The 54,181-nt window shown below is 42.8% G+C and carries 75 protein-coding genes and 2 tRNA genes; 62 read left to right on the top strand and 15 right to left on the bottom strand.

Annotation, left to right across the window (positions count from 1 at the left end; genetic code table 11):
• Positions 1 to 673: 673 nt before the first annotated feature.
• The 4 genes from ABD894_RS25190 to ABD894_RS25175 form a co-directional block, all read right to left on the bottom strand.
• Complete coding sequence (locus tag ABD894_RS25190) at positions 674 to 1,033, bottom strand: helix-turn-helix transcriptional regulator (protein WP_345213864.1); 360 nt, start codon at positions 1,031 to 1,033, stop codon at positions 674 to 676.
• Between the two features lie 428 nt (positions 1,034 to 1,461).
• Positions 1,462 to 1,800 carry a hypothetical protein gene (locus ABD894_RS25185; protein ID WP_345213863.1) on the bottom strand — a complete coding sequence of 113 codons (339 nt, stop codon included), beginning with the start codon at positions 1,798 to 1,800 and terminating at the stop codon, positions 1,462 to 1,464.
• Between the two features lie 529 nt (positions 1,801 to 2,329).
• A complete protein-coding gene (locus ABD894_RS25180) occupies positions 2,330 to 2,830 on the bottom strand; it encodes a GNAT family N-acetyltransferase (protein WP_345213862.1) in 501 nt (166 codons plus the stop codon).
• 68 nt (positions 2,831 to 2,898) lie between these two features.
• Positions 2,899 to 3,600, bottom strand: coding sequence for a S24 family peptidase (locus ABD894_RS25175; RefSeq protein ID WP_345213861.1), 702 nt, complete (start codon positions 3,598 to 3,600; stop codon positions 2,899 to 2,901).
• Positions 3,601 to 3,820: 220 nt separating this feature from the next.
• On the opposite strand from ABD894_RS25175, the gene ABD894_RS25170 reads away from it, so the two are divergent.
• On the top strand, positions 3,821 to 4,009 hold the full coding sequence (locus ABD894_RS25170) for a hypothetical protein (RefSeq protein ID WP_345213860.1): 189 nt from the start codon (positions 3,821 to 3,823) through the stop codon (positions 4,007 to 4,009).
• 129 nt (positions 4,010 to 4,138) lie between these two features.
• Positions 4,139 to 4,552, top strand: coding sequence for a hypothetical protein (locus ABD894_RS25165; protein ID WP_345213859.1), 414 nt, complete (start codon positions 4,139 to 4,141; stop codon positions 4,550 to 4,552).
• Positions 4,553 to 4,559: 7 nt separating this feature from the next.
• Here ABD894_RS25165 and ABD894_RS25160 read toward each other — a convergent pair whose 3' ends face one another.
• Both ABD894_RS25160 and ABD894_RS25155 read right to left on the bottom strand, forming a co-directional pair.
• A complete protein-coding gene (locus ABD894_RS25160; RefSeq protein ID WP_345213858.1) occupies positions 4,560 to 5,924 on the bottom strand; it encodes a sensor histidine kinase in 1,365 nt (454 codons plus the stop codon).
• Between the two features lie 217 nt (positions 5,925 to 6,141).
• Positions 6,142 to 6,714, bottom strand: coding sequence for a hypothetical protein (locus ABD894_RS25155; protein WP_345213857.1), 573 nt, complete (start codon positions 6,712 to 6,714; stop codon positions 6,142 to 6,144).
• Between the two features lie 185 nt (positions 6,715 to 6,899).
• On the opposite strand from ABD894_RS25155, the gene ABD894_RS25150 reads away from it, so the two are divergent.
• From ABD894_RS25150 to ABD894_RS25140, 3 genes are all read left to right on the top strand, one after another.
• Positions 6,900 to 7,370: a hypothetical protein gene (locus ABD894_RS25150; RefSeq protein WP_345213856.1), complete on the top strand. Its 471-nt coding sequence runs from the start codon at positions 6,900 to 6,902 to the stop codon at positions 7,368 to 7,370.
• A 123-nt stretch (positions 7,371 to 7,493) separates the two neighbouring features.
• Positions 7,494 to 8,048: a hypothetical protein gene (locus ABD894_RS25145; protein WP_345213855.1), complete on the top strand. Its 555-nt coding sequence runs from the start codon at positions 7,494 to 7,496 to the stop codon at positions 8,046 to 8,048.
• A 68-nt stretch (positions 8,049 to 8,116) separates the two neighbouring features.
• Positions 8,117 to 8,503, top strand: coding sequence for a hypothetical protein (locus tag ABD894_RS25140; protein WP_345213854.1), 387 nt, complete (start codon positions 8,117 to 8,119; stop codon positions 8,501 to 8,503).
• 117 nt (positions 8,504 to 8,620) lie between these two features.
• Here ABD894_RS25140 and ABD894_RS25135 read toward each other — a convergent pair whose 3' ends face one another.
• The 5 genes from ABD894_RS25135 to ABD894_RS25115 form a co-directional block, all read right to left on the bottom strand.
• Positions 8,621 to 9,016, bottom strand: coding sequence for a hypothetical protein (locus ABD894_RS25135; RefSeq protein ID WP_345213853.1), 396 nt, complete (start codon positions 9,014 to 9,016; stop codon positions 8,621 to 8,623).
• Positions 9,017 to 9,141: 125 nt separating this feature from the next.
• Positions 9,142 to 9,549 carry a hypothetical protein gene (locus ABD894_RS25130; RefSeq protein WP_345213852.1) on the bottom strand — a complete coding sequence of 136 codons (408 nt, stop codon included), beginning with the start codon at positions 9,547 to 9,549 and terminating at the stop codon, positions 9,142 to 9,144.
• Position 9,550: 1 nt separating this feature from the next.
• On the bottom strand, positions 9,551 to 9,742 hold the full coding sequence (locus ABD894_RS25125; protein ID WP_345213851.1) for a hypothetical protein: 192 nt from the start codon (positions 9,740 to 9,742) through the stop codon (positions 9,551 to 9,553).
• A 242-nt stretch (positions 9,743 to 9,984) separates the two neighbouring features.
• Entirely contained in the window at positions 9,985 to 10,548 is a 564-nt protein-coding gene (locus ABD894_RS25120; RefSeq protein WP_345213850.1) for a DUF4468 domain-containing protein, read from the bottom strand.
• A gap of 22 nt (positions 10,549 to 10,570) precedes the next feature.
• The gene (locus ABD894_RS25115) at positions 10,571 to 11,401 is read right to left on the bottom strand and encodes a S24 family peptidase (protein WP_345213849.1); all 831 of its coding nucleotides are present in this window, start codon (positions 11,399 to 11,401) and stop codon (positions 10,571 to 10,573) included.
• Positions 11,402 to 11,527: 126 nt separating this feature from the next.
• Here ABD894_RS25115 and ABD894_RS25110 point away from each other — a divergent pair, with 126 nt between their 5' ends.
• The 42 genes from ABD894_RS25110 (at position 11,528) to ABD894_RS24905 (ending at position 38,281) form a co-directional block, all read left to right on the top strand.
• Complete coding sequence (locus ABD894_RS25110) at positions 11,528 to 11,842, top strand: response regulator transcription factor (RefSeq protein ID WP_345213848.1); 315 nt, start codon at positions 11,528 to 11,530, stop codon at positions 11,840 to 11,842.
• Between the two features lie 5 nt (positions 11,843 to 11,847).
• A complete protein-coding gene (locus tag ABD894_RS25105; protein ID WP_345213847.1) occupies positions 11,848 to 12,084 on the top strand; it encodes a hypothetical protein in 237 nt (78 codons plus the stop codon).
• 37 nt (positions 12,085 to 12,121) lie between these two features.
• Positions 12,122 to 12,244, top strand: a complete 123-nt coding sequence (locus ABD894_RS25100; RefSeq protein WP_345213846.1) for a hypothetical protein — start codon at positions 12,122 to 12,124, stop codon at positions 12,242 to 12,244.
• A complete protein-coding gene (locus tag ABD894_RS25095) occupies positions 12,235 to 12,432 on the top strand; it encodes a hypothetical protein (protein WP_345213845.1) in 198 nt (65 codons plus the stop codon). The genes ABD894_RS25100 and ABD894_RS25095 overlap by 10 nt, the downstream gene beginning before the upstream one ends.
• Positions 12,433 to 12,481: 49 nt before the next feature.
• Positions 12,482 to 12,853: a hypothetical protein gene (locus tag ABD894_RS25090; protein WP_345213844.1), complete on the top strand. Its 372-nt coding sequence runs from the start codon at positions 12,482 to 12,484 to the stop codon at positions 12,851 to 12,853.
• Positions 12,850 to 13,020 carry a hypothetical protein gene (locus tag ABD894_RS25085; RefSeq protein ID WP_345213843.1) on the top strand — a complete coding sequence of 57 codons (171 nt, stop codon included), beginning with the start codon at positions 12,850 to 12,852 and terminating at the stop codon, positions 13,018 to 13,020. The genes ABD894_RS25090 and ABD894_RS25085 overlap by 4 nt, the downstream gene beginning before the upstream one ends.
• A 1-nt stretch (position 13,021) precedes the next feature.
• A complete protein-coding gene (locus ABD894_RS25080; protein WP_345213842.1) occupies positions 13,022 to 13,309 on the top strand; it encodes a hypothetical protein in 288 nt (95 codons plus the stop codon).
• A 2-nt stretch (positions 13,310 to 13,311) separates the two neighbouring features.
• The gene (locus ABD894_RS25075) at positions 13,312 to 15,279 is read left to right on the top strand and encodes an AAA family ATPase (protein WP_345213841.1); all 1,968 of its coding nucleotides are present in this window, start codon (positions 13,312 to 13,314) and stop codon (positions 15,277 to 15,279) included.
• On the top strand, positions 15,279 to 15,467 hold the full coding sequence (locus tag ABD894_RS25070; RefSeq protein ID WP_345213840.1) for a putative quorum-sensing-regulated virulence factor: 189 nt from the start codon (positions 15,279 to 15,281) through the stop codon (positions 15,465 to 15,467). Before ABD894_RS25075 ends, ABD894_RS25070 begins: the two co-directional genes overlap by 1 nt.
• Before the next feature lie 4 nt (positions 15,468 to 15,471).
• Positions 15,472 to 16,557 carry a recombinase RecT gene (locus ABD894_RS25065; protein WP_345213839.1) on the top strand — a complete coding sequence of 362 codons (1,086 nt, stop codon included), beginning with the start codon at positions 15,472 to 15,474 and terminating at the stop codon, positions 16,555 to 16,557.
• A complete protein-coding gene (locus tag ABD894_RS25060) occupies positions 16,557 to 17,294 on the top strand; it encodes an MBL fold metallo-hydrolase (protein WP_345213838.1) in 738 nt (245 codons plus the stop codon). The genes ABD894_RS25065 and ABD894_RS25060 overlap by 1 nt, the downstream gene beginning before the upstream one ends.
• Positions 17,294 to 17,611 carry a hypothetical protein gene (locus tag ABD894_RS25055; RefSeq protein ID WP_345213837.1) on the top strand — a complete coding sequence of 106 codons (318 nt, stop codon included), beginning with the start codon at positions 17,294 to 17,296 and terminating at the stop codon, positions 17,609 to 17,611. The genes ABD894_RS25060 and ABD894_RS25055 overlap by 1 nt, the downstream gene beginning before the upstream one ends.
• Before the next feature lie 135 nt (positions 17,612 to 17,746).
• Positions 17,747 to 18,199: a hypothetical protein gene (locus tag ABD894_RS25050; RefSeq protein ID WP_345213836.1), complete on the top strand. Its 453-nt coding sequence runs from the start codon at positions 17,747 to 17,749 to the stop codon at positions 18,197 to 18,199.
• 407 nt (positions 18,200 to 18,606) lie between these two features.
• Positions 18,607 to 18,717: transfer RNA gene (locus tag ABD894_RS25045), tRNA-OTHER, on the top strand.
• A gap of 144 nt (positions 18,718 to 18,861) precedes the next feature.
• Positions 18,862 to 19,185 carry a hypothetical protein gene (locus tag ABD894_RS25040; RefSeq protein WP_345213835.1) on the top strand — a complete coding sequence of 108 codons (324 nt, stop codon included), beginning with the start codon at positions 18,862 to 18,864 and terminating at the stop codon, positions 19,183 to 19,185.
• Between the two features lie 25 nt (positions 19,186 to 19,210).
• Positions 19,211 to 19,402, top strand: a complete 192-nt coding sequence (locus tag ABD894_RS25035; RefSeq protein ID WP_345213834.1) for a hypothetical protein — start codon at positions 19,211 to 19,213, stop codon at positions 19,400 to 19,402.
• Positions 19,403 to 19,423: 21 nt separating this feature from the next.
• Entirely contained in the window at positions 19,424 to 19,858 is a 435-nt protein-coding gene (locus tag ABD894_RS25030) for a hypothetical protein (RefSeq protein ID WP_345213833.1), read from the top strand.
• Between the two features lie 3 nt (positions 19,859 to 19,861).
• Positions 19,862 to 20,284, top strand: coding sequence for a hypothetical protein (locus ABD894_RS25025; protein ID WP_345213832.1), 423 nt, complete (start codon positions 19,862 to 19,864; stop codon positions 20,282 to 20,284).
• A 3-nt stretch (positions 20,285 to 20,287) separates the two neighbouring features.
• Positions 20,288 to 21,763, top strand: coding sequence for a DEAD/DEAH box helicase (locus tag ABD894_RS25020; protein WP_345213831.1), 1,476 nt, complete (start codon positions 20,288 to 20,290; stop codon positions 21,761 to 21,763).
• Positions 21,764 to 21,797: 34 nt separating this feature from the next.
• A complete protein-coding gene (locus tag ABD894_RS25015) occupies positions 21,798 to 24,443 on the top strand; it encodes a DNA methyltransferase (RefSeq protein WP_345213830.1) in 2,646 nt (881 codons plus the stop codon).
• Complete coding sequence (locus tag ABD894_RS25010) at positions 24,440 to 26,293, top strand: DNA cytosine methyltransferase (protein ID WP_345213829.1); 1,854 nt, start codon at positions 24,440 to 24,442, stop codon at positions 26,291 to 26,293. Before ABD894_RS25015 ends, ABD894_RS25010 begins: the two co-directional genes overlap by 4 nt.
• Positions 26,290 to 26,643, top strand: a complete 354-nt coding sequence (locus tag ABD894_RS25005) for a hypothetical protein (RefSeq protein ID WP_345213828.1) — start codon at positions 26,290 to 26,292, stop codon at positions 26,641 to 26,643. The genes ABD894_RS25010 and ABD894_RS25005 overlap by 4 nt, the downstream gene beginning before the upstream one ends.
• Before the next feature lie 235 nt (positions 26,644 to 26,878).
• Positions 26,879 to 27,694, top strand: a complete 816-nt coding sequence (locus ABD894_RS25000; RefSeq protein ID WP_345213827.1) for a hypothetical protein — start codon at positions 26,879 to 26,881, stop codon at positions 27,692 to 27,694.
• Positions 27,691 to 28,530, top strand: coding sequence for a hypothetical protein (locus ABD894_RS24995; RefSeq protein WP_345213826.1), 840 nt, complete (start codon positions 27,691 to 27,693; stop codon positions 28,528 to 28,530). Before ABD894_RS25000 ends, ABD894_RS24995 begins: the two co-directional genes overlap by 4 nt.
• A 167-nt stretch (positions 28,531 to 28,697) precedes the next feature.
• Positions 28,698 to 28,925 (top strand): hypothetical protein, encoded by a 228-nt coding sequence (locus ABD894_RS24990; protein ID WP_345213825.1) that lies wholly within the window; start codon positions 28,698 to 28,700, stop codon positions 28,923 to 28,925.
• Complete coding sequence (locus tag ABD894_RS24985; protein ID WP_345213824.1) at positions 28,922 to 29,209, top strand: HU family DNA-binding protein; 288 nt, start codon at positions 28,922 to 28,924, stop codon at positions 29,207 to 29,209. Before ABD894_RS24990 ends, ABD894_RS24985 begins: the two co-directional genes overlap by 4 nt.
• Before the next feature lie 148 nt (positions 29,210 to 29,357).
• Complete coding sequence (locus tag ABD894_RS24980) at positions 29,358 to 29,609, top strand: hypothetical protein (RefSeq protein ID WP_345213823.1); 252 nt, start codon at positions 29,358 to 29,360, stop codon at positions 29,607 to 29,609.
• Positions 29,606 to 30,016 (top strand): ASCH domain-containing protein, encoded by a 411-nt coding sequence (locus ABD894_RS24975; RefSeq protein ID WP_345213822.1) that lies wholly within the window; start codon positions 29,606 to 29,608, stop codon positions 30,014 to 30,016. Before ABD894_RS24980 ends, ABD894_RS24975 begins: the two co-directional genes overlap by 4 nt.
• An 11-nt stretch (positions 30,017 to 30,027) precedes the next feature.
• A complete protein-coding gene (locus ABD894_RS24970) occupies positions 30,028 to 30,486 on the top strand; it encodes a hypothetical protein (protein ID WP_345213821.1) in 459 nt (152 codons plus the stop codon).
• Positions 30,487 to 30,570: 84 nt separating this feature from the next.
• Positions 30,571 to 30,903 carry a hypothetical protein gene (locus ABD894_RS24965; RefSeq protein WP_345213820.1) on the top strand — a complete coding sequence of 111 codons (333 nt, stop codon included), beginning with the start codon at positions 30,571 to 30,573 and terminating at the stop codon, positions 30,901 to 30,903.
• Between the two features lie 59 nt (positions 30,904 to 30,962).
• On the top strand, positions 30,963 to 31,538 hold the full coding sequence (locus ABD894_RS24960) for a hypothetical protein (RefSeq protein WP_345213819.1): 576 nt from the start codon (positions 30,963 to 30,965) through the stop codon (positions 31,536 to 31,538).
• Positions 31,539 to 31,559: 21 nt separating this feature from the next.
• Entirely contained in the window at positions 31,560 to 32,093 is a 534-nt protein-coding gene (locus tag ABD894_RS24955; protein WP_345213818.1) for a hypothetical protein, read from the top strand.
• 11 nt (positions 32,094 to 32,104) lie between these two features.
• Positions 32,105 to 32,485 carry a hypothetical protein gene (locus ABD894_RS24950; protein ID WP_345213817.1) on the top strand — a complete coding sequence of 127 codons (381 nt, stop codon included), beginning with the start codon at positions 32,105 to 32,107 and terminating at the stop codon, positions 32,483 to 32,485.
• A 133-nt stretch (positions 32,486 to 32,618) separates the two neighbouring features.
• Positions 32,619 to 33,128 carry a ParB N-terminal domain-containing protein gene (locus ABD894_RS24945; RefSeq protein ID WP_345213816.1) on the top strand — a complete coding sequence of 170 codons (510 nt, stop codon included), beginning with the start codon at positions 32,619 to 32,621 and terminating at the stop codon, positions 33,126 to 33,128.
• Positions 33,129 to 33,131: 3 nt separating this feature from the next.
• Entirely contained in the window at positions 33,132 to 33,893 is a 762-nt protein-coding gene (locus ABD894_RS24940) for a hypothetical protein (RefSeq protein ID WP_345213815.1), read from the top strand.
• Positions 33,894 to 33,945: 52 nt separating this feature from the next.
• Complete coding sequence (locus tag ABD894_RS24935; RefSeq protein ID WP_345213814.1) at positions 33,946 to 34,347, top strand: hypothetical protein; 402 nt, start codon at positions 33,946 to 33,948, stop codon at positions 34,345 to 34,347.
• Positions 34,344 to 35,807: a phage terminase large subunit gene (terL, locus tag ABD894_RS24930; protein ID WP_345213813.1), complete on the top strand. Its 1,464-nt coding sequence runs from the start codon at positions 34,344 to 34,346 to the stop codon at positions 35,805 to 35,807. Before ABD894_RS24935 ends, terL begins: the two co-directional genes overlap by 4 nt.
• Positions 35,808 to 35,817: 10 nt before the next feature.
• Positions 35,818 to 37,239: a phage portal protein gene (locus tag ABD894_RS24925; RefSeq protein WP_345213812.1), complete on the top strand. Its 1,422-nt coding sequence runs from the start codon at positions 35,818 to 35,820 to the stop codon at positions 37,237 to 37,239.
• A gap of 61 nt (positions 37,240 to 37,300) precedes the next feature.
• A tRNA-Met gene (locus tag ABD894_RS24920) sits at positions 37,301 to 37,373 on the top strand.
• 245 nt (positions 37,374 to 37,618) lie between these two features.
• Complete coding sequence (locus ABD894_RS24915; protein ID WP_345213811.1) at positions 37,619 to 37,849, top strand: hypothetical protein; 231 nt, start codon at positions 37,619 to 37,621, stop codon at positions 37,847 to 37,849.
• A gap of 1 nt (position 37,850) precedes the next feature.
• Positions 37,851 to 38,042, top strand: a complete 192-nt coding sequence (locus tag ABD894_RS24910; RefSeq protein ID WP_345213810.1) for a hypothetical protein — start codon at positions 37,851 to 37,853, stop codon at positions 38,040 to 38,042.
• Positions 38,042 to 38,281, top strand: coding sequence for a hypothetical protein (locus ABD894_RS24905; protein ID WP_345213809.1), 240 nt, complete (start codon positions 38,042 to 38,044; stop codon positions 38,279 to 38,281). Before ABD894_RS24910 ends, ABD894_RS24905 begins: the two co-directional genes overlap by 1 nt.
• A gap of 3 nt (positions 38,282 to 38,284) precedes the next feature.
• On the opposite strand, the gene ABD894_RS24900 is transcribed toward ABD894_RS24905, so the two are convergent.
• Positions 38,285 to 38,758, bottom strand: a complete 474-nt coding sequence (locus tag ABD894_RS24900) for a hypothetical protein (protein WP_345213808.1) — start codon at positions 38,756 to 38,758, stop codon at positions 38,285 to 38,287.
• 21 nt (positions 38,759 to 38,779) lie between these two features.
• On the opposite strand from ABD894_RS24900, the gene ABD894_RS24895 reads away from it, so the two are divergent.
• The gene (locus ABD894_RS24895) at positions 38,780 to 39,430 is read left to right on the top strand and encodes a hypothetical protein (RefSeq protein ID WP_345213807.1); all 651 of its coding nucleotides are present in this window, start codon (positions 38,780 to 38,782) and stop codon (positions 39,428 to 39,430) included.
• Here the strand turns inward: ABD894_RS24895 and ABD894_RS24890 are convergent.
• Positions 39,427 to 39,657 (bottom strand): hypothetical protein, encoded by a 231-nt coding sequence (locus ABD894_RS24890; RefSeq protein ID WP_345213806.1) that lies wholly within the window; start codon positions 39,655 to 39,657, stop codon positions 39,427 to 39,429. The genes ABD894_RS24895 and ABD894_RS24890 overlap by 4 nt on opposite strands.
• A gap of 21 nt (positions 39,658 to 39,678) precedes the next feature.
• Here ABD894_RS24890 and ABD894_RS24885 point away from each other — a divergent pair, with 21 nt between their 5' ends.
• Positions 39,679 to 40,710 carry a hypothetical protein gene (locus ABD894_RS24885; RefSeq protein ID WP_345213805.1) on the top strand — a complete coding sequence of 344 codons (1,032 nt, stop codon included), beginning with the start codon at positions 39,679 to 39,681 and terminating at the stop codon, positions 40,708 to 40,710.
• Here the strand turns inward: ABD894_RS24885 and ABD894_RS24880 are convergent.
• Both ABD894_RS24880 and ABD894_RS24875 read right to left on the bottom strand, forming a co-directional pair.
• Positions 40,703 to 41,110, bottom strand: a complete 408-nt coding sequence (locus ABD894_RS24880; RefSeq protein WP_345213804.1) for a hypothetical protein — start codon at positions 41,108 to 41,110, stop codon at positions 40,703 to 40,705. The two genes, ABD894_RS24885 and ABD894_RS24880, sit on opposite strands and share 8 nt — an antisense overlap.
• Positions 41,111 to 41,587 carry a hypothetical protein gene (locus tag ABD894_RS24875; protein ID WP_345213803.1) on the bottom strand — a complete coding sequence of 159 codons (477 nt, stop codon included), beginning with the start codon at positions 41,585 to 41,587 and terminating at the stop codon, positions 41,111 to 41,113.
• A gap of 456 nt (positions 41,588 to 42,043) precedes the next feature.
• Between ABD894_RS24875 and ABD894_RS24870 the strand changes: the two genes are divergently transcribed.
• From ABD894_RS24870 to ABD894_RS24810, 13 genes are all read left to right on the top strand, one after another.
• Entirely contained in the window at positions 42,044 to 42,700 is a 657-nt protein-coding gene (locus ABD894_RS24870; protein ID WP_345213802.1) for a hypothetical protein, read from the top strand.
• Positions 42,701 to 42,720: 20 nt separating this feature from the next.
• Positions 42,721 to 43,329 (top strand): hypothetical protein, encoded by a 609-nt coding sequence (locus ABD894_RS24865; protein WP_345213801.1) that lies wholly within the window; start codon positions 42,721 to 42,723, stop codon positions 43,327 to 43,329.
• Positions 43,330 to 43,332: 3 nt separating this feature from the next.
• Entirely contained in the window at positions 43,333 to 44,427 is a 1,095-nt protein-coding gene (locus ABD894_RS24860; RefSeq protein ID WP_345213800.1) for a major capsid protein, read from the top strand.
• A complete protein-coding gene (locus ABD894_RS24855; protein ID WP_345213799.1) occupies positions 44,427 to 44,924 on the top strand; it encodes a hypothetical protein in 498 nt (165 codons plus the stop codon). Before ABD894_RS24860 ends, ABD894_RS24855 begins: the two co-directional genes overlap by 1 nt.
• On the top strand, positions 44,917 to 45,237 hold the full coding sequence (locus ABD894_RS24850; RefSeq protein WP_345213798.1) for a DUF6706 family protein: 321 nt from the start codon (positions 44,917 to 44,919) through the stop codon (positions 45,235 to 45,237). The genes ABD894_RS24855 and ABD894_RS24850 overlap by 8 nt, the downstream gene beginning before the upstream one ends.
• A 1-nt stretch (position 45,238) precedes the next feature.
• Entirely contained in the window at positions 45,239 to 45,562 is a 324-nt protein-coding gene (locus ABD894_RS24845; protein ID WP_345213797.1) for a hypothetical protein, read from the top strand.
• Entirely contained in the window at positions 45,553 to 46,011 is a 459-nt protein-coding gene (locus ABD894_RS24840) for a hypothetical protein (protein ID WP_345213796.1), read from the top strand. Before ABD894_RS24845 ends, ABD894_RS24840 begins: the two co-directional genes overlap by 10 nt.
• A complete protein-coding gene (locus ABD894_RS24835; RefSeq protein WP_345213795.1) occupies positions 46,008 to 46,433 on the top strand; it encodes a hypothetical protein in 426 nt (141 codons plus the stop codon). Before ABD894_RS24840 ends, ABD894_RS24835 begins: the two co-directional genes overlap by 4 nt.
• An 11-nt stretch (positions 46,434 to 46,444) precedes the next feature.
• Complete coding sequence (locus ABD894_RS24830; RefSeq protein WP_345213794.1) at positions 46,445 to 46,969, top strand: hypothetical protein; 525 nt, start codon at positions 46,445 to 46,447, stop codon at positions 46,967 to 46,969.
• A 44-nt stretch (positions 46,970 to 47,013) separates the two neighbouring features.
• Positions 47,014 to 47,532: a hypothetical protein gene (locus ABD894_RS24825; protein WP_345213793.1), complete on the top strand. Its 519-nt coding sequence runs from the start codon at positions 47,014 to 47,016 to the stop codon at positions 47,530 to 47,532.
• A gap of 193 nt (positions 47,533 to 47,725) precedes the next feature.
• Positions 47,726 to 52,288, top strand: coding sequence for a tape measure protein (locus ABD894_RS24820; protein ID WP_345213792.1), 4,563 nt, complete (start codon positions 47,726 to 47,728; stop codon positions 52,286 to 52,288).
• 1 nt (position 52,289) lies between these two features.
• Positions 52,290 to 52,805 (top strand): hypothetical protein, encoded by a 516-nt coding sequence (locus tag ABD894_RS24815; RefSeq protein ID WP_345213791.1) that lies wholly within the window; start codon positions 52,290 to 52,292, stop codon positions 52,803 to 52,805.
• A 4-nt stretch (positions 52,806 to 52,809) separates the two neighbouring features.
• Positions 52,810 to 54,181 (top strand): hypothetical protein (locus tag ABD894_RS24810; protein WP_345213790.1); only part of this gene is annotated, 1,372 nt, incomplete at its 3' end.

The following is a 54,181-nucleotide window of genomic DNA, read 5'->3' as shown; positions in this document are numbered from 1 at the left end:
ATAAGCTGTGGTATATATGGCTTGATATTATACCTATGCAACATCACCTGCAAAAGCTGTTGCTGAAAACCTAAGTAAACACAATAAAAATATTGATTAGGTACAAAATGCCTGATCGGGAGGGCGGTAACAATACAACAAGACCGGGGCAGGCCGCCTTTTGCTCATAATTTCAAATTATCTTTCCGGCACAAAAACCATTTCTGTAATAGCATTAACTATGTTATCAGTATTGATCTTTGCAATAAGATGATAATGGTAATAGTACTGCTTCTTCGTCAGCGAACAGCTTCGGGCGAAAACGGGCAGAACTTTGGTGGCCAGGAGCGTAAAGGCGGGCATAGCGAACTTGTTGCATGTGGGCTGGGAAATGAGCGTCGGGGCAAAAGTTCCAGCCCTAAGGTCTGCACGTTTTGCAGGGTATGGCTTTGTGCGGCAAAGAAGCCTTTTGCTGGACAAGGGTTTATTCGCTGTTTGTTTGTTTTTTATAGGTGCTCATGAGATCGCTTCGCTTAGTATGTTACTTTTGCCCTCAAAAGTAATGGGGCACTGCGCCCAAGAGCAGACTGACGTTAATCACAGCACAAGCCCAGCCTAAGTAGAGATTGCTTCGTTCCTCGCAGCAATGACGCGTTTTTTATAAACTTCTGGAAAAACAGAAGCTCATTTAACCCTATCCCGCTTTTTGTTCTTCCAGCCTGCCATTCTTTATTTCGCCCAGTTCTATTTCGTAGGCACGCATGCGGGCGTGTAAAATATCGATCTCGGTACGCAGCATTTGTATTTCGGTGATGAGTTTGGCGCCTTCAGGCTTGTTGATATTCTTTTCACCCGTGCCCAGTATCAGCCACTCGGGTGAGTATTTAAGCTGAAAGCAGAGTTTACGAATGAGATAATAACTCATTTCCTGCTTGCGGTTGATCACTTTGCTGATGAAACCCTGGTCGACGCCAATGGCAGCGGCAAGGCCAACCTGCCCGCCATTTTCCTTTACAATTACTTTCAGTCTTTTTACAATTGCATCATCAGACATGGGTGCAAGTATAATAAATAGTTGGGATTAGTAAACATTTTACCAAAATAAGGCGAATAAAAAAGCCCGCGGGTGGCGGATCCGCAGGCGCATGGTCAGTTAATTAGAAAAATCTTCAATAGCATACATTATGTATGGCTTTATATTTATAGGCCTACCGCTACTTTGGCCATTAAATAAGCTTTTTTCGAGAGTGATGGCGTATACTAAATCTATACGGACAAATCTCCATATATAAACTTACTAATTTTACTCAATAATTAATAATGATACTTAGGTTAAAGCAAATTGTACATAGTTGTACGAGAGTTTTAACCGGCAGGTTTCAGCTTTTTAATAATAATTGCCCGCCTACGAGGAAATTTGAAAGCATAAAAAAGCAGCAAGGTACACACTGCACATTGCTGCTAATTAACTGATCACTTTTATCAATAATTCATCACCTGATCGGGCTGCGTGCCTATCAGCTTATCAAGCAACGCGTTATAGCTATTTAATGAAATTTCGCCCGACTCATAACGCTGAGTTATTAGCCTGAGCTGTTGTTGAATGTAGCGGGCCTCACTTTCATCTTTGCTACTTTTGCTTTTACTGTATTTTTCTATTGCCACTATTAAGGCATGTATTTTACATTCGGCATTAATAAGCAGGGGTATTGTATCGCTGTTAAAAAAACTGGTGCGCTTTGCTTGCTGGCGCTTGTTTACTTCAAGCACAATTACTGCACTCACCAATGCAATAACTACAGCAAAAAATACTGTATCCATACCGGTTATTTTAGTTATTTAGGTTTATTCAAAACTGTTGGGATGTAGTTTTGACATTTTATAACATATACGAATTTAGCTATGGAGTGTTTCAAATAGCGCACACATGTTGATAAATACACCCTATTGTTAATAACTACACGCAACTACCTACTGAATATCAGTAAGATACCTACACAAAACAACTTTTTGGGCGAATTAAGATGCTATATAGCAAATGAGCAACACAGCGCAGAAACCGGCTATATGGATAAGCACAGTGGAGAAATAAGGATTCGAACGTAAAAGATAGCGCACCAACGAAATGATAATTGCCAGGAAAGATATTACCACGGCCAGCAAAATGCCCAATAGATCGAAATTTGGAGTACATGGCCCGCTTTTAAAATATCCCGAAAATGTAGTAAAAAGAAGCAATGGAATACCCACCGCATAAAGCAGTAAACTTAAAGCAACAGGCCTCGGTAACGCGCTCATTTTTATATTAAGATGCCGCCACTCTCCTATTTGTTACAATATACGGCGAGGATTACAATTGTTTTTGATAGCAATAAAACAGCAGGCCTGGTTTATGCGGAAGGGTGATTTTGCCGGCAAGTGTGTAACCCAATTTAGGGAACAGCTTGTTGGTCGCCTCATTTTCAGTATTGGTATCAACGAGAGCCAGTTTAATCCCTTTGTCTGCCGCTACTACCTCCGCTTGCTGCAATAGTGCTGCGGCAATGCCTAATCCGCGAAAGCGGGTGTTTACGGCAAGCCGGTGTGTGGTTACCGCCGGGATATTGATGTCAATACCGGCAGCGCCATAATCAGGTTCGGGGCTGTTGGTTATAGCAGTTACTCCGCCTATCTGCCCGTCAACATCAGCAACCCATAATTGACCGAGCTGAATATCGTTTTCAAAAACGGCTGCATTAGGGTAAGTATTATCCCATTGCAGGTTACCTGCCGCCCGCATAGCCGGAACAACTTCGGCTACCAGCTGCATGATGGGTTGTATATCGTTTAAGGTTGCCTGGCGTATTAACATCGGGCAAATATGATAAAAACAGTCGCTTTTATCATCGGCCTACGGTCAAAAAACATCAAGCCGATGGCTTAATGATTGTGCTTTTTATGAATATCCTTCACCAGGCACAGTTTCTTTATTTCTTCAATTTTTATGGGGAAGGGCGCATACTTTAAGCGTGTGCCGCTCATTTCGGTATTATTATCCGAGTGCGCAATCACCTCATCCGGACTATCGCCCGCAAGCAAACGCTTGTACATACGATAATCGCCCCATTCTATATAGTACACTTCGCCGGGTAATATCTTTCTATCGTGTATTATTTTAAGGGCCACCCAACAACCGTTCTCCAGGTAAGGATACATGCTGTGGCCCCAAACCGGTAAGGCGAAGTCGCAATCCTCAATCCCCGGAAAATTCATGTGCCCTACGGGCTGCGCGTCGTTAATATCGTTATATACCTCCACGCCAGATGCCGTGGCTATTACCTCATACATAGGAATGCCTTCTTTCAGTTTTCTATCTGGCTTTACCTCTTCAACAGGTGTACTTTTCTTTACACCTATATAATCAGCGTAAATTTCTTTAAATATCTTTAATTTTTCAGGATCAATATTTTGCCTGCTCTTTACAATTTCTGTAATTGTGCTGGCACTGTTATACCCAAGCGCTTCGGCAAGCTGGGCGTTGCCACTAAAGGCACGCCCCTTAAGCTGAGTATATAAGATGATAAATTCTAAAGTTTCGGGCCTTACAGTTTTTATCTTATTGGGTTTCAGCGACTCATCCATAATTCAATAAATTAATTAAAATATTTCTTGATTTAAATACAGACATTTCTTTATATTTGTATTGTTAAACGATGCTAAAGTAATACATTTATTAATATAAGCCAAATGAAAAATACAGAAATTAAAGAAAACAAGATAAATTCGCCATAGCAACCTAAACCTTATTACAACAAAGCCTAAACCTTATCATAATTTACATAGCCGATCAAATACCATAACCATGCACATAGCTTATTCCGCCCTCAGAAATTCAAAGGCAAAAACTTCAAAACCAAAAGAATGCCCCTTTATGGAGGAAAAAATGAAAGGCTATACCGCGGCTTGCAACAGGCTTAGCAATGAGATAGCCGCCATTCAGCAGCGTATACCCGGCTGGATGCCGCCTGCTCCACACTCCGGAGCTTTATAAGTTAATTATTCAATAACAATCACATCTAAACTCCTGCATCTGTAGCAGGCGGCCTTTGGCTGCCCTGTTCTCTGCCGATCTGCTTTTAATAATTCCTCCCTTAAGGGGGTTTGGGGGGATAGCTACATCATGATCAAAATATCACAAAAACTAAAAACCCAGCTTTGGTGGCTCGTTATAGGGGTTGATTACAATTACAGCCGCATTGCCGTTGCCGACCACGAACTTACCGATGATACGCTCGCCTTATGGCTGGAAGACAAACACGATTTTAAAAACTCACTTGACGAATGCCTGCGGCTCGACCTACCTGTACGCCATTTTGCCAAAATAATTAAACAGGAGGGCTTCAACAGCTACGAGGGGACCAGGGTGCATCATAAAAAGAAATATGCTTACAAAGCAAGAATTGAAATTAACGAAGCGTTAGCATGGTACCGCAACGACGCTACCAATACCGAACAGCAATGGGCCCGCGACGCGATGTTAAAAGGTGTATTAACCCAACTGGTTGAAACTGAAGCCAGCACGGTGGCATGGTAGTACTTAATTAGGCCAAACTCAGGTGAGTGGCATTCTCAATTTTTTGAGCGGGCATCGCTACATAAAATACTGTGCCTTCGCCGGGAGTACTTTCAAACCAAAGCTTACCGCCTTGCAGCTCGGTAAACTCTTTACATAGCAGCAGACCAAGGCCAACGCCTTTTTCGTTAGCGGTGCCAAAGGTTGATTTCGCTTTAAGCGAGAAAAGTTCTTCCTGTTGTTCAAGCGGGATACCTCCGCCGTTATCACGGATGATGAGCCAGCATTCGGCACCTATGAGTTTGGCCTTGATATTTACGTTACCGCCCGAGCGGGTAAATTTTATAGCGTTGCTAACCAGATTGCGAATCACCAGTTGCAGCATATCGGCATCGGCTATAATGCTGATATCCCAGTCGATATCGTGCTCCACAATAATGTTCTTTTTTTGGCCGATGGTTTTTTCCAGTTCAAGGGTATTGAAAAGGGCATCGCGCAAATTTACCGGAGCCAGTTGCACGTCTACCCCATCCATCTGGCTTTTTGACCATGCTAAAAGCTTGCCCAGCATATCGGTAGTATTGCGCGTTATCTTTAACAGTTCTTTTTTAACCATTATGCGCTCCTGCTCGTCAATATCGTGCTCGGTTATCAGTTCAAGATAGCTTTGTATGCTGCTTAAGGGCGAGCGCAGATCGTGCGCTATGATACCGATCAGTTTACTCTTTTCCGTATTCAGCCTTTCCAGCTCATCTTTTTGGGCGATGATATGGCGGCTTTGTTCTTCAATAGCCAGTGCCCGTTCTTCTGCCCGCCGTTTTTCAAAATCGTAGTTTTTACGAATGTATACTACTGTATAATACATCAGCACCACGGTAACTATATAAGCCGATGTAAGATCGAAGAACCGGCTTTCGCGGTCGGTATAGGTATAAGGCACCAATTCAGGGTAGTAATACTCAATAAAGTGCAGCGTAAGCACCATAACCAGGCTAACTATGAGCCATATTTTATAATGCTTTTTGGGCGCGGTGCAAATAATGAGTAACAACGATAACGCCATCAGCAGATCTGTAGGCCCGTAAGTACCCGAGTTGATAAAGTAGTTAACCGCGAAAAGCACGTTGCCAAACACGGCGTACCATGTAGTACTTGGGGCTACCTTCCGTTTTACCCGCGAAAGGTAAAACAGGTACGAAAAAATAAGCAGCACAACAAAGCTAACCAGCGCTATCAGCGGCAGCCCTATAAAATAATTGAAAGGCACATTGTAGGCCAAAGCCACAATGCTGATAAAACAAAGCGAATGAAAAATCCGGAACTCCAGCGCGAATTCGGCTGTTGAGCCGGTAACTCTTTCCCATTGCCCTTTTATGTTACCGAAAAAACTCAAATTGTACTAATATGTATTGGGGTCATCTATCTTATTAGGAAATAAGATTTCACAATTTTACAAAGAAATATTTGTAATTATAAGCTTGATGAACTGTTTTTTAGCTATAAAACAGCAGATGCGTGTTTAAACAACTATTAAATTACATAAATCATATAAATAACGCTATACAACCGCTGGTTGTTGAGTGGAATTATACAAAAAATTGATAAATTGATTATTTCAGCTTCAGATCAAAGCTGCCGGTAACCTTGTAAAGCGGTGATCCTTTTATGGTATCCTTTGATAAAAACGTAGTGAAGCTACCTTTAGCCAGTACATTTTTATCATTAAACTGTTTAAGTTTCAGCTTACCCATATCCTCGTCGTGAGCAATTTGATTGAGTGTGTACTGAATATTTTCGCCAAGGCCTGCCTTAAACAAAAGCTGGCTGCCTTCTACCTTGGTAGTACTTTTATTTTCGGCAACGCCTAACGAGCTTATGCCGAAACTAATGGTGTGTGCCTTATTAATGGCCGATATACCAAAATACTGGTTACCGGCGGTATCAACCTTTACAAAGGCAACGCTATCGGTAGCGGCGTCAAATGTGTAAGTGCTGTCTTCAATGCTGATTTTAAGGGTACCTTTTGAGGCCAGGAAGTTTCCGACTGACGCGTCGCTTACTTCGGTAGTTGATTTTTTGGCAGTTTCTTCACTTATTTCGTCATCCTTCCGGCACGATGTAATTACCATCGCCCAAAGCAATAAAAACATGGTGAAATATTTAGTTAACTGCGTTCCTCTCATTACTTAGGTGTAGATGCTATAAAAGTAGTGAAATAGATTTTAAAAAAGCAAGCATCGGATAACTAATAGTGTAAAATTAACACAATTTAACAAGTAAATTACATCAGCATTTGCACGCGGCAGCTAAATCATTTTCATTTCGAAAAAACTAATACATCATACCAACAATCAATCACCCCAATTATATGAATAAACCAACAAGTGCCATAGCGCTGCAAAGGCGTATAGAAGCCTATTTTAAATATATTGAAGGCGAATATCACCTGGAAAACCTCCCGGCTAAAAGCAGTAAAACTACAGCCGAGTTTTCGGCACAAAAAGTATGGAACCGCGAAAGCGAACCGGCTACCCTATGCGGACTGATATTACACCTTGGTTTTAACAGTCGCCGCGAGTTTGAAGAACAGGAAGCTAATGGTCCGCATGCCGCTGCGCTGCAACGAGCCCGTTTGCGAATTGAGGCCGAGTACGAGAAGAAACTCCACTATCAATCGGCCACCGGCGCCATTTTCGCATTGAAGAGTATAGGCTGGAATGACAGATCGGGCGAAGCCTCGTTACTGATAGACGCTATTAAAAATATTGAAGTGAACATTATCACCAGCGGGCCGCCACCGGCCACCAACGAGCGTGATATAGCTATTGAGCTTTTATAAATGCTAAAAATATTTGCAAAGCTAAAATATATTGCCTATCTTTACATTAACATTATGCCAATCGGCATTTATAACATTTCGCTTTTAGTTCCCCATATTTATACTGCTCCATTTTTTACCAGCATGCAAACCTCTGCCTTATTTGCCCATAATTATAATACATCATCGCATGTGGTTGTTAACCAGGGCGGCACCAGCTCAGGTAAAACTTACAGTATTTTACAGGTGCTATTTTGCTTTGCCTGCCGGGATGACAAACAGGTGATAACCGTTGTAGGTCAGGATATACCTAACTTAAAGGCAGGCGCTTTGCGCGATGCCGCTGATATTTATCATAGCAGCAAAGCCATTATCAGCGCGGTAAAAAACTTTAATAAAACCGACCGGCTTTTTGAGTTTTATAATGGCAGCGTAATTGAGTTTAAAAGTTATGATAACGGACAGGATGCAAAATCGGGCAAGCGCGACTACCTATTTGTTAATGAGGCCAATGGCATTGATTGGACGGTGTATACCGAGCTTGCCCTCCGCACCAAAAAACGGATACGAGAAATGCAGGTTAAGCAAGACGCACAAACCCGTATCAGCGAAATAAGATTAAAGGTACTTGAAGGACAGGTGGCCATATTACAACAAGAAGTAGAAAAGTTAAAAACCAATACACATCTAATAAAATGACTTTAAACAAAATATTATCCGGAATATGGGCAGCCATAAAAAAGTTGTTTCAGAAAATCCCTTCCGATTTGAAAACAGCTATCCATATTGGCGTAGTGATCACCGAAAACATTAAAAACTTTGTTGAATCACCTGCCGCGGATATGATTACCTTGCTGATCCCTGGTGATATCGACGACGCTTTAAAAGCTTGGCTGCGTAAACGACTTCCGGCTATATTGGCACAATTAAAATTGACTGAAATTCATGAGGGTGATGATCAAATATTAAAAAACGCAATTGAAAATATCCAAATACTTAACGGGGATGCAAAGAATGCTTTTTTACACAACATTGCCGTTCTCATTGGTCAGGCTGCATCATATGGTAAATTGAGCTGGACTGATGGGGTTTATTTTACGGAGTGGTATTACAACAAAGTTTATAAAGAAACCCTCAATAAGAATACTAATTAATGTCTTGAGCAAGACATTATTACTGAAAATTTTGAGTGCCCGGAACGAGATTCGAATTAGTCGGCTCTGATTTTTTGAAGCTAACCGCGTTTAGTTTTACTATTTTTTTTGGCATTTTTACCCCGCTTTTTGCCCCGCGATTTTTAGCAGTTCTTCTATCTTCTCATCATAATATTTCAGCTTGATATCCATCACTTCCATGCGCTTACGAAGGATCTGATTTTCCGTTTCCAGCATGTATAAATCAATCAGAATTTTACCGCTTTTTTCTACTTTATTCCTTCTCGCTCCCTGGCCGGTGATCATCCATGTAGGATTATATCCAAGCTTATAGCAAATGGTTTTTACAACTTCGAACGGAATAGGCTGTTCACCGGATAGCATGCGGGAAACCGAAGCAAGTGAACTATTAAGTACCTGGGCAAAGGCACGCATCCCTCCCTCAAAGTCCTCAAAGACGACGTTTAATCGTTTCGCGTCTTCGGTCATTACTACTTTCTTTTTAGTCTCCATTAGTTCTTGCTAATTGTTTTAGTTTATTATAAATTTGAATATGCCGAGAGTAATGCGAGAAGTGGAGTTTATCACGGATACTTATATTCAAACTTACAAGATCCGGGATTTTGCTCATCAAAAGTTTAAGTTAATAACGAGGTTATTATTTGTGCTAATAGGGATAGTGCTGATACAATCAGTGCTATTATTGATAATCTTCTTGAGGCCTTAGCTTCTTTCATTGCGCTAATAATCCCTTGCTGCTCCAGCTGTTTATGCTGAATCTCTTTTACAGACTCTTCATAGCTATTGACAAATCCCCCCTCGTGCTTAAACCTTACGCCTGGGGCTAAAAGATTAACACCAAAAATACCACCGCCAGCAGCCTCATGTAACTTTACAAAACCGAGAGATTTAAAATACTGATAAGCTTTCTGCATGATTATTGATTCTTCACTATCATCATCCTCATAACCGACATCATTGAAACTGCCATCATCCGATAGTTCCTCCAAGATGCTATCATAATATTCAGCTTTTTCTCTGGTCATATTAGTTTTTTTGGTGCCCTTTCAGGTCCTCTCCTTTTATTGATTTACCCTCGGTATCTTTCACCAATTGTTTTGTCAAATCTTGCTCTGTTATATCGAAATCATAGGCCAGAGTGAAGCTGCATGAACCGGTTTCTGCAAAGGCCTCATCTTCGAGGCGCTCTCTTTCTTCATCGGATAGTTCGTCTTTCATATAATTAGTTTTATAGTTACCGCAATTATTACAATTAGAATGAGTATGGTAGTGCAACCGGATCGTTTATTATTTGAAGGTAAACTCGTCTTTTTATAACTTCGATAAGTAGCTTTGCCGGCCTTAGCTCCTATTTTAACAGCGCTATTTAAAAGTTTTAAGCCTTTTTTGGATTTCTTAGCCCAAGGATCCTTAATGTATCTTGCCATAGTTTAACGCATTAGAAATTTGACCAATTTTTTTTAAAAGTCATCGACTGTTTCAATAGAGTTTTTCAAGCTTAATAACATCCCTTTTAGCCTATCGCTGTCTTTATTAAAGCCTTTGTTTCCCTGATACCTATATGCATCTGTCCGCTTTATAAATCTGGTAATTTTATCCTCAATAGTTTCAGATTTAGAATTCCCATCTATTGTCATTATCTCACTAATATCGCTGAGTTTGGCACGAAACTTCATAGCCTTAATATCAATCATTAGAGTAAAAGCGTATTTCATATCCAACGTAGTTTCGGGGTCCTGAACTTTACCCTTCAAAATAATCCGGCCGCTTGTTTTGTCATCCAATTGCACAACTGATTTATAATCCCCGAAAGTCTTAGCTATCCAAGTCTGTGCATTTTTATACATTGATTCTTTTGATAATTTATTAGTGCTGGTAATCGTGTATTCAACTTTTCCAGTGGTTGAGTCATAGGGAAAATCATTTAGCGCGGTAGTGTCATTTTGCGCATAACTTATGTTACATACTAAACCGAAACAGAAAACAAAAATCAGAAACTTAAGGGTATTGATATTTAAATACATGTGATAATATTAGCTTTTTAGATTAATTCTGATTCTGTTTTAATGCGCCTTTAACAATATAAAGGGCTTTTATATCTTCTTTAAATATTGGGAATGTTTCATATCTAAAGCCTCCGTCCGGACGTTTTTCTTCGTTATCTGACATTGCAAGAAAATGATCATCTTCAAACCCTAACTTACCATATTGTAATCTTTTGGTAACCTTCAGATAGGTTGTTTCAATGTAATACACTTCTCCAGGTGAAACCTGCCGCAAATCACCTACCCTTTTCATAAATGCATAAGATCCGCTTTCATAAGTGGGGTACATGCTATGCCCGAAAATCATTTTGCCGAAATCGCAATCAGCGAACTGAGGAATTGAAACAAAAAACGCAGGTTCCTGATCTGATGCCTCATCGTTATATAGCTCAACTGCACTTGCAGCAGCCTTATCACTATACATGGGTATACCTTTTGGTTCGCTATAAAGGTTTCTCACAATACCTTCAGGCTTAATTACTGAATGTCCTTCGACCACGATACCCAATTTATAATAAGCCTCCTCTAACACATTTTCTGTGACCTTGGCTTTCTTAAAAATCTTTAATAGTTCTTCCGGGTTTAATCCCAATTCTTTAGCCGCTTCGCTTATATCTGGATATTTTTCAATTATCGCCGTCTTAAACTGCTTACCAGTGACGTTATTTATTGAACTACTTCCATCAAAATATGCCACGAGGATATTATAATCTTCAATTTTTGGATTCCCCTTGCCTTTTATCCACTTGTACATTCTATCATAGGGAATACCTGTAGCCGCTTCAACAGTTTTCAAGTCGCTATTAATCAGCTTTTTAATTATTTCTTCCAATGTAATTTGAAAAAGTTCAATAAATAATTTGGAATAATGGAATTAGTTCCATTATCTTTGTTTAACTAAACAAAAGCAAATTTAAAAGTAAAGCAAAACCCACACAATACCTAAAAAGAACCGAAAATGTTAACACAAAGAATACCATTATCATCCTTAAGTAGTAGTGACGGCTATTTAACCGTTTCGATCAACTTGAACTATTGCGCTGAAGACAGTGCTAAACCAGCTTTGCAGATTATTCCAATCGACGAGCTTACCAATGCCGAACGACGGGTAATAAAACTGATCAGCTTGCCCGCTAAAAACATCGCTCATCACCTTAATATCTCCGTGCATACTGTAAAAAAGCACATCGCTAACATGCTGGACAAAACCGGGTGTGTGAGCAGCCGCGAGCTGGCACTTTGGGCCGAGCGCAAAAACATACTTACTAATTAAAAACTATGGATAACTCAACAAATGCAGTTGTAATGCCGGTTCGTAAGACCTGGCGCGACCTTATAGACGAAGTGAAAATCAATGGATCATTCCTTTTTCCTAAGGACAAGTTCAACAGCGTTAGCAACATTGTAAGCACAAAGTTTCATGCAACTACAGTAAAACGCTTCTCGGTGACTTACAAGGATGCGCCGTTAGGGCAGGCCAAATTAACCCGATTATCAGATGCGACTGAAGAATAAGGTTCCTTTTAAATGCCTTTCAAGGCACGAAAAACGAATGAAGAAAGAAGCATTTAAGGAACAACTGGAGGAAGCCGATTTTGAGAGCGTACTCACCTTCTTTTTATTAATAACAGGTAAAGCGCCCAGGATGGGCCTATTTATAAACCAATGCATATAGTTCATTCAAACATAAACCCGCAAAAACCGGAGCCAGTGAAGGTTGAGAAACCGAAGCCGCTCACCAGGCAGCAACAGTTTGCCCGCGAAATGGCGTATGCCGGGTTTAAGAGAGCGTGTAAGAAGTATGCAAAGGAGATAGCTGAAGTGCAGGAGTACTTCCCAGGCTGGATGCCTCAATTTGAATAAAAACAGAAAAGCCCCGGCGGCAACCGAGGCAAATCAAAAATCAATAGTTATGGTAACAAAAGTATTAAGAAAAATGCGATTCGTCAAGAGTCAACCCTCACGCCTTGATATCGCTAAAATAGTGCTCGAAGGCACTAAAGCAAAAAGCCCTTCTTACTTCATTGAGCGGGCCGTGATTGTACACGACAAAGTTGAGGTTAGCTATATAGATGAAGCTGACCTTGAAAGTGGCTTTGTTGGCGACAGCAAATGGCACAGCGGGGAAATAGCACTCGACAAGCTATTCTCATACGTAGCAAATGCTTATAACGGGATTGTGTGTGCTGACAGCGACCTTACACTTTCGATGTTCGTTGAAGATAATCTTGACGAAGTAGTAAAATCCTATTTGCAAGCAGGAAAGGAGATCAACTTCGTATGAAAACCGCTTTAAAAACTGCAATACTGGTACTTCTTACTATCAATGCTTACTTGATCTGGTCATTGTCGTGGTACCTGCTCGCCATTATAACGTTCGCCGTTGTATTTACATTACTGCTGATCATCATTGGCCGCACTTTCAGAAAGGAGGCTATCCATGCCAAGTAATATGATCATACCGATGCTTGACCTGCTCATCCCTCGGAAAAAGCACAAGAACAATAGGATCATCTTGCATTTCCCGGGCAAAGGGTTAAGAGTAAGAAATGTTCAAACCACCGCGGTGCCTCCGATTGAGGTAAAATGGCCTGTGCTATCCTACGACGATTGGAGCTTGTACATCAGGGTAGCCACAGACCGGGAGTATTCAGCCACGGCAGCTGCCGATACATTTATCGCTACTGAAATGCTGATCTGCGATGCTAAAGAAATTATTCACTATAAAAAAGCTAACTAACCATGAAACTTATACTTCAAAAACTCACCATTATCAACTTTAAGGGCATTAAAGAACTAACCATTGCCTTTAACGATTTGCAAACCAATATCTACGCTGCCAACGAGGTAGGAAAAACAACAGTGGCCGATGCCTGGCACTGGCTGCTTACCAACAAAAACAGCAACGACGATAAAGATTTCAGCATCAAAAACACAGTTCATACTGATCTGAACCGCGCTGACCATGTTGTTTCAGCCTTGATATATGTTGATGGCGCCGATGTTGAAATCAAAAAAGTATTCCGCGAAAAGTGGACCAAAAAGAAAGGCGCTGAATTAGCAGAGTTTACTGGGCACGAAACATTTTACTATTATAATGATGTGCCGCTATCACAAGGTGACTATCAAAAGAAGATCGCTGATATATTGCCGGAAAGCGCTCTAAAGCTGATCACTAACCCGCTTTACTTTAATACGATCAAATGGCAGGATCGCCGTAATGTATTGCTTGAGCTCGCTGGCAATATTACTAATGATGAAATCTTTGCCCGCATCACCCGGGCCGAGAACCGCAACGCGGTAGATAGCTTGACTTTGGTTTTAAATGCCGGCAAATCGCTTGTTGAGTACCGCGCACAGATCGCGAATAACAAAAAGCGGATCAAAACCGACCTGGTAGCTATCCCTCCCCGCATTGATGAGGTTAAGCGCGGTATACCTGAACCATTGGATTATGCGGCTATTGAAGCTGAGATATCTGGCAAGCAAAAAGAAATTGAGTTAATTGAAGCCTCTATTAACGATAGAAACGTTGCTTACCAACAGGCCAGCCAAGCCATGCAGCAAAAACAAAATGAGTTGCACAGTTTGAAAACTAAGCGTAATGATATCAGGTACGCAATCCAAACGCAGCTTAATGAGCGGTATAACCAAGGCCAGATTGCGCGTAACAACATAACGAATACAATCAGTCGCCTTAAGCAAGATATCGCATCGAAAGAGAATCTATTATCATCGCGCACCCAGGCTAAAGCCGGCCTTGTTGAGCGAACCCAAAACCTAAGAGCGTACTGGAACAATGTTAATGAAAGTGATTTAAAGTTTGACGCTCATCAATTTGAATGCCCTACTTGTAAGCGCGCCTATGAGGCCAGCGATATCGAGGCGAGCAAAGCACAGATGACAAGCAACTTTATTGACAATAAGAATAAAGAGCTTGACACCCTAACCGAACAAGGCCAGAAACTGGTGAAAGAAACTGAGGAGTGCGATAACATGATCGCCCAGCTCCAAACCGCGATCGGTACACTTCGTATTGAGTTATCAAAAGCTGAAAATGAGTTGGCTGCTTTTAACAATCTTAATAGTGCACCGCAACTTTCCTTAGATGATGAGTTGGCAAATAATGATGAGTATGTACAGTTAGGCGCCAATATTTCAAAAATAGAATCTGCGAGTACCACCATCAAGCCGGCAGACGTGAGTGAACTTAATACCCAAAAGACTGCTATTGCTCGCGAAATAGATGCATTAAAGACTAAGCTCAACAGCAAGGAACAAATTGCTCGGGCAAATAAACGCGTGCAGGAACTTGATTCTGAAGAAAGAAAGCTTGCGCAGGAGCTTGCTGATTTGGAGCGCACCGAATTCTTGCTCGAAGAGTTTAACCGTTCGAAGATGGATATCCTGGAGGATCGTATCAATGGCAAATTCCAATATGTCACCTTTAAATTATTCGACCGTCAGATCAACGGTGGCGAATCGGAAACCTGCGAGACACTTTACAAAGGTGTACCCTTTAGCGATGTGAACACTGCCGGAAAGATCTGGGCCGGCATAGATATCATCAATACGCTTAGCAAGCACTACAATGTTTTCGCCCCGGTATTCCTGGATAACAGGGAAAGCGTATCAAATATCCCTGCTGTCAATAGCCAGGTAGTTAACCTGATCGTTTCACCTGAAGATAAACTTCTCCGGGTTGCCTAATGGAGCCCGATGTATTCACCGATAAAAGCTTAATGCCCTTTGGCCAATATAAAGGCCAAAGGCTCATAGATGTGCCTGCCAGCTATTTAATATGGCTATATCGGAACGAGCGTGCAGGAAAATTAAAAACATACATACAGGACAACTTTGATGCCCTGCTAAAAGAAACCAATAAAAGTAAAAAATAAGAAAATGGATACAACCGCTGTTCAAACAACTACAACTGCCGCCGTGCAGAAACCCGCACAATCACAAAGCGAACGCTTTACCAACGCTGTAATGAAAGAGTTTGGTTCAAATGCCGGTGCGCTGGAGCTTACTTCATTTCAAAGAAAGCTTATACAAAATTATTTCATCAAGCTTGACGGTGCGCTCAAGGATGCTGAAATCAAACGCATGGCTAAGCGTGAAGAGAAAAGAGATCTTTTAGCCTACACATGGGAAAACATCAATATGCCAAAGTTGGCAGTCGATGTGGTAGCATTCTCAGCTGTGGGCCTTGACCCTGCCCAGCCGAACCATATTAACGTCATCCCTTACAAAAACAACAATACCAACAAGTATGATGTGACCTTCATCATGGGGTATCGTGGTATGCAGCTAAAAGCTATGAAGTATGGCTTCGAAATTCCTGATGATGTAATTGTGGAACTGGTATATACCAAGGACGTATTCAAGTCGATAAAAAAGAGCTGGAATAACCGCATTGAAAATTACGAATTTCAAATTGTTGATGATTTTGACCGTGGCGAGGTTAAGGGCGGCTTTTATTACCATGCCTTCCATGATAGCCCTGAAAAAAATAGGCTTGAAGTTTTTACCCTAAAAGACATCGAAAAGCGCAAGCCTAAATATGCTGCAGCTGAGTTTTGGGGCGGCGAAAAAGATGTGTGGAAGAATGGTGAAGTAGTGGGCAAAGAAAAGGTTGAAGGCTGGTATGAAGAAATGTGCTATAAAACCATCTTCCGCGCTGCATATAACGATATCACCATCGACAGCGAGAAGATTGATGAGCACTTCGTGCGCATGATGCAGACTGAAAATGATACTGTTTCCACTAAAGTGCAAAACGAGATCGCGCAGAATGCTAACAAAACCGAGTTATCATTTGATGACGCTGTGTATGTTGAAGATAAGCAATTGCCAATCTCCATTTCCAACACAACCGAGTCGCCATTAGTAGATAATACGTCAGCCGTAGTTGGTGAATCCAACCCCGGGGCATTATTGAATAATCAGCCTGCCAACGTGCAAGAACGCAAAGGACCTGGATTCTAATGAAATTAAAAGTCATTTCATCAAGCTCTGCCGGCAACTGTTACTTGCTTTACAATGCCAATGAAACGCTAATACTTGAGTGTGGGGTGAAAGCCTCACACATCAAGCAGGCGCTAAACTTTGACCTTAGCAAGGTAGTTGGTGTACTGGTAACCCATGAACACAAGGATCACTGTGTTGCCGCGGCCGATATGGTAAATGCTGCATTAAACATTTATTCCTCTGCCGGTACACTGAAAGCGTTTGGGTTTAAAAGCACCAGGCTGCATGCAGTTGAGAACTATAAAGAATTTCAACTTGGCGGATTTAAGATCAAAGCATTCGATGCTGTACATGATTGCGCGGAACCGGTTAATTACCTGATTGAGCATGAAGAAATGGGGCGACTGGTTTTTATTACTGATAGCTATTATTGCAAGTATTCGTTTCCGCATCTAAACAACATTATTATCGAGGCCAATTATAGCCAGGCCATACTCGATAAGAAATTGGCAGACGGTGCAACACCAGACTTTTTAAGGAATCGCGTATTGCAATCACACATGAGTCTGGATACCTGTAAGCAGTTTTTGAGCGCGAATGATCTACGTGGGGTGAACAACATAGTGCTGTGTCACTTATCTGAAAGCAATAGTAACGCGGTGGACTTTAAACAACAAGTAAAAAACCATACTGGCAAGGCCGTGCATATTGCCGATAAAGGGTTAACCATAAATTTTGATAAAACACCTTTTTAATGAAAATCATTGTAAGCAATAAGCAGTTTGCAGAGTTTTTGAGTGTACAACTCAATAATTGCACGACTTATTTTATGTGGTTAGATGCTGAAAAAAAGCAGCTTCACATCAAAACAGATCAGGATGATCAAGATGACCCTGGAGAATATATATGGATTGAATCCTTCAGAGATCCTGAGTCAAATTACATTGAATTTACTGGTGATCAACTTAAAAAGTTGAAAGGCTTTTTAAAAGCAATACCTCATCAGCCCATCTTGATAGAGTTGAAACCTGATGAGAAAATTAAGTGCACACAATTCACAGCAGAATTCTAATTTTTTTAAACAATGACAGTAATAACAGTAACCCCTCCAGCTGAAATAACGCCGGAGTTAACCAGAAAAATCAAAGAAGTAAAATTAAAGCGCAATGGATGCGCGACGGTAATCTATGAGCAAACTAAAATTCAAATGCGCGACGGCCAACCTGTCGAAACTTCGGGTTTGGTGCCATACAACGGGCACAACCTGGTGCACCCAGATTTTGTTCACGGTTTTGAGATGTTGAGAGGCCACTTGGCTTTCATATCCGAATCGCGTGAGGCAGTGGGTATAACATTACAGGAGCTCGATGAAGACGAAGACACGATCAAATTATTTCGCGTACACTCTTTTAAGGTTAATGGCTATGAAGAAGTTGACGGGGTGATCCTCCAGGGAGATAAAAGACTTCAAAGCGGTGATGTAATGGATTTACCATGCCCGCTTGTAAAATGGGTAGAGGACGTGAATCGCTACCCATTTGCAGATGAACTAAGCGCGCTGGTTGATCATCTTACTACAGAAGCGCTGTCATACCTGGATGGCAAGATCGCGCCAAGCGCACAGCTCGATATATTCGAGGACGAGCCAGAAGAAGAATAAAAGGCCGGAAAGATAGCATAACGGTAATGCCTGATCTATAGTAGGCAGATAACACGCAAAAATGGAAAAGTAAATGAACAAATTATGTCGAATAAACGATTAGGAAAACGGGAACGGGCGGCTGGAAAGCGCAAAAAAAGCATGCGCCGCACTAAGAGCTTTACCTCCGGTAGCTGCTCGAAATGTTCGACCCCTGTAACGTGCAAACTCGGTCCCGGTAAAGAGAAATCTTTGTTTTTTAAACTGGTGTGTGGTCAATGTCGAAAATCAGCAACGCGAGCACTGAAGTACAGGGTGTAGGCCGTTGGATGCCGGTTCGAATCCGGCTCTTTCCACTCCTCTTTATGAGGTATTGTGATAAGGTTTAGGTTGCCGCCCTGAAATGCGAGATCGAAGGGCGGCTTAATGAACGGGTGGCGGAATGGTAGACGCCCAGATGGGGAGATGCTACACGAAGTACAAGTGAGGTAACCCATGAATCAAATAGCATCATGCAGGTTCGAATCCTGCCCCGTTCACAAGGTCATGGCACACTTTGAGTAACCGGCTAATAGGCACGGCACGGAGTGATTCCCAGTCCTTACATGTGATAAGGTTTAGGTTGAAGCAGGGCCAGCGCGAGGCCGGTACCTGCTTTATTTAAAGGCAATAGAATTAGATAGATGAAAAATAAAGATGAGGTAAAAAAACTGCTTTCACGTAAGTATGAAACGGGGCAAATAGGATGGCATCAAGCTATAGAAATGGCCTACGATTTTGGTATAGAGCAAGCCGAGGAAAAAGTAAGACAGGCAGTTTGGAGCGATTGGATAGATGATGAAGATCAAAATTTACCAATAGAAGTATTGAAAGAGATTTCAGCTTGCTTAAGACGTCTGGAAGGGCTCTATTCAAACATGACACATGATTGTAATGAGGCGCTCATCAAGCCCTTAGAGTACCTATTGAATGCCAACGGTGTAAATCTTGACGAATCTGATTTATAACTCAACCGATTAAAACAAATAAACCATGATAGCAGCACGCTGGAGAATAAAATGCAATGTTGATTGCCCATACTGTGACAATCTAATTGATCTGATGACGGAAATTGAAGATAGCTATGAATGGCTTCCTAAAGCGGGCCATTGCGAAGAAATTGAGGTCGAAGTTATATGCCCAAAATGCAATCGGGAATTTATAGTTCAAAAAACGGAGTATTAAGCTTCATCCAGAAATATTATAATGAGCATTAAAAATTATACATCAGAAGTACCAGCTGGTAACTCTATGTCGAAAATAGAAAAGTTACTTGTTGGTGCCGGTGCAAGAGATATCATGAAAAGATATAGCGATGACGGCACCTGTGAGTCCATCGCGTTTGTTTTGCCGGTAGATAATAAACAGTTGACGTTCCAGCTGCCGGCTCGAATAGACGCCATTTATAAATCTTTGATTGCAACATACTCAAGGCCTACCGACCGTAGCCATGAAATTTGTAAAGCCCAGGCAGAGCGGACCGCGTGGAAGATCATCGCCGAATGGGTTGAAATACAAATAACAATGATCAAGCTTGAACAGGCTGAGGCATTGCAAGTATTTTTCCCATATCTCACCAACGGCAAAAAGACCTATTACGAAATATTGAAGGAGAACGATTTTAAATTATTAAATCAATAAATAATGGAAAAGTACACGTTAGAAATGAAGGCCTTTAAAACCGTTGAAGTGGAGGCCGAAACCCTGAAGGAAGCTTTGAAGCAAGCAAGGGAACAGAACCCAGAGTTCCACACTGAAATAGCTTATATTCAAGATAGTGGGATTGAAGAAGATATTTATTCGTGCGGAGGCTGTGGAACAGATATGGTCGAAGGTGATAATACAGGTTACAGTGAAGATGGTGAACATTATTGTGTTGATTGCTGGGCGGGAATAATGGGTGCATATCATGACTGGCGCAATATTCTGGACAAACGCGTTTCTGAAAAAGGGCTGATCATCCCCGAAGAAAGCCATGAAGAAGTCAATGACTTGTATCGGGATGGCCTTGAGCCTGAAAAAGCCCTTGAATATTTAATTGCCCGTAAACTGGTTTCATCAATATAGGATATGAGCATACCAGTTTTAACAGATTACACTATCCCGGATTTACCGGAGCTTGATGTAAGCATCCCGCTCAAAATAGATCCCCGCCCCTATCAGGCCCGTGGCATCGCGTACGGTATACAAAAGGAATGTTTTATCAATGGTGATGATATGGGTTTGGGTAAAACCTTCCAATCTATAGCTACCATTACCGCGCTAAAAGCATTCCCCTGCCTGGTGATCTGCCCCAGTGGCGTAAAAGAGAACTGGCGCCGGGAGTGGCAAAAGTTTACGAAAGTTAAAGCCATCGTGCTGGAAGATAGTGTTAAAAACAACTTTATGGAGTATTACCGCGCTGGCATGGCCCAAGTGTTTATTGTGAACTATGAAAGTGTACGGAAATATTTTATAGACAGTATAGCACCTGTAAAAAGTGGTGAACGGTTCAAGGTCAGCGACGTCAATGTAAAAACGAAAGTAGTGGATATGTTCAAATCCGCTATCGTTGATGAGATACATAAGCTTAAAGATTTCACCACTCAAAACTATAAGTTTACCAGATCGATCACTAAACGCCTGCCGGTCGTGATCGGCCTTACCGGTACCATGTTCGTAAATACACCATGGGATTTGGCGGCGCAGCTGATGATCATCAACAGGATGCAGTACTTTGGCGGATTCGCTTTCTTTAAGCAACGCTATTGCGCCGGGCCACAAAAGGCATCAAACCTGCGGGAGCTGAATGTTTTGTTAAACAGGGTTTGCTACTTCAGGCGTAATAAGTCAGATCCTGAAATTAAAAAATACCTTCCGGACAAAGCGAGGCAAATCGTTATGTGTGATCTGGACGCTAAACACCGAAAAGAATACCAGCAGGCCGTCAACAACCTAAAAGGGTACCTGAAGCAATATAAGTCAGCTTCGGAGGAAACAGTTGAGCAATCGATGAAGGGCGAAGTGATGGTGCGCATCGGCATATTAAAAAACATCAGTGCCCGCGGTAAACTTCAGGATGCGTTCAATTTTATCAATGACCTGATCAGCCAGGGGCAAAAGGTAGTTGTTTTTTGTAATCTACTTGATGTAGTTGATCAGATTCAGGCGAAGTATAAAAACTCGGTTCGCATAACCGGCGGGCAGGATGGCAAAGAAAAGCAAGCCGCGATCGATAAGTTCAGATCTGATCCTAAAATAATGGTTATAGCTTGTACTATTAAAGCCGCCGGTACCGGAGTCGATGGTTTACAGGACGTTTCTTCAAACGCCTGTTTTATTGAGTTGGGTTGGCACTCGGCAATTATGGACCAGGCTGAAGATCGTTGCTACAGGTCTGGTCAACATAAGAACGTGATGTGCACTTACTTCCTTGGCAAGGATACCATTGACGAATGGAATTACAAGCTGATCGAGACTAAAAGGGAATTAGGCAGCACCATCACCGGCGCCGAAAACAATGTTGATGTGAGTATTATCAGCGACGTAATGAATTTATTTACCTAAAAAGTTCCATATATGGAACGAGTGGAACAACATTATGCAATTTGAAAGATTATCATACGAGGAATTTTTAAAATCAAAAGTCAGGTTAGCGGCCAGCGACGGATTTACCATAAGTGATGATGAGGTTAACCCGGCTTTGAAACCACATAACCGGCTTATGGTTAAATGGCTGGTGGAGGGAGGCCGTAGGGCTTGCTTTGCCTCATTTGGCCTTCATAAAACTGTTACACAGCTGGAGACATTGCGCATTGTGCTAACAAGGACCGGCGGCCGCGCGTTGATAGTCGCGCCGCTTGGCGTTAGGCAAGAATTTGCACGGGATGCAGTAGAAATATTGGGTTGGGATGCGCCTCCTAAATTTATTCGCAGCATTGAGGAAGCGGGCGAAACCGGTATTTATATCACCAATTACGAAACAATCCGCGAGGGTAAATTGGACCCAAGAAAGTTTGTCGCGGTATCCCTGGACGAAGCTTCGATACTGCGCGGTTCCGGTGGCTCTAAAACATTTAGAGAATTTATGGCCTATCTTACCGGCGACGCCGGGCCGAATGGCAACCGCCGCGGTACTGAAGTTGTCGAGTATATATTTATCGCAACGGCCACCCCTGCGCCAAATGATTATATCGAGCTGCTATGTTATGCTGCCATACTTCGAATTATGGATATCAGCCAGGCTAAAACACGCTTCTTTAAACGTGACAGCACAAAAGCCGACGTACTTACCCTACACCAACACAAAGAAGAAGAGTTTTGGCTTTGGGTAGCAAGCTGGGCACTATTCGTTAACAGGCCATCAGATCTTACAGGCAATGCCAACGATGACGAAGGTTACATTATGCCGCCACTTGATGTGCGCTGGCATGAAATACCGAGTGATCATACGAAGGCCGGTACCGAAAAGAATGGCCAGTTTAAAATGTATGCAGAAACCGCCATCGGCCTCCAGGGTGCAGCGACAGAAAAAAGGAATAGCTTAAATGCGCGGGTAAATAAAATGCTGGAGCTACGCAATGAAGATCTATCTGCCCATCGCATCATCTGGCATGATCTGGAGAAAGAGCGTAATGAGATTGAAAAGCTTTTGCCTGAGTGTAAAACGGTTTTTGGTAGCCAGCCGCTTGATATCCGCGAATCTATTATTCGAGATTTTTCAACCGGTAACCTACAAGAGCTTGCCGGCAAACCTTCAATGATAGGCTCGGGCACCAACCTCCAAAAGTATTGTGCCTGGTCAATATACCTCGGAATTGGCTTCAAGTTTAACGACTTCATACAATCGCTTCACCGCACGCTCCGCTTTGGGCAAGTAAGCAAATCGGTACGGGCCGATATAATCTACACGGAGGCAGAAAGGAAGGTTCGGAAAGACCTCGAACGCAAATGGACACAACACAATAAAATGGTTGAAAAGATGATAGAAATCAATAAAAAGTACGGGCTGTCACAAGCGGCCATGGCGCAAATACTTACCCGAAAGATGGGTGTTGAGCGTGTCGAGATCAAGGGTGAAAAATATCAGATTGTTAATAATGATAATGTTAAGGAACTGCCGAGATTCGAAACTAATTCGATAGGCCTTATCATTACATCAATACCTTTCGCTACTCAATATGAGTACTCACCAAACTACGCCGATTACGGACATACAGAGAACACACGCGAGTTTTTCGAGCAAATGGATTACAGTACACCTGAAGCTTTCCGCGTACTAATGCCGGGCCGTATAGCTGCTATACATGTTAAAGATCGAATCATACCTGGTGGCTTAAGCGGATTAGGCTTTCAAACAGTGTATCCATTTCACCTTGACGTGATCCAGCATTATACAAAGCATGGCTTTGCCTACATTGGCATGAAAACGATAGTTACCGATGTTGTACGAGAGAACGCTCAAACTTATCGCCTCGGTTGGACTGAACAATGTAAGGACGGTAGCAAAATGGGCGTGGGCATGCCTGAATATTTATTGCTATTCCGTAAACCACCGAGCGATACATCAAATGCCTATGCTGACATACCGGTATTTAAAGATAAGCCTTTGCAACAAATGGCCGATGGCTCGACACGCAAGTTTGTGGACAAAACAAAAGAACCGATTGTGCCCGGTACCGGATACTCCCGTGCCCGATGGCAATTTGACGCGCACGGATTTACGCGCAGCTCGGGCGATAGATTAATGAGTAGTTCCGAAATTGCACGCCTTGAGCCTGATGCTATCTTTAAGTTATTCCGAGACTACTCGCTTAATACTACGTGGAATTTCGAGCACATAGTTAAGATAGCAGAAAGTCTGGAGGTGATTGGCAAACTGCCGCCCGGATTTATGCTTTTACAGCCTCAAAGCTGGACTGATGAAGTATGGACTGATATCACCCGCATGATGACGCTGAATGCCTCTCAATGGAGCCAGGGGAAAGAAATGCACTTATGCCCTATGCAATTTGATACAGCTGATCGGGTGATATTACAAATGAGCAATCCAGGCGATAAGGTCCTTGATTACTTTGGTGGCCTAATGACGGTGGCTGTACGTGCTATTAAGCATGGCCGATACGGAATAGGTGTCGAGTTGAACCCAGAGTATTTTACAGATGGCGCCCATTATTGTAAAGCTGAGGAGCATAAGGCCAGTATACCGAGTTTGTTTGATGTTCTTGAAGTGGAGGGTGCAGCATGACACCAAAATTTTTAATCGTCGATTTATTTTGTGGAGCAGGCGGCACTACAACGGGCTTTGCAATGGCAGAACGCAACGGGAGCGGGCTTGCAAAGGTCATAGCATGTGTTAATCATGACCCTATAGCAATCAAATCACATTGGATCAATCACCCTGATGTAAAACATTTTGAGGAAGATATTAGAACGCTTGACCTTACCGAGCTGATTGAAATTACCCACCAAGCGCGCCTGCTTAATCCTGATGCTAAGTTGATACTCTGGGCATCGCTTGAATGTACAAACTTTAGTAAGGCAAAGGGTGGTCAAGCCCGAGATGCTGATAGTAGGACATTAGCCGACCACCTTGATAGATATGTAAATGCTATCGATCCGGATTATATACAAATTGAAAATGTGGTTGAGTTTATGAGCTGGGGGCCGCTTGACGCCAACGGTAAGCCGGTTAGTAAGAAGTCAGGTACAGATTGGATGAGATGGCGTAAACATATATGCAGCTTTGGATATCGTGATGACTGGAAGGAACTCAATAGCGCTGATTTTGGAGCATATACATCCCGTAATCGCTTATTTGGATGCTTTGCTAAAAGTGGGTTACCAATTGTTTGGCCAGCGGCTACTCACGGTAAAAATCCCGCAACCGGAAATATGTTTGCCGCTAACGTTGAGAAATGGAAACCCGTGAAAGATGTACTTGATTTTGAGGACGAGGGTATCAGTATATTCAACCGAAAGAAGCCTTTAGTTGATGCATCGCTTGAACGAATTGAAGCAGGATTAATAAAGTTCGTTGCGGGCGGGAAGGATGCTTTTTTATTGCAGTATAATTCAACCGGTAGAAATGGCGATAAGAAGCAGGCAGTAACATCTACTGATTCTCCGTCTCGCGTTCTTACAACTCAAAACAGAACAGGTCTTTGTTTTATTGCAAAATATTACAGTGGTAAACCTTTCGGCAAAGTGATTCCCGTAACCGGGCCAGTCGGAACTATAACATGCGTTGACGGCCAGTCATTAGTAAATTGCACACCCTTTATTGTTCAACGTAATGGGGGCGATCCGGATTCGAGGGTTCAATCTATTGACAAGCCAGCTCGCACATTAACTGCAACCGGAGGCAACCAAGAGCTTGTGCAGGCGGAGCCGTTCATTATGAATACTAACTTCAATAATGTAGGAAGCTCAATTAACGAGCCCGCCAAAACATTATTGGCAAGCAGGCGGCACCCTTATATTGTTAATCCATCTTTCCTTGCTAAATACTACGGCAACGGCGATAACATATCATCTGTGGAGGAACCGGCCGGGACGCTTGTGACAAAAGATAGGTTCTCTAAAATTCAGCCGGTATTTTTTGACAAAACATTCAGCGGTAATGGCAACATCAATCAATGTTCGTCAATAGAAGTTCCGGCCGGTACAATTATGCCTAATGATAAACATCGGCTAATTAATTGCCAGCCTTTTATTTTAAATCCATCACACGGCGGTCATTGTACAGGCACTGACGTTCCATGCGTAGTTATTGTAGCAAGGCAGGACAAGGCGCCACTTTACCTCGTTCAGTTTACTTGTGATGAAAGAGTGAGCATACCCATTTATGAGGATGATTCGGAAGCCATGATCCGTATTAAGAAGTTTATGGCTTTGTACGGCCTATCTGATATCAAAATGAGAATGCTAAAGGTATCAGAATTACTTCCTATACAGGGATTTCCTAAGGACTATCAATTGGCCGGTAATCAAACAGATCAAAAGAAATTCATAGGCAATAGCGTAGTACCGTTGGTGGTAAAACATTGGTGTGAAGCTATGGCTGATAAACTAATCGAAGAAAGGCAAGCAGCATGATAAAGCAAACAATGACACCGGAACGGATGAACCGGATAAAAAGCTCCGTACAGTTCATGTTGATCATGGCTGAAATGATTCAAATCGAGTACCAACAAGATATGGACGTTCGTTTTAAGAACCCGCAGGTGAACCAATTTGCCGGCAGGATTATCAAAGACGCGCAAGCTATCCACTTTCATCTTAAAAATAACGACAAGGTGAACATTCAAATATCAGACAGCGAATTTGTCGAGGAGTATGGTATTGAGCTACACCGCGTTTTTAAATTCTTTATTGGCCTGCCTTTAAGCCAGGTTAAAGAGGTGATGGATAATTTGGAAAGTGTATCAACGGAGGTATCGGTATGAAGATCGCAAAAGGTGTTTCGAAGTACCACAAAGTTTTTTTTATAAATAACTGTTCCATATTTGGAACTATTGGAACACTTGTATATCTTCGTATCACACTTCCCAATTCGACTTCAGTCACCCCATCGGACAGGATGGTCGTCTAAAATATTTTAGCGGTAACTCGGTGAGGCCCTGTCCGGCCGAGCCGGCTTACCGCTTACTTGTTTTGTATTACCCCTTTTAACCATTTAAGATGGCCAGGATAAGAACTATAAAACCCGAACACTGGGAGGATGAGGAATGGAATAGTGTGTCTTTACAAGCACATTTACTATGGATTGGAATAAAAAATTTTGCTGATGATCGGGGTGTGATACGTGCAAACCCTGTGTTTATTAAAAATAAAGTCTTCCCCACTCGTGAAGACATAAGAACAAATGATGTTAAAGTTTGGCTGAATGAACTTGAAACGAACTCTTTTCTTGTACCCCTGGAATTTGACGGAAAGGGCTACTACGTATTAGACTTTGCAAACGAAAGGATCGATAAACCGCAGCCATCAATTATACCTGATGACGTTCTTAAAAATTTAAAATTCGCTACCGTTCCGGAACATTCCGGAACATTCGAGAACGCTCCTGCTGTAGAGGAGAGTAGAGTAGTAGTAGAGGAAAGGAGTGGAAAGGAGTTTTACACACGCGATGCTGTTTTTGAAAATTCGGTTTTGGTTTTTTTTGGTTTTAACGAAATAGCCAATCCGGATAAAGCAAAAATCTTGTGGGAGTGTTGCCGGGCGCTTTTTAATTCAGGACGATTTGATTTTTTTAAAATTCAATTTAAAAATTATTCCGAGCTGAAATTGATAACCGGTTACAAACACAGCTTTGCAAATTTTTTAGGCAAGCAAAGCGAACGATTTGAGGATGGTGTGTGGAATTCGGAAAACTGGGAACACCGGCTGGCGGAAGAAACCGCACCGAAAAATAAATCAAATGCTAAAGATTCGAATCGCGGCATAACGGCCGTAATTGAAGGGTTTCAAGGCATTCAAAGGAGGCCAAGATCATGACAAACACGCAAATTACAGTTACATCAAATGAGAGCAACCCGCTGCTGAAAGGGAATCTGCTCACAGAAGTTGAGGAGGATATTTTCAATACGGTTAACGCTGCTGTTGCCCGTTGTTATGCCGATACCAATACCGTGGTGCCGGAAAAGTCAAAAAATGATTATTTGATCAATCAACTGACAGATAACATTCTTAACAACTTTCCATCAATCCGCCTGGTTGAAATCCCTATCGCTTTCGCCAATGGTATAAGGGGGATTTATGGCCAGTACTTCGGTTTAAGCGTTGTCAGCTTTGAACAATTCCTTACCGGTTATCTGAACAGCGATCACCGGGCACGACTTGTTGAAGAGCGTAACCGACTCATGATCGAAGAAAGAAAAGAGCCGACCATTGATGAAAAATTCGACATGGGAAAGCAATTATGTGTCGATGCTATCAACCAGGTTAAGCTTTCCCGGCCAGTTGGGCTCCCGGCCTTGACTGTGTTCGAGTTTCTTAACAGGCTTGAATTAATCCATAAAGATTACAAGATCGGCATCATGAAGCAAGCTTTAGAGCTAACTGTCAGGGTAAAAGAGCATGAAATAGTGCTTTGCATGGATTTGCTTAAGCGTAGGAAGCTGAACACTGAGCTGGCATTGCTCAAAGAGAATATCGAAAAGGATATGATCACCAAGCAGCAATATGAGGTAGTACTTAGAACTGCTAAAGAAATAGCGCTCAATAACTTCCTTAATGATTTAGTGCTAAATGAGGAGGAGTTATCGGGATTAATTGAGGCTAAGAGAGGTCGGTATAAGGAGCTTGCCGCGGCTGATCAGCGCGGAAAATAGCCTCTACCCTCGACACAAAATACACATTACAAAAATGACCGATCATCTATTCATACGATTGTCAACGCCTTGCCACTGTGGCGGCACCCTCAACCTGATCAACACGATGGTGATATGCGAGGACTGTGGCCGGTACAACGCGAAGGCATTAATCCTACTCGAAGACCATGAGGACCAAGTGCAAGAAAAAACCATTCCACGATAAGGGCGAGGCAGTAAAGGCGCTTCATGTGATCCTGAATAACAACCGGGATATGTGCCACCTGCCGAATAGAACTTATCAATGCCCACTTTGCCTGCAATGGCATTTAACGAGTAAGGCAATCGATGATGATCAACATGTAGAATACAAATTAACGCTCGACTGGAGCAAACTTTTAATATCAACACAATGACAAAAGCAGAATTAACAAAAGTAGTATCCGACAACACTGGATATGATCTAACAACAGTTAGGGAAATCATTGATGCAACAAATGACACCATCAAGAAAACGATGATCAAAGGCGAGGGCGTGTACATGCGCGGCTTTGGCACCTTCGCTCCTAAAGTCCGAAAACAGAAAGTAGCAAGGAATATTACTGCCGGTACAAAGCTCATATTGCCCGAGCATCGTATTGCAACGTTTAAGCCGGCACCGGAGTTTAAGGAGGGGATGAAGGGGAAACGCACTCGCTAAAAACCAATTTCCCCGATTGGAGAAAAAGCTATGATCAACGACAATAACGCAATTCTACTATTCATCTTCACCGCGCTGGCCTTTTTCGCATTTGGAATGTGGGCCGGCGCCTGGTTGGAGTATTCAATATTTACACATCAATTTTAACATGAAAAACACAACTGAATCAAAAGCTCAACACTTTGTTGTTGACGTAAACTGCTCAATATCGGGGTTTCATCACATCCCTGTATGTGCCGAAGATAGAGAGGCTGCCATCCGCAAGGTTGAGCAGGAATTTGGCTGGCAGGCCGATGTATTGACCGCGAGGCCTGTGCATCCAGAAGGCAGGCTGTTAGCCTGGTTGATTATCTTTTTTGTAATTGCTTTGGCCATAATGATAGGGAGGTTCAACGCATGAAAGCATTAAGCATTAAACAGCCGTGGGCAGAACTAATTGTCGCCGGCATCAAGGACATTGAGAATAGATCTTGGCGCACAAACTTTCGTGGCAGGGTGTATGTGCATGCGTCGCAAAAATATCAGGCAGGTTATGGTTCTCTAACTATTTTCACCAATGAACAGCTTCAAACATTTGACAGCAGCTTAAAGAACGCAATGAAAGATAGATGCTGGCTTACATCCGCGATCATCGGCGAAGTTGATATCATTGATTGCGTCAAAGGCCATCAGTCAATCTGGGCGATCGAGAAAGACGACAAAGGCAAAGAGCAGTGGCATTGGGTACTGGCGAACGCGATTAAATATGATCAGCCAATATTGAATGTCAACGGCGGATTATCATTTTGGGAATATTATTCAAAGTAGTAAATTCGAATATGGAAAACGAGCTGTCAGAACTTAAGAGCAAAGTAATCGGCCAAATGGAGGCGTTTGGCGCATTTGACGTTCCTGAAGGCAGGCATGATAGTATTATTGCTGAATACTACCTGTCTAAAGGGAATAATCCTACCCAGGATCTCCTACCAAAACTTACGTTTATAGCGGCCGATTGGTTCAGCTTTAATGCCTTCCTGGAAACCCAAGACCGGTTAAACATATGGAGAGATGATGCCAAAAGACAAGCCGAATTGGAGCCCAAACGCACAAAGACTGCAATTGACACATTAACCGAGATGGGTTATGAAGTTTCTATCATTTCAAGTTTTGAGATCAACTTTACCCACAAAGGAGAGGTAATAAAATATTACCCTTACTCTGGATGGGCATCCGGCAAAACGATTAAAGACGGCAGAGGCTTTAAGAACTTAATTGAGCAGCTTAAGGCTGAAGATTAAATCGAATAGATTATATTTACCGCGGTGATCGCCTTACATCACCAGAACTGAAAAACAAACCATGCAACGCGGTACGCAAGCCTAATGGCAAGTGTATCCGCGGCCGCAATGGCAATTTCCTTGTGGAGTTTGAAGATGGGGGACCCGGTGTGTTGTGTTGGGGAGGCAATTGCGAAAGTTGCCAAAATCTGCTTAAAGCACTATTTTGCAAGAAAAACAACCATGGCAAAATTTGTAAAATTGATTCGAAAAGACGACACGTTCTTTGTAAACCCTGATACTGTTTCTGCATTCTATAGCAGTGTTGGCAATCCTAATGAAACAATAATCTTCACATTTGAACGTAAAGAATTTTTTGTTGTTCAGCATCCTGCTGAGGAAGTAAGGCAGCTATTTGAGGCAGCAACCTCTTATTAGGCCTTTTTAATAGAAATACCTTGCAGGGGGGCGTTATTAAATCCCCTGCTAACTTAATTATGAAACCAGCACAAGCTAAAGCCATATATCAGGATTGCAAAAAGCGCGGTTATGTCGAAAAGGACAATGTGCTGTATCCTCCCGGCCATCCAGAAATACCTGCCCTCGCTAAACCCGAGGGCAGGTCAGGGACTAAACATGTCAAAACCGGCTGGGTTGATGATACCAGAAACATAGCCAACAAAGAAAAGCAAAAGGATATCTTCATAACTTTAGTTAAGCAGCTGCTCGGCCTTGAAGTATGGCCCGAGTTTTACTTCAGCACGGAGCGCGGATATCGATTTGATTACGCTATTCCAGTATGTAAGGAAAACTTACTAACTGGTGTAAAGTCGTCAAATTCGACCACTTTAATTAACCCGAATTCGGTACAATTAAAAATCGCAATTGAAGTAGAGGGTGGCATCTGGGCCAAGGGTAATAGTGGCCACTCATCCGGTACCGGCATCAAGCGTGACATGGATAAAAGCTCACTCGCGAATGTAAACGGCTGGACCCTGATCAGGCGGGTACCAGATGAGCTTTGCACAATGGAGACAATTGAACTAATAAAAAAAGCCATTTCGCTTGCCTAATTTGTTCCACATAAGGAACGTTTGGAACAGTTGAAAAATTATTCTTACTTTTATTCCGCAATGACGTTCTCATACCCTGTTTTAACACTTAGTATCCTTCACCGTGACTATCCAGATGTTGCCGGTCAGATCGCACAGCAGATCCATTCTGCCTTGCCTGAACAGCGACTTTTGGATTATGGCATGTTGCATCACGTTATTGATCATTTCAAGAGTGTTACTGAAATCGATCAGGTATCCTGGCAACAGCAGAAAGACCGGATAGTTTGTGTACTTAGTAACGATGATCATAGGTTATGTAAAATTACAGAAGTGCGGGAGATGCTGATCGCAGTAGTGATGAAGCTCTATCACCCGGAGCGATTGTTAGGCTATGAAACCAGCCGCGTAAAGCCGGGACTGGTTAAGGCCTTGGCAGATGAAATTTGTTGCAGCCGGAAGTTGTTAAGTAAAAACTTTGTAGCTGCCATCACTCGGTATAAGGCTTATAAGGGGTTTAAAACAGAGGTGGACTGGCTGTATGAGCGAATTAAAAATAGTGGAGAGATTTTATAAATTTGAATACAATGAATGGACTTCCAAGATCAAGAAAGATAAGTTTAGCTGACATTACAGCTGATAATTTGGCATACTTTTGTAAAACGCAGGTTATTGACAAAATCCGAATGGAGCGAATGCGTAAACACTGGAGTCAAAGATTAGCCGATGAAATGGAAGCGAATGTGCGTCATTATTTTGTTGTCCTTGAAGATCGCAGCTATGATGTGATCTCCGGTGTTCTTTTTGAACGAAAACTTGTAGAACTTTTTGCTGATATCGATGAAGATGTTGATGAGTTACTAAAGCAGATGCCAGGTATTGTTGATGACTTAGTGGATGAAAGTTATACTAAGATGACCACTAAAGCCAAGGCATGCATCGATCATTTGATAGCCAAAGTCAGCTAAAAATGGAATAGTATCACTTCGTTTTTATTGTAGTTTACAGCCTGGTACATGCTACCGGCTTCTATTTTTTGATTGCCATTTTAAGGAGATTTTTCAAAAAGGTTATTGACTCCCGTTCTTAAGATTCAAAGTTATGCAGGTAAAATATCGTAACGTTAGCAGCATCAGCTTGCTTGAAGGCAATCCCCGCTCAATAAAAGAGAAGGAATTTAAGTCATTATGCGAATCGATCAAGTCAAATCCGGAGTACTTTGAGGCGCGTCCGGTGATCCTTTCCGATCGTACCGGTAAACTTGTTGCCATTGCCGGAAACATGCGCATGCGGGCTGCTCAACATATCGGCCTGTCAAAGGTACCCACAGTTTTGATGTCGGGCCTTACTGAAGAAAAAGAGCGCGAGATCATCATTCGCGATAACGTGAGTAATGGATCTTGGGATTTTGACATACTGGCCAATGAGTGGGATAAAAACCAGCTGTTTGAATGGGGAGTTGACCTTAAGCTCGAAACAAAGGACGCAGCTAAAAAGTCGGTAGTGCGAATGAGCATTGAGTTCACCTCATTAAAGGATTACGATGAGGCGAAGCTGGAAATACAAAACTTAATCAATGATTATTTCCCGACTGCGAAAATAAGAAAGTAAGTGATGGAAGATTTTAAACCAGATTTTGAGTTCAACTTAGATGAGTTTTCAGGCTTCAATATTGATATTGAGCATGAGTTCGAATCTCGAATTATTAAACCGCCCAAAAGCAATGAGATTGCCGAGCACTTACTGAAATACGATGACGCGGAAAAGCTTGCAAAAGAAATAATCATTGACAGTAAATCCCGATATTTTGTTGTTATAAACGGGAGCTTTATTTTCGGTGATTTTATAGAGGCGCTTATTGTGGTAAACAACTTCCACGTTAAGCAGATGATCATCTCGACTTTGTCAATGTCTGAAAATAACGTTGATAGCTTGGCGAACCTGGTGAATGGTAATTTCGTTGATGAGCTTAACCTGATCGTATCGGACTATTTTTATTCCCACGAACGGTATAATCTGATTGAATATTTATATCAGGAGTTGGATAAGGATGATAAGTTTCAATTAGCAGTAGCCGGCACACATTGTAAGATTTGCATATTTGAAACGCATTGTGATAAAAAGATTTTGATTCATGGATCAGCCAACTTAAGAAGCTCCAGCAATATCGAACAGTTTGTTATCGAGGAGAATGAGTTGCTTTATGATTTTAATTTCGACTATCAGCAATCAATCGTAGAGAAGTTTAAAACTATTAACAAACCAGTAAGGGGGGCAAAATTATGGCAAGCGGTTCAAGCGGATCGGGGCGCGGCAATGGCCGGGCAGGGAAAGGTAAAAAAACAGCAGCGGCTAAAAGATCACCGCGCAGATTAGTAACAATAACAGCAGGCTCTAAACCCGGTGACTTTGGGGCACCATTCTAAAAATGAGTAAACAGAGAGAAAGAACGCTTGTATTAAAAAAAGCAATGATCGCAGCTTTGGAGAAAAGTATGGGCATTGTTACTTCAGCTGCTAAAGCCGTAGGTATTGAGCGTAAAACTCATTATTTATGGCTTGAAAAGGATGCTAAGTACAAGGCAGAGGTTGATGCCATTACCGATGTAGCGTTAGATTTTGCCGAAACTAAGCTCATGGCCAGTATTGCCAGCGGATCTGATACGGCTACTATTTTCTTTCTAAAAACTAAGGGCAAAAAGCGCGGGTACATCGAAAAGGTCCAAACCGATATCACTACGAATGGAGAAAGCCTTAACAAAGGCCTCGCTGCAAAATCAACTGAAGAATTAATCGCCATGGCGAAGGAGCTGGCGGATAAATTAAAATGATAACCGCTGCCAGGCAACGGGAATTGGCGGTTCAACTCATCAATATTCAAACTGAGTTGAACCGTCGTATGGCGAAACACCATATTTACAGCTTTACCAAGTATACCTATCCCACAATTTTCAACAGCACCTGGCTGCATGAATCTTACTATAACATGCTGGAGCGGTTCATCAAAGGTGAGATAAAAAAGCTGATGGTGTTTATGCCGCCGCAGCATGGTAAGTCCGAGGGATCAACACGGCGCACACCGGCAAAGATGCTGGGTGATAACCCTGATAAGAAAATAGCGATCGTAAGCTATAATTCAACGAAAGCGCGGAAGTTCAATCGGGAAATACAACGGATCATTGATAGCCCGGAGTTCAGAGCGATATATCCGGATACCAAACTATCAAATGGCTTTGATGGTTACGCCCGGACGAACGATGAGTTTGAGCTTGTAGGTCATGCCGGCGGACTGCGATCAGTTGGTGTCGGCGGCCCGCTCACCGGTGAGACAGTTGATATCCTGATCATGGATGACCTTTACAAAGATGCCGCTTCAGCTTGGTCACCTACCATACGGGAAAACGTTCAGGACTGGTATGATACGGTTGCAGAAACAAGGTTACACAACGGTTCGCAACAGCTGCTTGTATTCACACGTTGGCACCCTGATGATCTGGCAGGCAAGCTGCTTGCATCTGAAAAGGATGACTGGGTAGTTGTGGCATACCCCGCGATCAAAGTAGGCCCGCCAAACGCTTATGACCCACGGGAGGAAGGCGAAGCCCTATATCCGGAAAAGCACGGTTTGGAGAAGCTGAACAAGATAAAGAATAGGAACAAACATGTTTTTGAATGCTTGTATCAGCAAAATGCAACGTCAAAGGTCGGACGTTTGTATTCGTTATTCAGAACGTATAAAGTACTGCCGGCATCGCAAAAGAAGATTGTCAAAGCGTACGTAGATACAGCTGATACCGGTAAAGATTATCTTTGTTGTATCGTTTATGTGGAAACGGAGTTCGGTATATACATCCTTGATGTTTTATACACGCAAGATCCGATGGAAACCACAGAGCCGCTAACTGCCAATCTATTGACAAAGCACAAAGTGCAGGTAGCGCGGGTTGAAAGTAACAATGGCGGCCGGGGCTTTGCAAGGAATGTTGAGCGAGAGCTTCGGTTGCTGCAAAATATAAAAACCGCAGTAACCTGGTTTACGCAAACGAATAATAAAGATGTAAGGATATTTACTCAATCAGCTGAAGTAACCAACCTGGTACACATGCCGGAAGGCTGGGAAGAGCTTTGGCCACTGTTTCATAAAAGCGTGACTGAATACATGGCCCAGGGTGGCAATGAACATGATGATGCTGAAGATACCCTTACCGGTACCGTTGAATTCTTTGGCAAGGATGAGAACATCTTCGTAATGGAGGAAAACCTTGATAAAAACAAACTTGGATTCTTTTAAATTATAACCAATGGAAGTAGAGAACAAAGTAACGCCCGATGAAGTGTTACAGCAAAACCTTGCAAGCGCACCGGAAGCGCTGCAAACCATCATCAAGCTGATCGCCGCGAATGATATCGATGGTGTGATAAGAAAATTTAAACACCGTAAAGAGAAGGTAGCCAAAGCGCTTAAAGAATATAACATCGACCAGCATGAGGTCATGAAGCGTACAGATAAAGTGCTGGACAGTGGCGAAGTCATCACCCAATGGAAATTGCCTATCGCTTATCAGCCTAAAATTGTACAATCAGGTGTTGCCTTTTTATTCGGCAAGCCGGTTAAGTTCAAGCAGGAAAGTACCGGTACCGACACTGAGTTCGCGAATTTTCTGGCATTACGCAAAAAGATGCGCATGGCTTCATTGGACGCTGCCAATTGCTGGCTGATGAAATCAGAGACAGAGTCGGCAAAGCTGTTTGTAGAATACCGTGATCCAGATCTTACTCCAGAGGAACTTGCTAAGCCGGGAGTAGTTAGCCTGAAGTGCATATTGCTTGCCAAATCAAAGGGCGATACCCTTTACACGCTCTTCGATATCTATGGAGTAATGCGCGCCTTTGGCCGTGGTTATAAAACCAAGAATGAAGATGATAAGGATGTTGAGCACTTTGATATCTACACAGCACAATTTTACTACTTCTGCACAAAAACCAATGGCGTATGGTCGGTTGATTCGAAGGTAAACCCGGTTGGCAAGATTCCGGTGGCGTATTACTGGCAGGAATGGCAAGAATGGTACATTGTGCAGGCTTTGATCGAGCGACGCGAAATGCTCACCTCTAAACGTGCCGATAACAATGACTATTCAGGTGATTCGATATTGGTTCTGGAGGGTGAAGTAAAGAAATTACCGCACAAAGATGGCACCGGCAAGGTTGTGATCATGGAAAAAGGCGGCAAGGCCAGCTATCTGTACCCGCAAATGGTGGTGGATCTGATCAAAGAAGAGCGTGAAGATATCAGGCACCTGATTCATTACCTAACGGATACCCCGGATTTGAGTATGGATAACATGGCCACACTCGGCCAGGATAGCGGCAAAGCTTTGGAGATGCGGTTCTTTGGCGCCGTGCTTAAAGCCATGAGCCAGCATCTTTACTTTGAGGAGATGATCGATCGGGAGGTAAGCATCATGAAAGCCTTCATGGGTAAGGTGATTGATGTGAAGTCTGAGGCTAACCTTAAGAAACTTGAAATGAGTATTGAGTTCGGCAATCCGCTGCCTGATAATATTTCAGATTACATTGATATGCTAAGCACCGCAACAGGCGGTAAACCGGTATTGAGCCAGAAGACCGCGGCTAAATTGAACCCTCTTGTGCAGGACGGTGAGAAAGAGTTCGGGTTAATAAAAGAGGAGGGTATTTCGAGCGATCCAGAAAACATTTAACATTTTTGTTCCATATTTGGAACTAATGGAACAAAGTGTTTATATTTGAATCAAATGGAATCGTGGCGTAGAGAAGTGGCTATCTCGCTGGGCTCATAACCCGGAGTTCGCGGGTTCGAATCCCGCCGCCGCAACAGAAGACCGTCAGTTTAAGCTGTAAGCATTGATGCAAGGCAAAAGGTAGCATGCGCAGGGGCCGGCTACCTTTTTAACACAACAACCCAGCCGCTTAGGGAATCCTTGTCAGTCGGCTACTAAGCATAAAACCAAAGTAGCGGATTCCGGACTTAGAGCGCCGGATAGCGAGTAAGGGCGAAACCTTACACATGATCGTGGATTAACCGGGGAGAATACGCTCCCCGGTTTTTATTGTTTCAATATGAAAACTAAACGACACATGGCAGTGAATATTCAAGGACTGCTAAATGCCTATAAAGGCAAAAAGATTGATGTCATGACTGATGATGATGGAAACTTTGTGAGCGATCAAAAAGCTCGAATTCATTTGCATAACCTGCAAATACAAGGACATAAGTATATGCCTTGTGCGAAATGTGAGGGTTTTGATCCTTTTGAACACGGGTGCCCAGGGCACGTAATTGAAGAATAAGATGAAACTCTACAAACTGATTATCAATGAGGCTGGGATCATGCAAGTAATTAATCAACATGGCGAAGTAGTGCCAGCTCTTAAAGGAACAACCATTGCAAAGTCATTGGACACAAGTAAAGGTTTCTCCGAAGTAACCATTACGTTGCTTTGCAAAAATGAGTCTACCAAAAACTCAACTGAATACAAATAATGAACGTAACACAACTTATAAAAGGCGCGGCCGGTAACGGAGTTATTGGTGAGCGCATGCTGAAGATCGCCGCACAGGTAGATGAAGAACGCGAGAAAACAATCAATCTGCTAAGAGAGCTTGAAAGGCATGTCGGCATGCACCATGGCGAAAAAATCAATGCGCATATCGCAGAAATGACCGGAACTTATTTTAACGAAAGGGATTATCACTATGAGCGACCGGTTGGAGAACAATAACAATTAATTATATCGCCTTTTATTAAAAAACACCCAAAATATGCTAAATAATAAATTGGTAGTATAATATCCAGCCAAGGCATTCGCAACAATCCCTCCAATGATATATAAAATGTTGTCAACCTCTCTATTTAACATTGGGTATAAATGTAACACTTCAGACTTCAACCATAAATACTTAAACAAAGATCCGATAATGAAACAAAGTGCAGCAATTATTCCCCCAGCCGCATCTCGGTTCAATGATTCAAAAATTGAGGGTGTTTTTGTCTCAAAAGTTTTGGCCCAAGTAAACGTAACACTTGATAATCCGATCATGACAACAAACCCAATATTGGAGATTGGAGTACTATCGAACTCCCTGTTTAAAAGCGCTAAACCAAGGAACCTACAAATTGCTATAAGAGACATTATAGTCAACAGGATAATCAGCATAGCAAAAAATGGTCTGAAAAATCTTTTAAATAGTGCCTTCATAACTTTAAAGTTAATAAATATATGACTGAAAAAGATATACAGCAGCTCGTACGTCACCATTTTGGCAATTACGACTATCAGCTATTCAATTCGTTTATGTTTAGCTGGGAGAGCGACTTCTTTGCAATTAGTAAAAGTAAATACGCAGTGGAGGTTGAGATCAAGATCAGCCGCGCCGACTTCAAATGTGATTTTAAACACAAAACGGAAAAACATGAACTACTGAAAAAGCATAACCAGCCACTAACCGTTGAGCGGGGCTATGTTGATCATCTTTTTTGGGGTAAAGACATTGCTCGCTATGTCGATGAAAACGGCAGGATACAATATGCTCGCGGAAGCACCATTCATATAGGACGGCCTGCAGATAAAATACCTAATAAATTTTACTATTGTGTTCCTGAAGGATTAATCACCCCAGCTGAGGTCCCGGCTTATGCAGGTCTGCTTTACGCAGTAAAAGATCAATTTTCCAATAACCTCCGCGAAGTTAAAAAAGCGCCCTTTCTACATAAACAAACTAACGACTTCGCCCGCTCATTGCTCAAAAAATATTATAATAAGCATTTGTACGTCGGTGGAGAGGTGCGGGTGTTCTTAAACGAAATAGAGCATCTGCTCAACGACTACCAAAAAGATCGTAAACGTCAACTGATGAACAAACTACGTTAGTTTATCATCAGTTTTGAACGGATTGGGAGCCGTTGATAAATCACATTTTGAACCCAAAATGGATTATATACCCATAGCTTGGAACCATGATCACTGGCTTTATAAAATTTCAGCTCAAAGTATAGCCCGTTATAAATAAACTGATGATAAATACAATCATATGCATAAGTATCCACAGATGGTAAGCCTTCAGCAATACGCTCTATAAAGTCAACAGGTATGTTCATGGGTTAATTTTTTATTTAAAAATGGAAAAAAAGACTGATATAAACAAAAAGTTTGAAGCCCGTCACCTGGCTAATATTAACGCTAACCAAAAGCGAATCCAAGAGGCGTATGCGAAGGCAATAAAGAAGATCTTCGATTCAACCGGTTCAATCAATCTCAAAAGCAAAACATTCAGACTTTCTGATTATCCAATACTAAACAAGGTTGTAAACGAAGCCCTGATCGAGTTTCATGGTGAGGTGATGATCACCCTGGTAAATGGCATTCGTTATGAGTGGCAACTGTCAGGCGAAAAGTTTGAGAACATTGTTGCGGCAACTTACAAGGGCGAGAAGATATCTGCTGCAACACGTGCAGTCATAGCCGATCCGCGTACTGATGCGCTCGAAGCTTTTATTGCCCGCAAAACAGCCGGGCTAACTCTTTCTGATCGAGTGTGGCGTTACACTAACCAGTTCCAGGCAGAAATAGAGCAAGGCCTTTACACTGGTATAAGTGCTGGCCAAAGCGCGGCAGCCATGGCCCGTGATCAGCAGCAATACCTGGTAAATCCGGACAAGCTATTCCGCGGGGTGAAAGATGCTGATGGCAAACTGGTTTTAAGTAAAGCAGCCAAAAAATACAAGCCCGGTCAAGGTGTGTACCGCTCCAGTTACAAAAACGCTTATCGAATGACTCGCGATGTAATTAATGATAGCTATCGCGAGGCCGATAATGAACGTTGGGATGCTACCCCCTTCGTGCTCGGTTTTGAAGTTCGACTGTCAAACAATCATCCCAAACATGATATCTGTGACTACCTGGCGGGCCTCTACCCTACTTCATTCAAGTGGACCAAGTGGCATATCCAATGTATTTGCTATGTGGTGCCGGTGATGGCTTCTCCGGCTGCGTTTAATGAATATGAGCGCGCGGTACTGGGTGGCAGTGCTGACAAATACCAGTTCAAAGGCAGGGTTAGCGATATGCCAGCTAATTTCACCTCATACGTTAAGGAAAATGCGGAGCGGTTTGAGAATTGGAAGCGGAAACCGGAATGGCTGGCTAACTAATAGTAATCTTTTGGGAGTCCATGTAGGACTTAAACGAGGTAAATAATAATGTCACTTGCTTATAATCTGCCTGTTTAGCCAGTTCCTGAATATTATGATCAACAATGCCATCATAACGCGAACTTTTAGAATAATCAAAAAGTCGCTTATATGCCTTCCAAATATTGGGAGGGAATTGCATGACTGGTTTAGCACATCTTGAGGCGTCTAAAGAATTGGCAATTTCGTGATGAGTATCACCTATGTTTTTTTTCCGTTCTTTTGCAAGCGCCTTAAGTAAATGGATTGCAATATAAAACGTAATGGTTATTTTCCAATCAAAAAAGCGATCGTCAAAGTTAGCTTCAACGCAATTCAGAAAATTTTTATTATGTGACGCCTGGTTTAGATATTGATTCATTTATAAAACATTCAGTGGCTCAAGCTCGTTCACTGCTCCCTCTGCTTCTAACGGAAGGAAAGTGATATTAACGGGCAAAACGTTATCAATTTGCAATGCTTCATATTGATCTAAAAATTCAAAGAAAACTTCCCTATTTTCAAAATTGTCGTCTTTAAGGATTAAAAAATAATTTAACCCTGTTGGGGTGTTATACTTGTAAACCGCAATTAAGAGATCTTTTTTTGCCTCTAAATAACTGATTACATAACCATTCACCATGCCGACTAACTCTTCATGGTCCCTTTTTAAAGTTTCAATCCTATAGGTGAAAGGATCCTTAGCTAAACGTTCAATCATTTGGGCTAAAGCTGTTTTAGTTCCTAATGGAAGTAAGGCCTGAGACAAGGCGGCGTTTCCCTCCACCTCGTTTAATACGAATGAAACAAAGCCATCTATATTGGCTGGGATTTGTTTGTCAAATTTTACTGTACTCATGGCATAGAAAAAGGCTAACCCATAAAAGTGGATCAGCCAGTTTGTTTGTTTGAATACAAAAATAGAAATGTAATTCGAATTGTTTTAATTGTTGACCACCTCATTAGTTGGGTAAATAAATAAAGCCTTGTCAAGATATAGAGAATATAAACTTTTGTTTATAGTGGCCATTTTCGGCCCTTCTAATACCACTTTGTGAATGAATGAATGAACCATGACCAGTTATATAAAATAATCTAATACAAACGCTCTCAAGTAATGTAATGCGAATTCAAAAAAAGAATTTTTTAAAAGATAACTTATTATATATGACATTTAAATGACAATTCTACAATCATATTTTACCATCTGTCTTCAAAAAAGTAGACTGAGCCTCGAATCTACTTAATATAAAAATCACATTCAACCCTCCCCCGTAATTTTATAGCATTCAAAACACACAGCTAAAATTTTAGTATGCCAAAAGAATTATTGAAGCGCAAACTGGTTGAAAAATACCCGGGTGAGCTTAAAAAATTAACTCCTAAAGGACAGGAATTATTGGTGGAAAAGCTTGACACCAAACTGACTGCCGAGGACGAGGTAGAGGACTTCGTTAACGGACTCGAAAACACAATCGGAATCTTTGTCGATGTAGTAGTATCTGAATCAGACAGGCGTGTTAGGGAAGCCAGTACAAAGCCAAAAGGCAAAACCGGTACCGAAACAACAGAGGGTGATGAAGACACCAACAAAGGCAAAGGCGGGTCGGAACAAGAAGACGTTCCATCCTGGGCAAAGGGGCTGATGACTTCAGTACAGTCATTACAGCAACAATTAGCGCAGGAAAAAGGCAAAAACACATTGAATGATCTGGTAGCAGCTGCAAAAGCTAAGGGTATCCCTGAAAGGCTTGCAAGCAAATATGTTATCGGTGAAACCTATGATCAGGAAGCTGCCTTAACGGAACTTGAAGCGGATTGGGCCGATATCAAGCAATTTAATGTCAACAGCTCGGCCGGTGATGGTAGAACGCCATCAAGCAGCGGCGCCGGGGGCACTAAAGATGTTTCAGCAGCTATCAAAAGCTTTGCAAAAGCAAATGTGGAAGCTGCAAAAGTACCCACGAAGTAATTAATTTAATTATCAAAATCATGTCTGGACTCGGATATAAAAGAACTTTCAGCACTGGAGACATTCCTGTGTTTCAAGGCAGTGGAAAAGATATCCAATTAGCTCAGGGTGGCTTTTTGCTTGACGTAACCGGTTTAGTTGCCGGCGCTGTCATCAAAGCAGGAACTCCCCTAACCTATGACGAATCTACCAGGAAAGCCAAGCCGCTTACAACCTCTCTCATAGTAGAGAATGCGGCAGGTGGCGCTACAAGCTATAGAATAGCTAAAGGCAGCCGCTTCAAGGTTGGCGACAATCTCGCGGCCGTAGCAGGTGGCGCAGCCTACCCTATCACAACTATCGATACATCAAATGCAAACTACGATATTGTTACCGTTGGTACCACTATCGGCGCATTAAACGCAAGTGCTTTGGTGTATGGATCATCTGCAACCGGCGCTAACAATTCTTCGTTTGGCGGGGTAAATGGTTTGCTGTATCGCGACCAGGTTGTTGCCGATGGTGAAAGCTGCTCGGTAGTAATCGGCGCAATTGTGTATGCACGTCGTGTGCCATATTCGGCCGCGCTGGAAGCTGCTCTGGCTGCATCGTCACCGAAAACCAAATTCACTTATTCTCAATCTTACTAAAAAGTGGCAGTAGTAGCATCACTATTTGGAAACTTGGCCGAGGGCCAAAATATCCAAGCCTTAATTGACGATCAAATACAGCTGCTTTACGGGCGCTCTATCTGGCGCCAATATCTTGATTGGGGCTTACCTCAAGTAGAAATGACCTTTGCCACAGCAATTGGCCGTTCACGCATCGAGGCAGCCGCGTCAATCGTTGATCCGGATTCACCAGCACCTTTAAGGAGCCGTGCGGCCCTTGAAAAGCTGGAAGGTAAAATCCCGGCAATGAAAGAAAAGTTTTCCCTTAACCAGGATGACTATCGTAAGCTAAAAGCATTGCAAAGCCTGCCTATCTCTGATGAGCAAAAGCTTAACATGCTGATCAAAAAGCTTTGGAACGATGTGGAGAACGCCGCAACTTCAACAGATCGCCGTATTGATATCATGTTTTTGCAAGGTATATCAACCTTCGCCATTGATGTTAACGTGATCAATAACCCGGATGGTGCGGTTTTCGGTTCAGTGCCGTTGTTAGCGAAAGCCGATCAAAAACGAACTGTTGAAAAAGTGTGGACCGATCCGGCCGCAGATCCTTTTGCCGACATTCGCGACCTTGTTCGCTATGCAGGCGCAACTGGCCGCTCATTCGCGGAGATTTGGATTGATGAATCACTATGGTTTGCGCTTCAAAACCTCACTGCCGTTAAACAGGCCCTGTCAGGGTATCAAAATCCCGGCAGCAACGCCAAGTTCATAGTTACACTTGACCGTGTTAATGAGTTCTTAGGTGCTAACCGTTGGCCACAATTAAAAGTTGTCAATGAGCGCCGCGGCATTGAAAAGGATGGAAAGATTGAAACAATCAATCCGTTTAAGGTTGAGAATCTGGTATTCGTTCCGGCCGGTAAGTTAGGTATAGTGCACAACGCTATATCTATCGAGAACTGGGAGCCGGTGCAAGGAATCAACTACGCCAATTATGATCGTACCATCGTATCTAAATGGCGCGATAACGATCCTTGGCGCGAGTTTACCCAGGCAGAGTTGAACGCCTTCCCTGCTCTTGAGCAGATCGATGGCATATTCATATTGCAAACCGACGTACCGACCGCATAATGGACGAAAATAAAACTCAAGGAGCGTCAGCGCAAGGCGCAGGTGCTCCTGAAAATAAAAGCGCCGGCAACACATCTGAGCAAACTGTAAACAAATCAGCCGCGGAAACTAATGTTCGCCCAAGCTGGATTGATGAGGTATTGGCTTCAAACAATTCGGTTATTGAATCAAATAATGCTTTGATTGATGCAATAGGCGCATTCCGCGAATCAGCCGGTACCATTGTGGAGGAGGTAGTTAAACAGGCTCAATCTGCCATATTAACCGCCAATACCGAACCGCTGGTAGTTCGTGAGCTTCCGAAGGTTAAAAGCAAAGCCAAATATGTAGTGTCTAAAGGCAAGAAATTTCAGGACAAAGACAATTCTGAAGTTGAATATACCGAGGGATACGACATCACCCACATTGGTAAAGACAGGATTGCAAACCTGTTGAGCCAGGGCATCATTGAAGAGGCTAAAAAAGGCGGCGACGCTGAAGAGGAAGACGATGACTAAAAAAGAAGCTTTAATTGCAGTTGTATCACTGCCAGACCTTTCGGACTTTGAACTCCAAAAAGCATTAATCGACAATGATGTTGCGGACGGGGAGTATTCAAAAGCTGACGGGAAAAGCATAGATATGGCTGCAATTGATATTCTGCAAAACCGGATTAAGGTTGCGTCAGAGTCAGAAGGTAGTTTTAGCATCAGCTTTAATATTGAAGGTGCAAAAGCCCAGGTATTAGCGCTTGCCCGCAAACATGGCCTAACAGATCTTGTAGCATCACTAACCGGCCAGCCAGTGATAACCTCCAAAGAACTTTGGTGATATGATTCGCAAACGTCCGCATACCTTAAAATATGTTTCAAAGGGCGATGTTCCCATACAGGATGGTGATGGTAATTGGATACCAGGTACCGCCGGAGAGAGCGTTGAATTAGGTTGCAGATACGAGCCAAACGGGGCAGGTCGTTCCATAAATGGCACGGATGGAACAGTTGTCATTTATAATGGCATTGTTTATCTGCCATCACGCAGCGACGCTATACCATTCGGCATAACGGTAGAGGTATTTGAGGGAGATGAGAAGATTGCATCAGGATCAGTGCTTCGCTTTTCAAAAGGGCAAATGAATTGCCGGCTATGGGTATAAAAGCTCGTTTTACAAAAGATGATGTTCGCCGAATGGTCGAACAAAAAGAGGCGCTGATTGAGCAGGCCATCATCAACCGGCTTTCGTACATCGGTGAAACCTTCGTAAGAAATGCCCGGGAAAAAGGCACCTACAATGACGTTACCGGTAACCTGCGAAGCTCGATCGGGTTTGTGGTTTTAAGATACGGGAAGATCGTAAAACAGAACTTTGAAAGAGCTGGCAGAGGCAAAAAGAGCGGTCAGGGCGTTGATCAGGCGAAGAGCTTTATCAATGAACTTAAAACAAGCTTTTTACAAGGTTATACGCTACTGGTAGTCGCCGGTATGGATTACGCAGCTGCTGTAGAAAGCCGCGGCAAAGATGTACTAACAGCAAGCTCACTTATTGCAAAGGCCGATTTAAAAAGGGCAATAAAAGAACTTAAGAATAACATTCGGAACTCATGACAAGAACCTCTTTAGATGCAGTAACACTCTTATACAAGCATGTAAAAGAAAGTGAACTCATCACCGGGGCCAAAAGGGTAAACGGTGGGTTGTACAAAGGCAAGCGGCCGATCAATTCAACAAAGGAAGATGTTGTAATCAATAGCCTGCCTTTGAATTATGCCCAGCTTCAGGAAGGCGTTTTAAACATGAACATTTATGTTCGGAATTTAACGCTTACCCTCAGCGGGGTTACCGATAATACCCAGCCAGATCTTGCCAGGTTAAGCGAGCTTACTGCAATAGCCATTGATTTTGTTCGCGAGATTGATGGCCCGGATGCCGAATACACTTTTGCACTTCAACAAGACAATCTTATTGAGGGCGACAACAATGATCACTACGTGAATTTACGAATTGAGTTTTATTCAACTAATATTTAAAAACTAACAAAATGGCAAAATCATTAAAAGGCTATAAGTCATTTAAACTTGGTGCTATCGCAAACGATGGCGGCATGGGCACAGTCTTAACAGCGTTGGGCACCACTGTAAAAGGTAGTGTGAATGCCGTAACCAGTGAAGGAACCACACAGGATTTCTTCATTGAAGAACAATCACAGGCCTATGAAAGCACTGTAACCGAAGAGCCGCAACTTTCTGGTGTCGTGGAAATTTACGACGTCGATCCGGATACGATCGTTAAAGTAATTCCCGGTACCGTAACCTCCGTTGGCTCGGGTGCAAACAAAAAGAAAGTCTTCACCCCTACCTCGCCGTTTGTTCCGTTGGAACTTTCTGGAGAGCTGGAAAGCAAAAACGGCACCATACTTTCAGTAGTGCGTATGCAGCTTGTGAGCGTACTAAACCTGCAATTTCAGGATGCTGAACTTGGTAAGATCACTATTAACTGGAAAGCGTTAGCGCCTAACAAACCGGCAACATCAGCTTATCAATTATCGGTACCTGACCCAGCCTAATCACCCACTGCAAGCCCATAACCGGGCTTGCATAAATCTTAGTTATGGAGCAAAAAGAAGTTCTGAATGAAGCCGAGGAACTTTTAAAAGTTGCTGAAGCGGTAACAGGCAGGCCGGTGATTGTTGAAATTGATTTTCAAATACCGATAACTCATAACGGTATCCGGGTGCGTAAGCTCAAGTTTGCCATACGACCAATTACCGTAGGCAACCTTTACAGGATATCGGGAATGGTTAAAAAGATTCCGGATGGCTTGATTGAGGGCACAGCCGTTCAGATTCTGGCTGACATACATGAGCATATTGATAAGCTTGTTTACATCGCGGCGGTTGGCATTCAAAACGACGAAAACGAGCCGACTCCCGATCTGCTTGACCTGGTTAAAAAGTTCGATCTGGAGGATATCCATTCAGTGGTACAGATAGTCCTTTCCCAGATCAACCTTAAAAGTTTTATAAGCTCTATCATCTTGATAAAAGGCGCCGACATTCTGCAAAGAAGAAAGGCAAAAGAAAAGATGAGCCCGATAAGACCAGCGGAGACAATAGCCCCTGGAGAATAATTGGTGCATACCGGAAATACTTTAAGTGTAGCCTTCACGAAGTTCTATGGCAGATCAGTTGGCAGAACTTTCAAATGGACCTTGCAAGCATTCCGGAATATAAATCACCAAAGAAAAAAGACAGCAAAAAGAATACAGCTCACGAGCTGATCGCGAATAATCCCAAACTAAAGGGACTTGAAGAATTTTAAAAATGGGCGTAAGCGTTTTAGGTGGACCTTTAAGTTTTGATGCTACCATCAATGGCAGCCAGTTTCAACAGCAAATCAAAGCTATTGAACGGGACCTGAATCGCCTGGCATCTACTACAGAAGAAAGAGGCGCTGAACTGGATAATATCTTTAAAAAGGCAGCGGTATCAGCAGCATCATTTTTCAGTATACAGCAGGCAGCTGGATTCGTAAACCAACTGATCCAAGTTAGAGGCGAGTTTGAGCAGCTCGAAGTTGCTTATTCTACCATGCTTCAAAGCAAGCAACGCGGCGATGCGTTGTTTCGCGAAACAATCCAATTAGCGGCCACAACCCCTTTTAACCTTACTGAAGTTGCGAAAAGCACTAAGCAATTGCTTGCCTATGGTGTGGCTGCCGGCGATGTGACCGAAACCTTGCGGATGTTGGGTAACGTTGCTGCCGGTGTTTCGGCACCGATCGGCGATATCGCATACTTGTATGGCACTCTAAAAACACAGGGCCGCGCTTACATGATGGATATCCGCCAGTTTACCGGTCGCGGTATCCCTATTATCCAGGAACTGGCAAAACAGTTTGGTGTAACGGATTCAGAGGTAAATAAATTGGTTGAGTCCGGAAGAGTTGGTTTCCCTGAAGTGGAGAAAGCGTTCAAAAGCCTCACCGGCCAAGGCGGTATTTTCTTCAATTTAATGGAGGAACAGAGTAAAACGCTAACTGGCCGCTTAAGTAATTTGCAGGATGCCTTTGATCAAATGCTGAATGAAATCGGCAAGAGCAATCAGGATATATTAGGTGGCGGCATTTCGCTTGCTGCAAACTTGGTTGACAATTACCGCATCTTACTTGATGTGTTACGCGATATCGTGGTGGCCTACGGTGTTTACAAAACCGCGGTATTGGTTGAAACTGCCTACACTGCCGTTGCTGCTAACGTAAAAGCATTGAAAGCCGAACGTGTAGCTGTGATCGAGCTTGCTGTAGACAAACAAAAAGCTGCCGGCCAGGATCTTTATAACGCTACTATTGCTAAACAAGCAGCAGTTGAGCGTTACCGGGCAGATACAGCTGCATTGATAGCATCTAAAGAAAGGCTTGCACTCGCACAAGCGGAAAATGCCGCGGCCGCTGCCAACATCAATTCTACCAATAAAGTTACGGCTGCAAAGAATCTGCAAGTTGCTGCCAGCCAAGTTTTAAAAGCTGAAGAAACTGCCGAAATAAGCAGGAAGGCCGCGCTTACAGCCGCGGGTGAGGTTTATTCAAAAACTTTAGCAGTACAAACAGCGACCAAACAGGCTGCAACTGTAGCAACTACCACGCTCACTACAGCGCAAGCTTTAAGCGCAGGTGCTACTAACCTACTATCGGCAGCATGGTTAAAGCTGACCAATTTTCTCAAAGCCAATCCGTTTATTGCAGTTGCAGTTGCGGCGGCCGCATTTTATCATCTTATCAGCCAGCTTAATGCTGAAACGGAAAGCCTGACAGTAACCACAACCGGTTACCTATCGGAACTTCAAAAAGAGCGCGATAGGCTGAAAGATGTTGTTGACCAGGCTAAAATCGCTACAGCGGGCTCAAAGGAACGGAAAGATGCCATCAAAAAAATTAATGATGAATATGGCACGTACCTGCCTAATCTACTCCAAGATGCAGCCACCAATAAAGACCTTGCTGATGCATATGATTTATTAAACGGCAAGATCAGGGATAATCTTGATTTGCGCTTCAGGCAAAAGAACGTTGATAAAGCGAATGAAACTTACAAAGCAATCGCTGATCCTGCTTTCGATGAGTTGATGGAACAAATCAGGGGCGCCGGTAAAACTACGAACTTTGCGCAGGCAAGTAAAGATGCCGAAAAGGTAGTTGATCAGCTTGCTAAGCTTTATGACAAACGTCGCGAGCAACTAAACCAAGCAAAAGATCTTACTGCTATAAATGCTGAAATACTTAAAACGACACAAAGCTTCAACAAAAAGTACGGCATAAACCAAGGCGCGTTTGATAATGTCTTCGGCAACGTTGGTGAGATAGCGGCGGCCCGTTCAAGGCAAAACGAAATGATCCAGAAAACCACGGATCGTTTTGGAAATAAGCCAGAGGCAACCAAAGAAAAGAAGCTTACAAAGGAGCAACAAGCAGAGCTTGATCGAATGAATCGTTTTCAGGAGGGCTTGAAAGATGCCTTCAAGAACTTCGATCAGCTGATGAAGGATGCCCGTGGCAAAACGAACTTCGAGAAGATCCAGGAAGCGTTAAGAAATAAAAGTGCGGAGCTGACCGCTACCCTCGCTCCTGACGAAAAGCAAATCAACGCCATCAATGGCCGCTTGAAGACAGTGGCTGTACAACTCGACAAGTACGAGGTAAAAAGCGATAAAAAAGCTGAGGATAAACTTAAGAATGATCAGCAGCGCTTTTTAAAGGATTTGGCTGATCAGGAACTGGATACCCGTATTAAAGGCATGACCAAAAACGAGGGTGAGCTTACCCGCCTTCGTGAAAAGTTTGACAAGCAGCGCGCTGAAGCCAATAAGCTTAAACTTGGCGATGGTGTAATTAAGCGCATCAATAACGAGGAACGTGCAGCCACCGGTACCATTAAGGAAGAGCAAGAAGTTGAAGCGCTCAAAAAAACTATTGAGCAGAAAAAAGCTGCTTATGGTGAGTATGAGAACTGGAAAAAAACACTGGATAGGAAATCGGCTGATGAACAGTTTGCCGATCTGTTGAAATCCGGCGCAAGCTACAAGGATTATCTTACAAACCTTGCAGCAACATTGCCTAAAGGCGCATTAAGCACAGCATATGAAGGATTAGCCGATACAGTTAAAAAAGAGCAGAATGAGGTTTCCAAGGGTGAAGCAGGCCAATATTTAGATTTGCGAAAACAAGCTCAATCCTATCAGGCTAAGCGCTTAGAAATTGTCAAAAATGGCATTGCTGATGCCGAAAAGCTTAGGCAAAAGGGGTATAGTGCAGAGGCGGATCAGCAACTTAAAAATGTCCAAGATCAATTAACCGATTTGGATGTTGAAAATGTAAAAAAGCTTGATTCATATCAGGAGCTGTTTGACGGAATACACTTCTTATCGAATAAAAGGGCAAAACAAGACGTTGCAGATGTTAAGGCATATATAGATAAAGCGCTTGCTAACAAAGAAATAACGCAGAAAGCCTACGACAAGATTAATAATCAGCTGGAGGATTTCAAAATTGATCGAAAAAATAAAATTCCTCAAGAGTTAAAAGTAATTGCATCTGGGTTTAGCAATCTGGCCACAGAAGTTGGAAAGTTCGATCAGGGGTTGGGGAATGCGCTTGCTACTCTGGGCAACATAGTAAGTAGCGTAGCCGATATCAAAACAAACTTCGATTTGCTTAACAGCAAGGATACCGATTTCTTAGGCAAGATATCTGCCGGATTCGGATTAGTTGGTGCCGGCATCAGTGTTATATCAACAGTAGCCTCATTATTTGGCGGCAACGATGCACAAAAGCAATACCAGTCTGATTTGCAGCTTAAGCAAATGGAGGCGATCAATAAGGCGCTTGAAAGGCAGCTGGCATTGACTAAGGATATTTATGGCCCGGGCAGGTTAGATGCTTACAAAAAAAATCTGGCCGATATTGAAAAAGCACAGCTTGACGCGCAAGCAAAGTTAAGCGGCCGACTTTCGTTCACCGGTATCAAATCGCTGGATGACGAAATAGCAAAATTCAACAACGGGGAAGGGTATGACAGCTGGATACTTACCCAGAAAACTATTAAGCAGCTCAATGAAAAGGGTTTTAAGCTGGATGGCAGTACTCCTATTGAACAATTACAGGACTTAATGAATTCTGGTAAGTTGGATGAACAAACAGCTGCTATAGTGCAGAACCTTATTGATCTGGGTGATAAATCGAAAGAGACTTTTGAACAGATGCAGTTGGATATTGCCGGCATCGACTTTAGAGGCCTGAACAATTCCATCAAATCAGTATTTGAAAGCGGCGAGACATCAGTGGAAAAATTTGCCGATGCCATTGAAAGCAGCATCAGATCGGCTTTCGCCAATGCTTTCCAAAGAAAAGAGGTAGAGGAGGCGATGAAACCTTTCTACGATCAATTATTGAAAGCCGGCGATGACGGTGTATTCACTCAAGAGGAGATTGATCAGCTTCGTGATCAGAAAGACAAGATCGCCGCGATCCTCGCAGAACGCGCGAAGGCATACGAAGCGATCATCGGTAAAGATGGCGACGCTCAAAACTCATTACAGGGAGGCATCAAAGCGAGTTTAACTGAAGATACGGGCGGGCTAATCGTTGGGCAGTTTAACGGGCTTAGGCTTATCAGCATCGAGTCACTAAGCCTCGCCAAACAACAAGCTGCATCGATGGCCGATTTCATTCAACATGTGATGGATAGCAACGTGAGGAAGATCGCCTTGCTTGAGCAGATTGAGGTTAATACAAGGCCAATTAGCCGATTAGAGAATATTGAAAAATCATTAGCAAGCATAGATAGAAAAGTTAACGCAACTGCTAACGGATTAGCAGCAAACGGAAGATAACATGTCAGCAGCATCAGGATTATATAGCATAGATGGTCAAGACTGGTTTGACACTTATGGTTTCGCAGTAGCATCAGGAAGCGATGACTTTCTGAAATTTCCAGAGCGTAAGCCGCCCCCATCCAAAAGCTGGGACGATGAGCATGGAATCGATGTTGACCTGACTGAACCGTTTTTTAAAGAAAAAGAGATCAGTATCGGCGGTGCCATATTCGCGCAAAACGAGGATGACTTCTGGCTAAAATATAAAGCCATGTTCACCATGCTTTCAAAGCCGGGTACCCGAAGAATGTATGTCAACGAACTTGGCCGATCATTTTATATCTACTACCAGGCATGCACGGCATTCACCAGGTTAACGAGGATCAAAAACGACAACCGTGGTAAGGTGAGATGTGATTACACATTGAAGTTTATCGAACCGATACCGAGCTTCTGGAAACAATTTAAATACCTGACCGACAAGGACGGCAATTACATAGTAACAAAGCAAAATAATAAAATTTTAATCCCTTAAAACCATGGATGATACTAACGAAGATATTAAAATGCCCGACTTTCCAGTATCGGGAACAATTACAGGGCTATCGAAAATCATGGGGCTTAACGACGATGGCAATACAGTGCTTTTTGAAGCTATCCGTCTTCGAGGCAATAGCCGCGGCCCCGCCTATACCAATATTAACCCTGAAAACCCTCTGTTGAATGATTATTACGATCTGCAAGAACCGGGTGTGTACCTGCATCTGCCGAAAGCTGACGGCACGCCAATTCAAGTAACGGTGCCGGTGGCCGGTTATGGCACGATCAGCGCTAAAGCGTACTATGATGGCCAGTACTGGGAGCTCGCTCAAAAGGACGTGCTTTTGCCCGTTGTCGATGTTGAGCCACTTATTGAAGAGGTTGCAGCAGTTAACCAAGTAATTCAAACACAAGATTTACCGGCTGGTATCAGCGCAATATTCCGTAGTGGCAGTAAAGTAAATGCACAAATCAAAACCGGTGGCGAATTTGAGTTTGCTAAGGCCATCATACATGAGCTTCAGCTATTAAACCCGCTATTGCTTGACAACCTTAATATTGATAACGGTTTTCGTATTGTAGCAAACCCGGCTGTGCGTGGTCTGGCCATAGTTGATTCCAAAAACCGGGCAATATTGCATTTTGATGAAAATATGCGATTGCAGACTTTGCCACCGCTTGTGAAGCCATCTGATTTATATATCCCTGCTGAAAGGGTAATGATTGAGGGCGACGGTCAAAGCAATTCCGTTGCTGCCCGCGCAACGCCTCCGTTATCAATTGTGCCGGAAGGTAATGCAGAAATGTTCAATAGTGGCGTAAGGACACAAGATGTAACTGACCCTGCTTTGCGGTATACAAGCATAGTGCCTTTGATCGAAGCGGCCAGCCCTGACGGTAGCTTGGGAGAAACCAGTTTGACGAGCTTAACGAGGAACTTGGCAGCCTCATTGCTGAAAAGCACCGGGCTTACAACGGCTGATTTGGGATTTTCCATGTTTGTTTCGGCACCTGGTGAAACCGGCAGAAGCTTGGCAAACTTAGATGTGGGGTCCTCCTATTTCACACGTGGTATTACAGATGTTCAAAAAGCAAAGGAGTTTTCTGTTGCACAAAATAAAACCTTTGCAATGATAGCTGTATGCTGGAAGCAAGGCGAGCAGGATATGACGTTGGGTACTACGATTACCGATTATAAAACAAGACTTACGGCTTATATAGCCAGCAAACGAGCGGCTATAAAAGCGGCTTCCGGCCAAACCTTTGATCCAATCTATGTCATTTGGCAAGTTGCGTCACATAATGGGCGTAATGTCGATACCGGCAACTATCCAACGATTGCACTGGCGCACGAAGAGGTAGCAAACACGG

The organism is Mucilaginibacter gynuensis, assembly GCF_039541195.1.
GTDB classification, from domain to species: domain Bacteria; phylum Bacteroidota; class Bacteroidia; order Sphingobacteriales; family Sphingobacteriaceae; genus Mucilaginibacter; species Mucilaginibacter gynuensis.
The sequence above is the reverse complement of the archived record's forward strand: the minus strand, read 5'-3'. Positions and strand labels throughout refer to the sequence as shown.

Bases quoted from the DNA above. Each gene is read 5' to 3' on its own strand.
- ABD894_RS25100 (WP_345213846.1), top strand. From the start codon at position 12,122: ATGAAGAAAGAAGCATTTAAGGAACAACTGGAGGAAGCCGATTTTGAG.
- ABD894_RS25130 (WP_345213852.1), bottom strand. From the start codon at position 9,549: ATGACCAGAGAAAAAGCTGAATATTATGATAGCATCTTGGAGGAACTA.
- ABD894_RS24990 (WP_345213825.1), top strand. From the start codon at position 28,698: ATGAGGACCAAGTGCAAGAAAAAACCATTCCACGATAAGGGCGAGGCA.
- ABD894_RS25180 (WP_345213862.1), bottom strand. From the start codon at position 2,830: ATGTTAATACGCCAGGCAACCTTAAACGATATACAACCCATCATGCAG.
- ABD894_RS25080 (WP_345213842.1), top strand. From the start codon at position 13,022: ATGATCATACCGATGCTTGACCTGCTCATCCCTCGGAAAAAGCACAAG.
- ABD894_RS25050 (WP_345213836.1), top strand. From the start codon at position 17,747: ATGCGCGACGGCCAACCTGTCGAAACTTCGGGTTTGGTGCCATACAAC.
- ABD894_RS25150 (WP_345213856.1), top strand. From the start codon at position 6,900: ATGAATAAACCAACAAGTGCCATAGCGCTGCAAAGGCGTATAGAAGCC.
- ABD894_RS24970 (WP_345213821.1), top strand. From the start codon at position 30,028: ATGGAAAACGAGCTGTCAGAACTTAAGAGCAAAGTAATCGGCCAAATG.
- ABD894_RS25135 (WP_345213853.1), bottom strand. From the start codon at position 9,016: ATGGAGACTAAAAAGAAAGTAGTAATGACCGAAGACGCGAAACGATTA.
- ABD894_RS25020 (WP_345213831.1), top strand. From the start codon at position 20,288: ATGAGCATACCAGTTTTAACAGATTACACTATCCCGGATTTACCGGAG.
- ABD894_RS24890 (WP_345213806.1), bottom strand. From the start codon at position 39,657: ATGAACATACCTGTTGACTTTATAGAGCGTATTGCTGAAGGCTTACCA.
- ABD894_RS24885 (WP_345213805.1), top strand. From the start codon at position 39,679: ATGGAAAAAAAGACTGATATAAACAAAAAGTTTGAAGCCCGTCACCTG.
- ABD894_RS25110 (WP_345213848.1), top strand. From the start codon at position 11,528: ATGTTAACACAAAGAATACCATTATCATCCTTAAGTAGTAGTGACGGC.
- ABD894_RS25170 (WP_345213860.1), top strand. From the start codon at position 3,821: ATGCACATAGCTTATTCCGCCCTCAGAAATTCAAAGGCAAAAACTTCA.
- ABD894_RS25025 (WP_345213832.1), top strand. From the start codon at position 19,862: ATGGAAAAGTACACGTTAGAAATGAAGGCCTTTAAAACCGTTGAAGTG.
- ABD894_RS24905 (WP_345213809.1), top strand. From the start codon at position 38,042: ATGAACGTAACACAACTTATAAAAGGCGCGGCCGGTAACGGAGTTATT.
- ABD894_RS25120 (WP_345213850.1), bottom strand. From the start codon at position 10,548: ATGTATTTAAATATCAATACCCTTAAGTTTCTGATTTTTGTTTTCTGT.
- ABD894_RS24855 (WP_345213799.1), top strand. From the start codon at position 44,427: ATGGACGAAAATAAAACTCAAGGAGCGTCAGCGCAAGGCGCAGGTGCT.
- ABD894_RS24830 (WP_345213794.1), top strand. From the start codon at position 46,445: ATGGCAAAATCATTAAAAGGCTATAAGTCATTTAAACTTGGTGCTATC.
- ABD894_RS24870 (WP_345213802.1), top strand. From the start codon at position 42,044: ATGCCAAAAGAATTATTGAAGCGCAAACTGGTTGAAAAATACCCGGGT.
- ABD894_RS25125 (WP_345213851.1), bottom strand. From the start codon at position 9,742: ATGAAAGACGAACTATCCGATGAAGAAAGAGAGCGCCTCGAAGATGAG.
- ABD894_RS24915 (WP_345213811.1), top strand. From the start codon at position 37,619: ATGAAAACTAAACGACACATGGCAGTGAATATTCAAGGACTGCTAAAT.
- ABD894_RS24820 (WP_345213792.1), top strand. From the start codon at position 47,726: ATGGGCGTAAGCGTTTTAGGTGGACCTTTAAGTTTTGATGCTACCATC.
- ABD894_RS24935 (WP_345213814.1), top strand. From the start codon at position 33,946: ATGAGTAAACAGAGAGAAAGAACGCTTGTATTAAAAAAAGCAATGATC.
- ABD894_RS24980 (WP_345213823.1), top strand. From the start codon at position 29,358: ATGAAAAACACAACTGAATCAAAAGCTCAACACTTTGTTGTTGACGTA.
- ABD894_RS25075 (WP_345213841.1), top strand. From the start codon at position 13,312: ATGAAACTTATACTTCAAAAACTCACCATTATCAACTTTAAGGGCATT.
- ABD894_RS24925 (WP_345213812.1), top strand. From the start codon at position 35,818: ATGGAAGTAGAGAACAAAGTAACGCCCGATGAAGTGTTACAGCAAAAC.
- ABD894_RS25095 (WP_345213845.1), top strand. From the start codon at position 12,235: ATGCATATAGTTCATTCAAACATAAACCCGCAAAAACCGGAGCCAGTG.
- ABD894_RS24845 (WP_345213797.1), top strand. From the start codon at position 45,239: ATGATTCGCAAACGTCCGCATACCTTAAAATATGTTTCAAAGGGCGAT.
- ABD894_RS24880 (WP_345213804.1), bottom strand. From the start codon at position 41,110: ATGAATCAATATCTAAACCAGGCGTCACATAATAAAAATTTTCTGAAT.
- ABD894_RS24940 (WP_345213815.1), top strand. From the start codon at position 33,132: ATGGAAGATTTTAAACCAGATTTTGAGTTCAACTTAGATGAGTTTTCA.
- ABD894_RS25055 (WP_345213837.1), top strand. From the start codon at position 17,294: ATGAAAATCATTGTAAGCAATAAGCAGTTTGCAGAGTTTTTGAGTGTA.
- ABD894_RS25005 (WP_345213828.1), top strand. From the start codon at position 26,290: ATGATAAAGCAAACAATGACACCGGAACGGATGAACCGGATAAAAAGC.
- ABD894_RS25145 (WP_345213855.1), top strand. From the start codon at position 7,494: ATGCAAACCTCTGCCTTATTTGCCCATAATTATAATACATCATCGCAT.
- ABD894_RS24965 (WP_345213820.1), top strand. From the start codon at position 30,571: ATGGCAAGTGTATCCGCGGCCGCAATGGCAATTTCCTTGTGGAGTTTG.
- ABD894_RS24900 (WP_345213808.1), bottom strand. From the start codon at position 38,758: ATGAAGGCACTATTTAAAAGATTTTTCAGACCATTTTTTGCTATGCTG.
- ABD894_RS25015 (WP_345213830.1), top strand. From the start codon at position 21,798: ATGCAATTTGAAAGATTATCATACGAGGAATTTTTAAAATCAAAAGTC.
- ABD894_RS24815 (WP_345213791.1), top strand. From the start codon at position 52,290: ATGTCAGCAGCATCAGGATTATATAGCATAGATGGTCAAGACTGGTTT.
- ABD894_RS25070 (WP_345213840.1), top strand. From the start codon at position 15,279: ATGGAGCCCGATGTATTCACCGATAAAAGCTTAATGCCCTTTGGCCAA.
- ABD894_RS25175 (WP_345213861.1), bottom strand. From the start codon at position 3,600: ATGGATGAGTCGCTGAAACCCAATAAGATAAAAACTGTAAGGCCCGAA.
- ABD894_RS24850 (WP_345213798.1), top strand. From the start codon at position 44,917: ATGACTAAAAAAGAAGCTTTAATTGCAGTTGTATCACTGCCAGACCTT.
- ABD894_RS24995 (WP_345213826.1), top strand. From the start codon at position 27,691: ATGACAAACACGCAAATTACAGTTACATCAAATGAGAGCAACCCGCTG.
- ABD894_RS24960 (WP_345213819.1), top strand. From the start codon at position 30,963: ATGAAACCAGCACAAGCTAAAGCCATATATCAGGATTGCAAAAAGCGC.
- ABD894_RS25185 (WP_345213863.1), bottom strand. From the start codon at position 1,800: ATGGATACAGTATTTTTTGCTGTAGTTATTGCATTGGTGAGTGCAGTA.
- ABD894_RS24835 (WP_345213795.1), top strand. From the start codon at position 46,008: ATGACAAGAACCTCTTTAGATGCAGTAACACTCTTATACAAGCATGTA.
- ABD894_RS24840 (WP_345213796.1), top strand. From the start codon at position 45,553: ATGGGTATAAAAGCTCGTTTTACAAAAGATGATGTTCGCCGAATGGTC.
- ABD894_RS25035 (WP_345213834.1), top strand. From the start codon at position 19,211: ATGATAGCAGCACGCTGGAGAATAAAATGCAATGTTGATTGCCCATAC.
- ABD894_RS24865 (WP_345213801.1), top strand. From the start codon at position 42,721: ATGTCTGGACTCGGATATAAAAGAACTTTCAGCACTGGAGACATTCCT.
- ABD894_RS25090 (WP_345213844.1), top strand. From the start codon at position 12,482: ATGGTAACAAAAGTATTAAGAAAAATGCGATTCGTCAAGAGTCAACCC.
- ABD894_RS24985 (WP_345213824.1), top strand. From the start codon at position 28,922: ATGACAAAAGCAGAATTAACAAAAGTAGTATCCGACAACACTGGATAT.
- ABD894_RS25155 (WP_345213857.1), bottom strand. From the start codon at position 6,714: ATGAGAGGAACGCAGTTAACTAAATATTTCACCATGTTTTTATTGCTT.
- ABD894_RS25060 (WP_345213838.1), top strand. From the start codon at position 16,557: ATGAAATTAAAAGTCATTTCATCAAGCTCTGCCGGCAACTGTTACTTG.
- ABD894_RS25165 (WP_345213859.1), top strand. From the start codon at position 4,139: ATGATCAAAATATCACAAAAACTAAAAACCCAGCTTTGGTGGCTCGTT.
- ABD894_RS24975 (WP_345213822.1), top strand. From the start codon at position 29,606: ATGAAAGCATTAAGCATTAAACAGCCGTGGGCAGAACTAATTGTCGCC.
- ABD894_RS24825 (WP_345213793.1), top strand. From the start codon at position 47,014: ATGGAGCAAAAAGAAGTTCTGAATGAAGCCGAGGAACTTTTAAAAGTT.
- terL (WP_345213813.1), top strand. From the start codon at position 34,344: ATGATAACCGCTGCCAGGCAACGGGAATTGGCGGTTCAACTCATCAAT.
- ABD894_RS24910 (WP_345213810.1), top strand. From the start codon at position 37,851: ATGAAACTCTACAAACTGATTATCAATGAGGCTGGGATCATGCAAGTA.
- ABD894_RS25000 (WP_345213827.1), top strand. From the start codon at position 26,879: ATGGCCAGGATAAGAACTATAAAACCCGAACACTGGGAGGATGAGGAA.
- ABD894_RS24945 (WP_345213816.1), top strand. From the start codon at position 32,619: ATGCAGGTAAAATATCGTAACGTTAGCAGCATCAGCTTGCTTGAAGGC.
- ABD894_RS25105 (WP_345213847.1), top strand. From the start codon at position 11,848: ATGGATAACTCAACAAATGCAGTTGTAATGCCGGTTCGTAAGACCTGG.
- ABD894_RS24875 (WP_345213803.1), bottom strand. From the start codon at position 41,587: ATGAGTACAGTAAAATTTGACAAACAAATCCCAGCCAATATAGATGGC.
- ABD894_RS25030 (WP_345213833.1), top strand. From the start codon at position 19,424: ATGAGCATTAAAAATTATACATCAGAAGTACCAGCTGGTAACTCTATG.
- ABD894_RS25010 (WP_345213829.1), top strand. From the start codon at position 24,440: ATGACACCAAAATTTTTAATCGTCGATTTATTTTGTGGAGCAGGCGGC.
- ABD894_RS25085 (WP_345213843.1), top strand. From the start codon at position 12,850: ATGAAAACCGCTTTAAAAACTGCAATACTGGTACTTCTTACTATCAAT.
- ABD894_RS24950 (WP_345213817.1), top strand. From the start codon at position 32,105: ATGAATGGACTTCCAAGATCAAGAAAGATAAGTTTAGCTGACATTACA.
- ABD894_RS25040 (WP_345213835.1), top strand. From the start codon at position 18,862: ATGAAAAATAAAGATGAGGTAAAAAAACTGCTTTCACGTAAGTATGAA.
- ABD894_RS25190 (WP_345213864.1), bottom strand. From the start codon at position 1,033: ATGTCTGATGATGCAATTGTAAAAAGACTGAAAGTAATTGTAAAGGAA.
- ABD894_RS24895 (WP_345213807.1), top strand. From the start codon at position 38,780: ATGACTGAAAAAGATATACAGCAGCTCGTACGTCACCATTTTGGCAAT.
- ABD894_RS25065 (WP_345213839.1), top strand. From the start codon at position 15,472: ATGGATACAACCGCTGTTCAAACAACTACAACTGCCGCCGTGCAGAAA.